Genomic DNA, 57414 nt, shown 5'->3' on the forward strand with positions numbered 1-57414 from the left:
GCATCGAGCCGATCCAGAAGTTGCCGTGCGCATCGGCGCGGCCGTCGTTCAGGCGCACGGCCGGAAAACCGTCAAGCACGAAACCATGATCGCGCCGCACGTCGCCCTTGGGCCACCACCAGATCAGGCGCGAGGCCAGCGCCACCAGCCAGCGGCCCGGCTGCGAGGTCAATGACAGCGCCACCACCGGTTCATCGAACAGCCAGGTAATGGTGCTGGCCGTGCTTTCGTCGTGGCGGTGGATCAGGAAACGGTTGATGTCGGTCCAGTACAGCGCCTGTTCCTGCGCGCACCAGACGGCGCCTTCGCCGACGGCGTCGCCGGTGGCGGCCATGCAGCGTGGCTGGTAAAGTTCCATGGCCGGGCGGCTCAAATCGTCACGCCGCCGTCGACGCACAACGCCTGGCCGGTGACGCAACGCGATTCGTCGCTGGCCAGGTAGACCAGCATCGGCGTGATGTCGTCAACGGTGGCCAGGCGGCCCAGCGGCTGGCGCGCGATAAAGTCGCGCTCGGCCAGCAAAGGGTCGGGCGCCGCAGCGATGCGCGCGCGCAGCGAAGGCGTGTCGACAGTGCCGGGGCAGACGGCGTTGCAGCGGATCTGCTGGCGCACGAAGTCGGCCGCCACCGCCTTGGACAGGCCGATCACCGCGCCCTTGCTGGCGCCATAGGCATAGCGGTTGGCAAAACCCTTGATGCTCGACGCCACCGAGGCGATATTGATGATGCTGCCGCCGCCAGCTGCCACCATGCCCGGCAGCACGGCGCGGATCAGCCTGTGCATGCTCGACACATTCACGTCCATGGTGCGTTCCCAGGCCGCGTCGTCGCAGTCGAGCACCGTGCCATGGTGGACGATGCCGGCGCCATTGAGCAGCACGTCGACATGGCCGTGGCGCGCCGCCACTTCGGCCACCAGCGCGGCAATGCCGGCGCCGTCGCACACGTCGAGCACGCGGCAATGGATATTCGGGTGCCGCAAACGGCCAAGGCCGGCCGCGTCGATATCGCAGGCCCAGACCTGGGCGCCCTGTTCGGCAAAGGCCAGCGCGGCCGCCTTGCCCATGCCGTTGCCGGCGGCCGTCACCAGCGCCGTCTTGTTCTGCAAGCGTGCAGTCATGTTTGTCTCCTTGAAGTATTTTTTAAGTTGTTGCCGGTAGCGTGCCGCGCTCAGGACAAGCAGTTCACCTTCATTTGATAGGCCAGCTCCAGCGGCTGCCCGGGCTCAAACCGCAGGCAGGTGGCCACGCCGCGCGCGGAGACGGGATTGGGCGCCGTGCTGGCCGCCACGCCCCAGTCGAAGTAGCTGCACACGGGCTCCATGCCCAGCGCATAATGGCGCCCGCTCCAGGGCCAGGCCTGGCGCCCGCCGTTGCTGATCCACAGCAGGCACGAGGGCAGCACGGCCGCATCCCAATCGAGGACGAAGGCATAGCCCTCGTCGAGGTTGCTGACCGTCATGCGGCCCTCAACGCCACACAGCTGCAGCAGCGACTCGGTGTGCTGCGCCAGCGGCAAGCGCGACAGGTCGAGCGGCACGCCGGCGGCGCCCGGCACCCCGGACAAGGCGGCAAACCGCGCGCCGGGCTGCAGCACATCGGCGCCCGCCTCGTGTTCACGCGGCAAGGTCAAGCCAAAGTCGAACGCCCCCGCCGTCACGCGCAGCGCGCCCGGCCGCTCGGGCAGGCGCAAGGTCGGATGCAGACCCAGCGGCAGCTCGCAGGCGCGCCGGGCCGTGACCTTCAGGCGGCAGCGGATCGCCGCTTCGCCGTCCACGCCGTCGATAAAACGCTCGACGCTGGCCAGCGGGCTGTCGGGTGGAAAGTCGTAGCGCAAATGCAGATGGGCAGGATCGCTGGCATCGTCGAAGCGCTGCCACCGTTTGTGCGCGGGCCAGCCGTGGATGGGATGCTCGAACGGCGCCGGGCCGCCGCCGAACGGCACGCAAGGCCATTCGCCACGGCCGTTGGCCATCAGGCCCGTCAAGGCTTGCTGGCCCGGTGGCAGGGCTTCTTTCGCCCAGGGAAATACGGCAAAAGGCTGCACCTGGCGGCCATCGGCCACGATAAACGTCACGGGGCCGAGCATGGCGCCCGATGGCTCGACCATTCCCTGCCCATGCGACCATTGCAATATCCAGCTTGTCACGGCTTACTCCACAAAAAATTGCTGATGGCTGATATGGGAAAATGCCAGGACCGATTCCTTGACCCGCGCAAAATGCTCGGCCAGCGCCGCCGCCAGCAGCACCTTGTCCTGCGCGAACAGGGCGTCGACGATGCGCAGGTGATCGCCAAAGGCGCGCTGGCTCGACTCTTTCCATTCGCGCGAGATCAGCATGCGTGCCCGGTCCACGTGCTGCTTGCCCTGGTTGACGATATGCCACACCGGCACCCGGTCGGTCAGTTCGAAAAACAGCTTGTGCATGGCCTCGTCCTGCGCATAGAAGCCTTCGTAGTCCTTGGCGGCCAGCACCTGCCGTTGCAGCCCGATAATGTGCTCGATGCGGGCGCGGCCGTTGCTATCGAGCCGCGTCACCAGGTCCATCAGGTTGGCCGTCTCCAGCGCGCCGCGCACAAAGGCGCCCTGCTCGATCAGGCGCACGCTGATGCGCGAGACCACGCTGCCCGCCTGCGGGAAGATATCGAGCAGGCCTTCGGTCGACAGTTCGCGCAGCGCCTCGCGCACGGGCGTGCGGCTCAGGCCAAACACCTCGGCAATCGCCGCCTCCGACAGCGGCGTGCCGGGAATCAGGCGGATCGCCAGGATGGCCTGCTTGAGCATATTGAACACCTGCGGCATATACGGCAGGGCCGGATCGATGCGCTCGGCGCCGATGGCCTCGGTCAACATGCGTACCTGGTCAGCCTGGTCGGCGCGCTTGGGCAATTTGGTTCTGGTCTTGGTCTGCACTTGTCTGTTTCACTCTCATGGACGCGACGGCACCGGCGCCTATGCGATCGCCAGTCCCATCGAATAACGGATGCCCACCTCCAGGCCGCGCAATTCGGCCAGGCCTATCATGCGTCCGGTGCGGGAGTAGCCCGGATAATAACCGCCATTCTTGTCGCCATCCATCAGTTTGCCGTGATCGGGACGCACGGGAATGCCCCAGTGGGCCATGCCGGCCGCCTTGCGGCGCTCTTCTTCCTGCACCAGCACGCGCATGGCCTTCGGCATGTCGACCGAGCCGAACAGGTGATTCGACTCGTAAAACGAACCTTCCTTGCCCGGTACATGGCTGACGTTGCGGAAATGAATGAAGTACACGCGGTCGGCAAAACGTTCCAGCATGGCGGCCGGATCGTTGTCGATGCAGCTGCCGAACGATCCCGTGCACATGGTCAGTCCCGAGTTGGGCGACGGCACGGCGGCGAACAGGCGCTCCACGTCCGCCTCGCGGCTGAGGATGCGGGCAATGCCGAACACCGGATAGGCCGGGTCGTCCGGGTGGATGCACATCTTCACGCCGGCCGCCTCGCAGGCCGGCATGATTTCATTGAGGAAGCTGTACAGATTGTGGCGCAAAGCTTCGGCATCGATGCCGCGATAGCGTTCGAGCCGGCGCAGGAATTCGGCCGGGTTCAGGTCTTCCACCGTGCCGGGCAGACCGAGCAGGATATTGCCGGTCAATTCCTCGCGCGCGGCCGGGCTCAGGTCGTCGTAGAACTGGCGCGCCGAGTCGAGCGCCCACTGCGCATAGTCATTTTCGGCGCCGGGGCGTTTCAGGACGAACAGGTCGAAGGCGACAAAGGCATCGATATTGCAGCCGGAAATGGTGCTGCCGTCCGGCTGCTCGATGTGCAGGTCGGTACGGGCCCAGTCGAGCACGGGGATGAAGTTGTAGCAGATGGTTTTCACGCCCTGCGCGCCCAGGCGCGTGACGTTTTCCTTGTACAGCTCGATGTAATGCCGGAAATCGCCCGAGCGCGTCTTGATATCCTCGTGGATCGGCAGGCTTTCGACCACGCTCCAGCGCAGGCCGCTGGCGCGCTGGCCTTCGGCATCCCATTCGATTTCGCGGATGCGTTTGGCGATTTCTTCCTCGGGCCAGGCGGCGCCGCATTCGAGGTGATACAGCGAGGTGACCAGGTCGGTAACGCCCGCCTGGCGGATATCGCGCAACGAGACCGGGTCTTGCGGTCCGAACCAACGCCAACTTTGTAACATGATGCCTCCTGATGATTCAATAACGAGTGATGAGTGATAAGTAAGCCTGGCGCCATCAATGGCGTTCGCGGTCGACCAGTTGATTGAGCAGCACGGCCAGCAAAATCAGCGCGCCGCGCACCACGTCCTGCCAGAACGGATTGAAGCCCCACAGGGTCATGCCGTTGAGCAGCACGCCCATGAACATGACGCCGATAAACGTGCCCCAGATTGCGCCCCGGCCGCCCAGCAGGCTGACGCCGCCGATAATCACGGCGGAAATGACTTCCAGCTCCAGCCCCTTGGCCACGGTGGAATTGCCGCTGTTGATCAGCGAGGCGTAGATAATGCCGCCGATGGCCGCGAACAGCGAGGTCAGCATCAGGCACGCGGTCTTGGTGCGCCACACATCGATGCCGGACAAGCGCGCCGCTTCCAGGTTGCCGCCGGCCGCATACACTTCGCGCCCGAAGGTGGTATAGCGCGACACCACGTGCATGGCGGCAAAGATGACGGCGAAGATATACACCGGCACCGGGATGCCCAGCCAGCGACCGCTGCCCAGCTGGCCGAACCAGTCGGGAAACGATTCGATCGGCGTGCCGTCCGTGATCAGGTTGGAAAAGCCCACCAGCATGGCCATCATGGCCAGGGTGGTGATAAAGGTCGGCACGCCGATATGCTGGCGCAGCTTGCCGGTGACAAAACCGACCAGCAGGCCAAAACCCAGGGTGGCCGCCACGCCGACGGCGACGATGGCGACCGACGGCTCGAGCACGTCTGGCGGCGTCAACTGCCTGATGATCCAGGCGCACAGGCAGCCGGCGGCGGCCACCAGCGAGGCCACCGACAGGTCGATCTCGCCGCTGATGATGACCAAGGTCATGCCAAAGGCGATGATGCCGGTGACGGCAACGTTGCGCAGCACATTGAGCTGGTTGTCCAGCGACAGGAAGCCGGTGGCGGTAAAGCCCAGCAGCACATACATCAGCAGCAAAATCAGTTCCATCGGGTGGCGCAGCACAAACCGCTGCAGCCTGCCGGGCGGCGTGCCTCGCACTGCGCTGGCGGCGGGCTTGATATCGGCAATGGTCTGGCTCATCGTGTTTCCTCAACTTGGGCAACCATGCAGGCTGCATACAGCGCCCTGGCGCCGATTTCGGGTCCATATTCTCCGGCCAGGCGGCCATTCTTCAGTACCAGGATGCGGTCGCAGACGGCCGGCAGCTCTTCGAGCTCGGTCGACACGACAATGGCGGCCAGGCCGTCATTCGACAATTGCCACAGCGTCTGGAAAATTTGCTGCTTGGCGTGCAGGTCCACCCCACGGCTGGGCTCGTCAAACATCAGCACGCGCGGCGCGATATTGAGCCAGTTGCCGATCACGATCTTTTGCTGGTTGCCGCCGGACAGCGACGACACCGGCAACAGCGGATGGCCGAGCTTGATGCGCAGCGCGCCGATCTGCCGCGCCACATGGGGCTGTTCGCGCAGCAGCGAGGTCCAGCCGCGCCGGCCCATGCGCTGCAAGCCGGCCAGGCACAGGTTGGCGTGGCAGGATAGCTGCTGCACCAGGCCCTTGGCCTTGCGGTCTTCCGAGGTATAGCCCACGCCCAGGTCGCGCATGCGGCGCGGCGTCGGCTCCTTGACCGGCACACCGCCGACGATGATCTGGCCAGACGTGATGCGGTCGGCGCCGAAGATACCGCGCAACAATTCCGTGCGTCCCGAGCCCAGCATGCCGGCAATCCCCAGCACTTCGCCCTGGTGCAGCTTGAACGAAATATTGTCGAGCAGCCCCCTGATGCAGAGGTCTTGCACTTCCAGCACCACTTCGCCGCTGGCCGGGCGCGCCGCGCGCGGCGCGAATTGCTCGACCGTGCCGAACATCATGTCGACCACCGTTTCCGGCGTCGCGTCGCAGGTGTCGATGGCGCCGATAAACTCGCCATCGCGCAGCACCAGGATATCGTCGGCGATCTCGTGCAGCTCGGCCAGGCGGTGCGACACGTAAATCATCAGCACGCCCTGGTCGCGCAGGCGCCGCAGCAAGGCGAACAGATGGGCGATTTCATCGTTGGCCAGCGCCGAAGTCGGCTCGTCCAGTTGCAGCACGCGCGGCGAAAACGACATGGCCTTGGCGATTTCCACCACTTGCTGGCGGCCCACCGACAGGCTGCCGGCCACCGCGTGTTCGTCGATATCGGTGGCGCCCATTTCGTCCAACAGGGTGCGCGCCTGCCCGAACAGCACGCTCCAGCGGATAAAGCCGCCCACCTTGGGCATGCGGCCAAGGAAGATATTTTCGGCCACCGTCAGTTCCGGTATCAGGCTCAGCTCCTGGTGCACGGTAACGATGCCGCGCCGCAAGGCGTCCTGCGGCGCATGGAAGTCGAGCACCTCGCCGTCGAGCACAATGGTGCCGGAGGTGGGCCGGGTGGCGCCGGCGATCATCTTGATCAGGGTGCTCTTGCCCGAGCCGTTCTTGCCGATCAGCGCGTGGATGCGCCCGCCGCCCAGGGTGTGGCTCAGGTCGCGTACCGCGCAGTTCTTGCCGTACTCCTTGCGCAGCGCGCAAAAAGCCAGCGTGACGCTGTCACTTCGGTTCATGCCGGGCTCTCCCCTCGTTGGGTATGGGCACCGCCGGCATGGCGGCGGCGCGTGGGTGTCATGCGCTCGCCGGCGTCAATTCAAGCGGCGCAGCTCCTTGATGAACGCTTCGACGGCCGGCTTGTCGCCGCGCGACAGCAGCTTGACGGGCACCAGCTGCTCGGCCGGCACGGTTTGGCCTTTCATGACCGCCAGCGCATCCTGCACGCCTTTTTCGCCGACCACGAAGGGCTGTTGCGCGGTGGTGGCTTGCAACACATTGTCGGCCGCCAGGAGGCCACGGCCCAGCTGCTCCGAGCTGTCGGTGCCGAACACAAACACCTTGCCGGCCTTGCCCGCATTGCGCACCGCCTGCATGGCGCCCACCGTGCCGCCTTCGTTGGCGGCGTAGATCACGTTGATGTTCGGATTGGCCGTCAGCATGTCGCCGGCCACCGCCACCGCTTTTTCAGGCAGCCAGGCATCCTGCTCGGCGACCACCGCGACCTGCGTGCCCTTTTTGACATTATCGAGGAAGCCGCCGGTGCGCTCGCCGCTCTGGCCCGGCAACAGCGACTTGAAGGCCAGCACGGCCACGTTCGCCTTGCCGCCGAGCTTGTCGTTGATAAAGGTAGCCGCCGCCGCGCCGGTCGACAGCCCGATATCGCGGTCGCTGGACTTCACATGGCCCTGCACCACACCGGCCTTGTCGATGCCGGTGCCGACCGTGATGACGGTAATGCCCTTGGCGCGCGCCCGTTCGATGGCCGGCAGCGAGTTGCTCGGATGCAGGGCCGTGAGAACGATGGCGTTCACGCCGCGCGCGATAAAGGTGTCGATGGTCTGCGCTTCCTTTTCAATCTTGTTGTCGGTATTGGCTTCGAGCAAGGTCGCATTGCCCGCCTTGGCGGCGGCGCGCATGCCGGCCAGCACGGTTTTCATATAAATATCCTGCTGGAACACGATGCCGGCGATGACCGGCTTGTCGGCCGCCTGCGCGCTCGAAAGGCCGGCGCCGATGACGGTACAAGCGGTCACGGCCGCCACCATTATTTTTTTAGCGAAATGCATGTCTTTGTCTCCTGTTTTTATAGTGGAAAAACACTGCCTTGCTGCTTTGCTACTTTTTGCGACTTCAGCCCAGCTGCACCAACAGGCCGCCATCGACCACGAACTCGCTGCCGGTGCAATAGCTGGCGCGCGGGCTGGCGGCAAAGGCGATCATCTCGGCCACCTCGTTCGGTTCGCCGATGCGGCCGATCGGTATGCCCTCGCCCCATTGCGCGAAGACCTGCTCCTTGCTGGCGCCGGCGCCGAACTTCTCGAACGACAGGTCCAGCAGCGGCGTGCGGATCGAACCGGGACTGACGGTATTGGCGCGGATGCCGCTGGCCGCGTAGTCGTTGGCCAGGGTGCGCGTAAAGCCGAGGATGGCGGCCTTGCTGGTGGCATAGGCCGCCACGTCGTGCTGACAGGCCGTGCCCTGCACGGAAGACACATTGACGATGGCGCCGTCGCGCTGCGCCACCATATGCGGCACCGCATGGTGGGCCAGCAGGAACACGCTTTTCAGGTTGACCGCCATCACCCGGTCCCACGTCTCTTCCGAGGTTTCCGTGGCCGAGCCGTAGGGGTGGATGGCCACCGTATGCACGGTGATATGCAGGCCGCCCAGGGTAGCGATGGTCTGGGCTAGAGCCGCCTTGACGACGCTGCCGGTGGCCGCGTCGCCCGAGATCCCCAGCAACTGGACATCGTGCGCAGCGGCAAACGCCACGGCCTCGTCCACGCCGCGGTCGGCCAGGATGGCGACGCGGGCGCCCCGCTGCGCCAGCAGCACGGCCGCATGCAGGCCGATGCCACTCGAGCCGCCCACCACCAGCGCCACCTTGCCGGCCAGCTCCTGGGCAAATTGTTGCGATGAATTCATCAATCCTCCTTGTTTGCCAGCCATGTTGATGGCGGTGCATCCACATAAAGGTACTAGTACCTCAGTTAGCAAACAATAGCATGGCTTTTATCGTCATGGCAATCGTTTTTGGGTTGATTTAAAACAAGACTGGCCCGCTTGTCAGGCGGGCCAGAAAGGACCATCGGGATGCATAAAAGGTAAGGCTACAGCTTTTCCATCTTCTGCCGCACGGCCGGCGCGGCGCTGGCCGTCGGTGCCAGTTCCAGATAGGTTTTATAGGCCACCTTCGCCCTGGCGCCATCGCCGGCCTTGAAATAGGCGTCACCCAGGTTCAGGTAGGCGATTGCACGCGACGGGTCCATCTTGACGGTATTTTCAAACCAGCGCGCCGCTTCGCGGTACTTTTCCTGCTTGTAGAACACAAAGCCCAGGTTGTTGGCGGCCAGGGCGAAGTCGGGCCGCAGTTTGAGCGCTTCCGTAAATTGCGCTTCGGCCAGGTCGTACTGCTTTTCCTTGTAATGCTGCAAGCCACGGTCGTTGGCGCGCTGGGCCAGCTGGCGCGTGGTGCTCGGCACGGCGCCCGGCGTGACGAGCTTCTGTTCGCCGCCCTGCAAGTCCCTGACCGTCACGCTGGCCGCCGCCGGCTTGGCGTCGAGCTTGCTGTTCATGGCGATCGCTTCGGTCGACAGCTGCGTCGTGTTGGGGCTGAGGAATTCCGTCTCGCCCGGCAGTTCGAACACGAAGTCGCCGCCTTCGGACCCGGGCAGGCTGCCAAAAGCCGGCGTCTGGTTCGATACGCTCGACACGGCCGGTGCCACGTAGGCCGCCAGTTCGGTGGCCGTGATCAGGCCGTCGCCGTTCAGGTCGGCCTTGCCGGCCAGGCCCTGCAACAACGTCCAGGTAAATACCGAGTGGCCGTTCGGGCCGCCATCGGCGACCAGCTGGTCGCCGCCGCCGGCCGTCAGCATTTGCCGGCCGATGCGCTTGGCGTTATCGCGCAGGAAGGAACTGCTGCCGGCGCCGCGCGTCAGGCCCAGGCCGCTGTAACAGGCGTCCATCACGAACAGCGCGTGCTTGGCCGTCAGGCTTTCGGCGATATTCTGGATTTCCGTCATCGGGATCGCGTCCGTGGCAAACTGCGCCGGATCGGAGTCGGCCGGCACAATATAGCCGAGGTCGCGCCCCGAACTGAGCTTGCGCGTGGCGCCATGGCCGGCAAAGAACACAAAGATGCGGTCGTTCTTCTGCACGCCGCCATGGGCCAGCCTGTCGTGGAAGGCTGCCAGGATATTGTTGCGCGTCGCTTCCCCATTTTTCAACGTCACCACGCGCGCGGGCGCAAAGCCGAATTTGTCGATCAGGGTTTCGCGGATGCTTTGCGCGTCGCGCACCGCATATTGCAGCTTGGGCCACTTGGCGTAGTCGTCGATGCCGATCACCACCGCCCAGGAATTGGCGTAGCCGGTCGAGATGGCCACTTTCTCGGGCGCCGGCGCCTCGCCCTTGGCCGACTTGAACGTGGTGCCGTCCCAGCCGGCGAACTGATAGCCTTCGGCCACCAGGCGCTCGAGAATGGCCGGCAAGGCTTTGACGGTGCGCTCGTGGATATCATGGAACAGGATAATGCCGCGTTCCGCCTTGTCGACCGAGGCCAGCACGCGATTGGTAATCGAGCTCGGCACCGGGTCGGCCCAGTCCAGCGAATCGATATTCCACATCACCGATTTGAGGTGAGCGTCGGCCAGCGCGGCCATGCCTTCGCTGTTGCGCGCGCCGTAAGGGAAGCGGAACAGCGCGGCGCGCTCCGGGCTGATGGCTTTCAACAAGGTGTCGGTACCGAGGATTTCGCCCTTGAGCTTGTCGCCGGTTTCCTTGGACAACTGTGCATGGGTAAAACTATGGTTGCCCACTGCATAGCCCTCTTTCATCAGCTTGCGGCTCACTTCCGCGCCCGCCCCCAGCCTGGCGTGGCCCTCGGCGTCCAGGCTGCCCAGGTTGCGGCCCACATTGAAGAACACGGCCGGCACGCCATACTGTTTCAAAATTGCGCTGATCTCTTCCGTGTAGCGGCGATGAGGGCCGTCGTCAAAGGTCAGGACGATGGTTTTTTTCGGCAAATTCAAACCGAAGATTTCCGCATCCTCCTTGTTGACGGCCGGTTTGGGTTCCGGGATGGAACCGGCCGGCGGCTTGGCGTATGGCATGACGACGCCGTTTTCCTTGAGAATCTGCTCCCGGTTGTACAGTTTTTTCAGCTGCGCCACATAGTCGTCCCAGCGCTCGCGCTTGAGTTCAATGGCGCGCTGGCCCATGTTGCCGAAGATCTGGCGTATCTCTTTTTCGTAATTGCGTTCGATTTCGGCCAGCGCATCAAGGTCTTCCGAAATGCGCTTGTGCAGCTTGATCGCCGGCAGCGAGCCGTCTTTCGCCACATCGGCCAGCAAGCCTTGCAGCAATTCGCGGAAGGCCAGGCGGTCGGCGTCAAACAGGCCGGGGTCCGATTCGATATAGGTCAGCAAGCCATCGATGGCGTCGAAGCGGCCGGGATTGCCGGGCGCCATCAACTGGTCCAGCATCGTATCGAGCCTGGCGCTACGCTCCTGGTTGTCGTGGAACAGCGCCTGGCCCACTTTACGCGCTGCGTCGCGCGCGCCGTCGGGCAGGCTGTCTTCGTCGGCCAGCAGCACGATGATCTTGCGGAAATTGGCCAGCAGCTCGCGCAGCTGCGTGGCAACCGCCTTGGCATCGGCGCTGGCTTTGCTGGCGGCGGCGTCCTTTGCTACTGCCTCGGCGGACGGCTGGGCGGGCGTGGCGGGACGGGTAAATGCATAGACGCCGGCGCCAAAGGCCAGCGCCACTGCAACGGTGGCGGCAATCTTGATCGGCTTGGAAGTCACAACTGGGGTATTCCCTTCAACTACGGAGGTCTGCAAGAACTTGCTTGATCCGTAATTGTAGAGCACGCCAGCGACTTGCGCCGTTCGATTTATTGCCGACAGTCACCATCGTCGGCTGCGGCGGCCTCGCGCAGCAGGCGCTGCACCACCGCCGCGTCGCCGATGGCGCCCATGGCCAGCAGGGCAAAGCGGGCCAGGAACAGCGGCGCGCGCTGCTCGCCGATGCCGCCCATGGTATGGCACAGCTCGGTGTAGAGATTGTCGAGTTCGATGTCGCTCATGCTGCCTCCGTGGTCAATATTGTTGTGAGCGCCTGACGCACTTGCGCCGGCGTTACGTCGTGCCAGCGCCCCAGCACATGGCCGTCGGGCCGCACCAGGTAAAAGCTGCCCTGGCGGGCGCCGAACAGGGAAAACAGCTGGCCCGCATAGTCCCAGGCGCACAGGCCACCCGCCTGCGAGGGCTGCCGCGCCAAGGCCAGCGTGGTCACGCCTTCCAGCGCCAGCAGCTCTGCCGGCACGGCGCCATCGTCGCTGAAATACAGGCCCACGCAAGCGCCCTGCCCCAGCTTCACCAGGTCCGTCACATGGGCGGCGCGCCGCGCTCCACGCTCGACCAGCGCCAGCGGACACTCGGGCAGCACCGCGCCTGGCGCCGGGCCGGCCGCAAAGACCGCGCTATCGGCCACGTTCAGGGGCGACTGCGCGTAGGCAATCGCACTGGTCTGGCGCGGATTGATCAGAGACCGTACGTGCGGATGCTTGCAGGCCAAGCCCAGCACGGCCGTGCGCATCAGCTCGAAGGCGAACGTGGGCGGCGCCATGAATTCCGTGCTTTTGCTGCCGTGACGCAGGTTTTCATGGGCGGCAAACACGCGCTCATCGGAATAGCTGTCCAGCAACATCTCACCGGCTCGTCCCTGCACCACATAAGCGAGCTTCCAGGCCAGGTTGTCGGCGTCGTCGATGCCGGAGTTCGCGCCGCGCACGCCGAAAATCGGCACCAGGTGGGCGGCGTCGCCGGCAAACAGCACGCGGCCGTGGCGGTATTTTTCCAGGGTCAGGGCATTGGCCTTGTAGAGGGTGATCCAGACCGGGTGCCAGGGCGCGGTTTCCCCCATCATGGCCAGCAGGCTGTCGACACGCGGCGCGACGTTGTCCAGCAGCACGGCCGCCTGGGCGTCCTCGTCGTCGCGCAGCTGGTAGTCGATGCGCCAGATATCGTCGGGCTGCTTGTGCACCAGCACGGTCGAGCCCGGGTTGGACGGCGGATCGAAGTAGGCCAGGCGCTCGGTCGGACGATCGCTTTTCAGGTGGATATCGACGATCACATAGCGGCCCTCGTAGCTGGTGCCCCGCAGTTTCAGGCCAAGGGCCTCGCGCACCGCGCTGCGCCCGCCATCGGCGGCCACCAGCCAGTCGGTGTCGATATTGTACGTCTCGTGTGGCGTGGCCACGGTGACGCTGGCGCCGCTCTCGCGCTGCTCGACGGCGATGACGCGCGTCTGCCAGCGAATAACGATCAGATCGCCGTGCAGTTCGGCCGCATCGAGCAAAAACTGTTCGATATGGTATTGCGCCAGGTTGATCATGGGCGGCAACTTCTGGTTGGCGTCCTGCGGCATGCTGAAATGCAGCACCTCCTCGTCACGGTAAAAACTGCGGCCACCGGCCCACGGCAAGCCTTTCGCCAGGAAACCGTCGAGCGCACCCAGGCGGTCGATGATTTCCAGGCTGCGCCGCGAGATGCAGATGGCGCGGCTGCCCGTGCACACGCCATCGTCGGCCTCGACCAGCACCGAGCGCACGCCGTGGCGCGCCAGACCCAGCGCCGTGGCCAGGCCCACCGGGCCGCCGCCAACGATCAGGACTGGCGTGTGTTCGCGGCCCTCGCCCGCAGATTTGCCTGGAGGATAAACCCTGGGCACGTGGGGATATGGTTGAAATGCAGGTGTCATGATGATTCCTTTAAAATAGCTGGCTTTGCCTGGCCACGGGAGATCGGCAAGGTCAGCACGATGACGGCGCCGACCACCAGCAGCGCGCTGGCGTACAGCAGGCCGGTGGCAAAGCTGTTGGTCTGGTCTTTCAGCCACCCCACCACGACCGGGTTCAGGGCCGAGCCGATATTGCCGGTAGCGTTGATGACGGCAATGCCGATGGCGCGCGCGGCAAAGCTCAGGGCGCCATCGGGCGTGGTCCAGAACACCGACATGGCCGTATAGGCGCCGGTCGAGGCCATGCAGATGCCCAGCAGTTGCACCACCGGATTGCCCGAATACGCCGTCAACAGCCAGCCAAAGGCCGACAGCAGCATCGGCCAGACGATATGCCAGCGCCTTTCCTGCAAACGGTCCGAGCGGCGGCCCCAGGCGATCATGCCGGCCACCGTGCAGACCTGCGGTATGGCGGCCAGCAAGCCGATGGTGGTATTGCTGGCGCCGTTATTGAAGCTTTTCACGATCAGCGGCGTCCAGACCGCCACCATGGCCAGGGTATTGACCAGGCAAAAGTAGGCGAGGCCAAATTTCAGCACGGTGGGCGAGCACATTTCGGCCAGCACTGATGGCTTGTCTGATCCCGAAGTGGGCGGTGCTACCGGCTTTTCCGCCTCCAGCATGCGCGCCAGCGCCTGCTGTTCCAGCTTGCTGAGCCAGCCCGCCTTGCCCGGCGCATCGTCGAGATAGCCATACACGGCCAGTCCCAGCAGCACGGAAGGCAGGCCTTCGAGCAGGAACAACCATTGCCAGCCAGACAGGCCCCAGTGGCCGTCGAGCCCCAGGATCAAGCCGGACAAAGCGGACCCGACGGCGGCCGTGACCGGCATGGCGATCATGAACAGGGCATTGGCGCGCGCCCTGTGGCTGCTCGGAAACCAGAACGTCAGGTACAGCAACATGCCGGGCAGGAAGCCCGCTTCCGTCACGCCGACGAGAAAGCGCAGCAGATACAGGCTGGCGGGGCTGCTGGCGAACATGGTGGCGGTCGACGCCAGGCCCCAGGCGATCATGATGGAGCCGATCCAGCGCCGCGCGCCCAGGCGGGCCAGGATGATATTGCTCGGTATGCTGCAGGCGATATAGCCGATATAGAACAACGTGGTGGCAAAACCGAACTGGGTGCCCGACAGGCCCAGCTCCTGCATCATGGTCAGGCCGGCAAATCCGATATTGATGCGGTCGAGAAAGGAAAACACGAACAGCAGGAACAGAAACCACAGCAGGTGGCGCGATACCTTGCGTATCACTTGCTGTTCCAGCTGCGTGGTGGCGGCGTCCCGGATCTGTGGCCCGGGGGAAGGGGTGGCGGTGGCCAGAGTCATGCTTGTCTCCATAAGGTCCTTGCCACGCCGTGCTTGTTGTTATTGGCGTGGGCTGCCGGGTGATCCCGGCTTGAGACACAGTATGCAGACGCCTACGTCCTTGCTTGTCCCCATTTTGGGGACATTGCTGGTTCGAAAGGCGTATGGCGCATCACGCCGTCCGCGAGTCGACGCACAGCGCAAACAGCTGGCGCTGGCTGGAAATGCCCATGCGCTTGTAGGCACGCTTCTGGTATGTGATCACGCTCGACGGTTGCAAGCCCATGGCGTCGGCGATTTCAACGGCGCTCAAACCTTCGAGCACGCCACGCAGCACATCGAGTTCGCGCTTGCTGAGCTGGGGGCAATGCCGGCGCAGGCTGGCCAGCATCATCGGCGCCACGCCCTGCACGGGCTGGCCGTTGAGGCGGTAATGGTGTTGCACGCCGTGGGCGAACAGCGGCGCCAGGGTCTCGATGGCGGCGATTTCGGCGGGCGCGAACGGGCCTTGGGCGCTGTCTCGGTAGAAATTGACGGAAAGCCAGATATCGCCGGCCGGCCGCACCAGCAGCGACAGGCGGTCCGACACGTTCGGGCGTTGATAGCAGGCGGCGCGGTAGCCGGGGTGGGCGATCTCATCGCTGGCCTGCTGGTGCAGCACGATGGCGGCGTCCAGCCTGGGCGACGCCGGGGCGATCACGCTCTGGTTGCCGTCGAGCGCATAGTAGTGGCGCGCGTAGCTGTCGGCGATGTCCTGCAAAAAGCGTCCACCGCGCCGGTCAGCCACGGCCACCGTGCGCGGCCGGTTGCCGAATTCATAGGCAAAGATCGTGCACTGGACGATGGGCGCGGCGCCGGCCACGGTGTTCAGGATGGCGCCGGCCATGGCGTTGACGTCGTCATGGCCGATCGCGCTCATCAGCTCGAAGGCGCGGCCCAGGTCCAGCTGGCCTTGCGCTTCCTTGCGTTCGACCTTCCAGTAGCGCATGGCCGCTCCCCGTCGCTATGAGTGCTGGGTTGACCGCTGGTGTTACTGCTGGCGCTGCGGCAGCACCCAGTCCGGACGGATGTAATGGCAGGTGTAGCCGTTCGGCAGCCGCTGCAGATAATCCTGGTGCTCGGGTTCGGCTTGCCAGAATGGGCCGGCGGGCGCCACTTCCGTCACCACCTTGCCCGGCCACAGGCCGGAAGCGTCGACGTCGCGGATGGTTTCTTCGGCCACCAGCTTCTGTTCGTCGGTGGTGGTGTAGATGGCCGAGCGGTAGCTGGTACCGCGGTCATTGCCCTGGCGGTTTTCCGTGCTCGGGTCGTGGATCTGGAAAAACAGTTCGAGCAGGCGGCGGTAACTGATGACGGCCGGGTCGAAAATGATCTCGATCGCCTCGGCATGGGTGCCGTGGTTGCGGTAGGTGGCGTCGGCCACGTCGCCGCCCGTATAGCCCACGCGGGTCGCTGCCACGCCCGGATAGCGGCGCAGAAGATCCTGCACGCCCCAGAAGCAGCCGCCGGCCAATATTGCAGTTTCAAGCGCGGTGTCAGTCGTATTTGCCATGGTGATGTCCTTGTTCAGAGATGGGCCATCTTACCGCGTCCGGGGATTTTCTTCAGGGCGCTATCGAAGCGTAGCCCAGGCGTTTCAGTTGCGCCGCCTGATAGGCGCCGATCGCGTCATTGAACAGGCAGCGTATCAGCGGGTCGTCAGTGATATCGGCCTGTTTCAGCTCGGCGAGGATGGCGGCATCGAAATCGGCGTCGTTGATGCGCAGGTACATCGACGTGAGCGACTCGCCGAGCACCAGCGCCGCATGGCATTTCGCCAACGGCACATCCGTGGTCCAGGACGGCGCCTCGTCCGTCTCCGGCACCAGATCGATCAGGTCGCCATCAAGGCGGTAATGCAGCACCGTGGCCGCGCCATCGTGGCCGTACAGCGACAATCGCCACAAACGCGGCTGCTGGAAATAGCTGTCCTCGAACAGTTCCATGTCGCGGTAGCGCGCCAGCAGGCCATGGCGGCAGAAATCGAGCACCAATGCCGCCTCAGCGTCGCTCAAGGCGGGAAAGCGGCGCGCGATGTCCGCCGTAGCCGGCGGCATCAAGCCAGGCCGGTAATCGAAGTCGAGATCCTGCGGCCCCACCGGGATCACCCACGGCAGCGGCTCGGCAGGGCTCACACCGTGCGCGCCGAGCAGCACCGACACCGAAGGATCGAGCCGCAGCACGGTTGCCTTTGGTACCGCCGCCGCCACCTCGCGCGCGAACTGGCGGTAAGTGACGGGAAACATCGCGTGGTTATACCAGGACCAGTGTTCCTGCACGAACTGGCAGGAGCTGGGCACGATATAGCGGGGACGCAGCGTTTGCAGCTGTTCGATCCAGTCGTCGGGCAAGCTCAAGCGTGCAGGACCGGCCAGCCTCGGCGCGATCACCGCCACCTCGCGCATGGTCTGGAACGGCCACAGCACCATGTCCCACGGCCCCAGCGCGGCCAGCTGCGCCAGCGTGTCGGGGCCGATCCAGGAGTCGACCACGTTGAGCACGTTCATGCCTGCGGCGCGCACCTGGAACAGCGTATCGACATCGTCGTCGAGCGCGCGGCGCGGTGTCACTTCGATCGTGCCCACCGTCACCGGCACATCGACCTGCAGGCGCTCGACCTTGCCGAAGCCCAGCGCGCGTATCATCGCGAACAGCTCGTCGAAGATGCAGTACAGGTAGACCGGCGTGGCGCGGTCGAGAAAATGCAGGCTTTCCAAAGATAGGTGGTCGTCGTGGAAATGCGAGATAAAGACGGCGTCGAGGCGCAGCTGGCGCACCTGTGCATGGTCGAAGCGCACGTCGGGAAACGCGTGGCAGTTGCGGCTGAACGGGTTTTCGACGATGGGATCAAAAGCGATGATGGTATCGTCGCAGTCGAAGACATAGCCGGCATGCAGGATGCGGGAGATTTTCAGGGGCATAAAAGTATCTGAAAAGGCAGCGCGCCATGATAGCCGAGAATGGCGCGCGCCAGGTGCGGCTCAATACGGATTGTTCAGCACATCCATCGCAAAATACGTGAAGATCATGTCTGCCCCCGCGCGCTTGATGGCGCCCAGGGTTTCCTGCACCACGCGGCGCTCGTCGATGGCGCCGGCTTGGGCGGCGAACTTGATCATCGCGTATTCGCCGCTGACCTGGTAGGCGCCGATCGGCAGGCGCGTCGCCTCGCGCAGCTCGCGGATAATGTCCAGGTAGGCCCCGGCCGGTTTGACCATCAGCGCGTCGGCGCCTTCGGCTTCATCGATCAGGGACTCGCGGATCGCTTCGCGGCGGTTCATCGGGTCCATCTGGTAGGTCTTGCGGTCGCCCTTGAGGGTGCTGCCGGCCGCATCGCGGAACGGGCCGTACAGGCCGGAGGCGAACTTGGTCGAGTAGGCCATCACCGGCGTGTCGTGAAAGCCTGCCGCATCGAGCGCGCTGCGGATCGCGGCCACCTGGCCGTCCATCGCGGCCGACGGGGCGATGATGTCGGCGCCAGCCTGCGCGGCGATCACTGCCTGCTTGCCCAGGTTCAGCACGGTGCTGTCATTATCGACCGTGTCGCCGTGCAGGATGCCGCAGTGGCCGTGGTCCGTATATTCGCAAAAGCAGGTGTCGGACATGACCACCATCTCGGGCACGGCGTCCTTGATGATGCGCGACATGCGCGCCACCAGGCCGTCCGGATTCAGGGTGTCGCTGCCGTGGCTGTCCTTGTGGTGAGAAATGCCGAAGGTCATCACCGAACGCAGGCCGGCGCGCGCATAGCGCTCCACTTCCTGCGCCAGCTTCGCCTCGGGGATGCGGCGCACGCCGGGCATGGACTTGATATCGACAAAATCGCTGGCGCCTTCGTCGACGAAGATCGGCAACACTAGGTCGCGCGGATGGATCTCGGTTTCGCGGAACAGTTCGCGCAATTGCGGGTTGGCGCGCAAGCGGCGCATGCGCGAGAGAGGGAAAGTTGCTGGCATGGGGTGACTGGCTTCCAGGTTAAAGACCCGGCAAGTATACGCCGATCACGCCGGCTTCGCCGGACGCGGCCTCAAAAAACCGCACTTGCCTCAAGAAACGGCGGCAGGGCGCGGCGCAGGCACGCCGGCCGCACCCTCGGCGTGCACGCTGCGCAGGGTCGACAACTGCCAGCGCATGGCGCTCGCCAACTGCACCAGCATGGCGCCGCGGCGGCGCGCATCGGCGCGTTTTTTCGACGGCACCTCGGCCAGATCGGGTTCCTGGCACGGCGCGCACGGCAGCCGGTAATTGCCGTCGCTGCCAGGCAGCGCATGCAGCTCTTCCCAGGCCAGGTCGTAGTCGGACGAGATCTGCCGGCGCCGGCGCCCGTTCAGGGCGATGCGGTTGGCGTTGCTGACCAGTTCGAGCTGGCGGCAGCCGTAATAGTCGCCCAGGTCGCGCAGCAGCGCCACCAGCAGGTTCTTCGGACGGCAGCCGTGCAAGGCCCGCGTGGCCTCGCGTACGGCCTGCGCGCCGGCGCTCGATCGCAGGCCTTGCAGCGCGCCCAGTTGCACGCTGGCGCCGGCACGGTGCGGGCGGAACAGGAAGCTGGCCAGGTACAGCGGTTCGCCGTCGCGCGTCAGGCGCAAGCACAGCTCCCCTTCGCGATAGCTTTCGTGGATGGCGGTCAGCTGCACCCGGTACAAGGCGCCGTCGCGCCCTTCCACGCTGGCCAGCACCAGCGCGCGGCGCGCGGCGTATTCCACCAGCGGACGCGCGCCGACCTGCCACATGAAGCGGTAATGGCCCTTCAGCAGCGTGACCCGCGCCGCGCAGCCGGTGCCACGCTGGGCGTAAGGCCGGTAGATCTTGTACAGCAGGCAGGGATGTTCCTGCGACAGCGCGGCCATGCCGGGCGTGTCGGCAATAAAGGCTTGCCAGCGCGCCCGCTGACGCGGAAACACCAGTGCGCCCAGCAAGGCTTTGAGTTGATGGCCTTCCCGGTCAACAGCGGGAGGCGCCTGCGGCGTCAGGCCAGCGATAAAAGAGGTCATGGAAACAGTTCTTCGGCGCTCGTGTGTCGATGCGCGGCCAAGGCCGCGAGCAGCCCGGGACAGGCGGCCGCACGGACGTGCGGCCGCTCCGCGACGGGTAGCACGGATGATAGGCGAAGCGAAAAGCGAGGGGGGTTACAAATTGGTAATGTCAGCGATTCAGTGATTGAGCCGCAACCGCACGCACAGGCCGGGCGCCGCATCCTCGACCTCCAGGCTGCCGCCGTGCAGCGCCGCGATCGCCGCGACAATCGACAGGCCGAGCCCGTTGCCGGGCAGATGCCGGCTTTTGTCGAGGCGATAAAAGCGCTGCGTCAGCTTCGGCAATTCGCTGGCCGGCACGCCGGGGCCGTTGTCGGACACGGCCAGCCAGGCGCCGGCCATGTCCTGCCCGCACGACACTTCCACCGTGCTGCCCTGCCCCGCATACTTGATGGCGTTGTCGACCAGGCTGGCCAGCGCGCTGCCCAGCAGGTTGCGGTCACCGCGCGCCGGCAGGTCCGGGCCATGCATCTGCACCAGCAGCACGCCCTGTTCGTCGGCCGTCGCCTCGTACATTTCCACGATATCGGCGCCGATCTGCTGCAGGTCGATATCGCTGAAATATTCGGGCCGCATGCCCGATTCGGCCGCCGCAATCTGCAGCAGCTTGTCGAACACGCGCGTCAGGTCGTCGATATCGGCAATCGCCGATTGCGCCGCGCTCTCGTAGGCCGCCACCGTCTGCTGCTGGCGCAGCGCGCCATCGAGCTTGTTGCGCACACGCCCCAGAGGCGTGCGCAAATCGTGGGCAATCGCGTTCGAGACGTGGCGCACGCCGTCCATCAGGTGCTCGATGCGATCGAGCATGCGGTTGATGTCCCGACTGAGCTTGCCGAATTCGTCGTCGCTGGCCACCGGGATGCGCTGCGACAGGTCGCCCGCCTCGATCTCGGCTGCGGTGCGGCGGATCTGGCCGATGCGCGCCTCGAGCTGGCGCCGGAACAGCCACGCGCCGGCCACCATCAACACGATGGCCACCCCGCCGCCATAGGCGATCGAGCGCAGTACCAGGGTGCGGATGGAATCGCTTTCCAGCATGGCGCGCCCCACGTACAGGCGCGAGCCGTCGCTCAGGTCACGAATCATCAGCCGCGCCGGCACCACGCGGCCTTCGCGCGTGACATTCACGTGCAGCAGCTTGCCGGCCGGGCTGTCGGCCACCGGCCAGCTTGACAGATTGCCCGAAATGCGGCGGCCGTCGGCACCGAGCAGCAAAAAGATCTCGCTGTCGCTGTCGGTGCGGTCGGTCAGCAAATGGGCGATTTCGGCCGACGTCCTGCTGCTGTCTTCGGGAAGATACATCGCCGCCAGGCGGGCGGACAGCACCACCAATTTGCGGTCCACGCTGCGATCGAGCACGCCGATGGTGCCGAAATAGAACACGCCGCAGACGATGGCGATGGAAATGGCCAGCAGCAGGCCGTAACCCAGCGCCAGGCGCGCCGCGATCGACTTAGGCATGCGTGCCGCTTTCCAGCACGCCCAGGGTGTAGCCGACGCCGCGCACGGTGTGGATCAGCGCCGGCGAGAATTCCTTGTCGATCTTGGTGCGCAGACGGCTGACCTGCACGTCGATCACATTGGTTTGCGGGTCGAAATGATAATCCCACACCGCTTCGAGCAGCATGGCACGCGTGACAGACTGGCCCTGGTGCCGCATCAGGTATTCGAGCAGGCGGAACTCGCGCGGCTGCAGCGCGATCTGGCGGCTGGCGCGCGTCACGCGCATGGTGCGCATGTCGAGCACCAGGTCGGCTACCTGCAATTGGGTGGCATCGGGCAGCGGCGCGGCGCGGCGCAGCAGCGCTTCGATGCGGGCCAGCAGCTCGTCGATGGCGAACGGCTTGGACAAATAGTCGTCGCCGCCGCTGCGCAGCCCGCGCACGCGCTCGTCGACGCTGGACAAGGCCGACAGCACCAGCACCGGCGTATTGCGGCCCATGCCGCGCAGGCGCGCGACAATCGCCAGGCCGTCGATCTCGCCCGGCAGCAAGCGGTCGAGCACCAGCGCATCCCACTGCTCGCCGCAGGCCAGGCGCATGCCGTCAACGCCATTGTCGCAGGCCGTCACGTCATGGCCGGCGTCGCGCAGGCCGGCGCAGATATAGCGGGAAGTATCGGCTTCGTCTTCGATGACCAGGCAGCGCACGGTGGTTCCTTATGAATCGGTGGAAATATGCGCAGCATACGCCAGGCGCGCCGCGCTTGCCAGCCCCAGGCTGGCAAATGGGACAATCATCCTGCCCCGCGTGCGCAGCGCGGGCGATTGCAGGCTCAGGTACAATATGCGCTCGACCTCGATGGGCCGCGCCCGCGCAGGTGCGCCCGCTACAAACCAAGCACACAGCCATGAAATCCATTACTACTCTCGCACTGGCGCTGGCTTTGGCCATTGCGCATGCCGGCGCCATCGCCAAAGACACCAAGCAAAGCCTGCTGTTCGACGAAATTCCCATTGGCAGCTGGAGCACCTCGGCCGAACTGGGCGCCATCACCACCTCGGGCAATACGGCCGGCACCTCGGTCACCGGCAAGATCGACGCGCGCCAGGAACTCGACGACTGGAGCAACCAGTACATCTTCAGCGGCTATTTCAAGGAAGACAAGAATGTCGACAGCGAGGGCCACCGCTACCGCGAGCGCTCGGCCGAACGCTTTTCCGCTTCGGGCAAGGCCGCCTACAAGCTGATGTCCGACAATGAAAAACTGTTCGTGCTGGCCTCACACGTCAACGACCGCTTCGGCGCCTATACCAAATATTCGACCCTGGCCGTCGGTCATGGCTCGCGCTGGTACCAGTCCGACGACAAGAGCGTCGATGTGGAAATCGGTCCGGGCTACTTCAACGGCACCAACGACGAGGGCGTGTCCGAACACGGCCTGACCATCCGTGGCGCGGCCGCCATGAAATGGAAAGTGAGCCAGTCGTCGATATTCACGCAAACGGTCAGCGTGGAGCGCGGCACCTCGAACACCCACTCGATCGCCGAATCGGCGCTCAGCGCCAAGATCAACGGCACCATGCAGATGAAAGCCGCCTTCAGCGCCCGCAACGACACGCATGTGCCGGATGACAAGAAAAATACCGATACGCAGACGTCGCTGACGCTGGTGTATTCGTTCTGACGCGCCCCCGCCCATGCTTGCGCGCCGCCTTCCGGCCGGCCTGCTGCTGTGCGCCACCGTGCTGTTCGGTGGTTGCGCCGCCGTCACCGTCTCCGACATTTCGCCGGCCGAGTACCTGCGGCAGCGGCGCGGCGACATCCTGACCACGGGCAAGCTGAGCGCGGCGTCGAATGAAGTGCTGCGCGTTATCGGCGGCGACATCGCCGCCTGCACCAGCAACGTCGGCAACTGCCGCGCCGACCTGGCTCGCTCCACTCTGCTGAGCGACGAACAGCGCCTGGCGACCCTGTCCGAGCTGTGGCTCGATAGCGCCTTGCAGGAAGAAAAACAGGCCGGCGACAACAGCGCCAGCGTGCTGGCGGCCTGGCTGGAATCGGCCCGCCACGCCTATGCCTACCTGTTCTACACCGCGCGCACGCCGGGCCAGCGCGCCTTCGAAGAGCGCCAGACGCAAATCCGCGACTATTACAACTACGCCGTGCAAAAAGCCGTCGTCAACCTGTTCCGACACCACCGCGATTACCGGCCCGACGGCAACACGGTGCTGGTGGCCGGCTGGCGCATCGACAGCGAACTTTCCGCGCTGCACCTGTCGCAGGACGGCGCCCTGCCCGAAGAACTGCTGCCGGCCACCTCGCTGGCGTTTTCTGGCGTGCGCAATGTGTACCGGCGCGACGGCTTTGGCGCCGATCTGGTGGCCGTCATGCCCAAGCCGGCGGCGTCAAAAGACGATGCGGCACCGTACCGGGAAACGCGCTTCCCGGTCGTGACGGCGCTGATCCGATTCAAAGGCAACAGCCTCGATGAAGTGCTGTCGACGCACGATCTGATGCTGCTGCTGGCCGACCCGACCCGCAGCGCCAGCATTGGCATGGCCGGCCAGGAACTGCCGGTGGCGGCCAACTTCACGGCCGGCTATGGCCTGTGGCTGGCACGCTCGGGTTTCGGCCTGCAGGCGCTGCGCACCCTGTTCGGCAGGCCCGAAGGCATCGCGCGCCCGCAGGTGCACCTGATGCAGCCCTACGACCCCTCCAAGCGCACCATCGTCATGCTGCACGGCCTGGCGAGCAGCCCGGAAGCGTGGATCAACGTGGCCAACGAGCTGATGGGCGACGAGCTGCTGCGCCGGCGCTACCAGATCTGGCAGGTGTACTATCCGAGCAATGCCCCGCTGGCGGTGAATAACGCCGCCATCCGCCAGGCGGTGGACGCCACCTTGGCCCATTTCGATCCGCAGGGCCGCGCGCCGGCCTCGAACCAGATGGTACTGATCGGCCACAGCATGGGCGGCGTGCTGGCGCGTCTGATGGTCTCCGACGCCAGGGACACCCTGCTCGACGCCATCGCCGAGCAATATCAGCTCAAGGGCAAGAAGGCGGAAACAGTGCGCGCGGGCCTGGCGCCCTACCTGAATTTTTCGGCCATGCCGCAGGTGAACCGTGCCATCTTCATCGCCGCGCCGCACCGAGGCACCTCGTTTGCCAACTACAAGGTGGCGCGCTGGCTCGCCAACCTGGTGACCTTGCCGATCACCATGCTCGATCAGCTATCCGACGCCGCCGGCAGCCTGGCGCAGCTCAACACGATTGACGCTGCGGGCGACAGCACGCCCGTGCGCATCCCCAACAGCATCGATAACCTCAGCGACAAGGACCCGTTCGTGCAGATGGTGGCCGAGCTGCCCATCAGCCCGAAAGTGCGCTACTACTCGATCATGGGCAACGACACGCCGGCGCTGCCGCTGGCGCAATCGAACGACGGCGTGGTGCCTTACGCCAGCGCCCACCTTGACGGCGCGCAGTCGGAAAAGGTGTTTCCATCCTGGCATAGCGTGCAGGAGAACCCGCAGGCGATACTGGAGATACGGCGGATTTTGCGGTTGGCCGATTAGACTCCGTACTCGACAATCTCGCAACGGAAAACCCAATTATTGATACCCTCGCTGCGGGCGGCTCGGTCGGATAAAGGACCGTATGCTGGCCTGCCAGGATCCACGCTGCTGCGCCAAGGAGTGCGCCAGAGGTGCACGATAGGTGGTGGCCTGCCATCGCAACGCACCGCGATATGGGCAGACTGCTGGTCAAATCCGGCAAGGTTTGGCGGCGATTATGCGACAGCGTTCAAGCCAGCGGCCAGCGCGGCAGGACCTGGCGCAAGGAGCGGCGCCGCAGCACGCTACATCTTGTAGCTCAGCGACAGCAGCACGCTGCGCGGCGCGCCATAGCGCGCCAGCCCACCCGACCAGCTGTAGCCCAGCGCCTGGTAATAATGGCGGTCGAAGATGTTGTCGACATTGAGGCGCAGCTGCAGCTTGTCGTTGATGCGATAGCCGGCCGTCAGGCCCGCCACCACATAGCTGCCTTGCACGGTATAAAATCCCGTTTCGCGGCGGAACATCTTGTCCTGCGCCTGCAAGGTCGCGCCGACGCTCCATGGCGCCAGAGTGCCCGCCGGCTGATAGCTGGCCGACAGCTTGAACAGCTGCTTCGGTTCGTCGGTGGCGACGCGCTGGCCGACGTTGGCGGCGATATCGTCCTTGGTATACTTCGCCATCACGTACGTGTAGCCGCCCGCCACTTGCCAGCCCGGCAGCGGTGAACCGGACAGCTGCAGGTCGACGCCTTCGCTTTCCACTTCGCCGGCCGCCCGCGCGCAATAGATGGCGCCGCCGGTCGGGCAATTGCGCTCGTCGGCCATTTCACGGTTGCGCTGCTTGATGCGAAACAGCGCGGCGCTGGTATTGAGCGCGCCACCAAAATATTCACCCTTGACGCCCACTTCATAATTGGTGCCGCTTAACGGCGGCAAGGTATTGCCATTGACGTCCATGCTGCTTTGCGGCTCGAAGATCTGCGTGCCGCTGACATACACGGAATGGTGCTTGTCCACATCGTAGACAAGGCCCACGTAGGGCGTCAGTTTGGCGCTTTCGTCCAGGCTGCGGCGCCAGGTGGCCCGGGTTTCATACCAGCCGGTGACGTCTTGCGCATACCAGCCCAGGCGCGCGCCCAGCACCAGGTGCAGCGGATCGGCCAGGCTGAAGTTACCGGCTGCATACAAGCCCTTCTCGTGCGTCTTGCGGCCCCAGTTATAGGGTTCCAGCCTGCCGGCCTGCATGCGGTAGGCATGCGGATTCCAGTTACGGATATCGATCACGCGCGTGCCGGCGCCTTCCCAGCTCTGCGCCGCATCGGAATCGTCATCGCGGTAGCTGGCGCCGATGATCACCTCATGGCGGCGGCCAAACCAGCTAACGGGTCCGCTCGCGCGCAAATCAACCACCGCCTGGCCGGTGCTGTACTTCCAGCCCGTTTCGGACTGCTGCAGCAGATAGGCTTGGGCGTCGATGCGGCTGTTGGTGGTGTTGCGGGTCGACGATTTGGCGTCGACATGGGTGGCGGCCAGGCGCACGCGCCAGCCACCCCCCAGCTGGTGTTCGAGGTCGGCGAACAGCACATTGTTGTCGCGATCCTGGAAGGAGTCGGCGTTGTTCAGGAAGGTAGAACGAGGCAGATTCATGTGGCCGCCGCCGGGCAAGGTCGGCAGGCCGACAAAGACGCCGTCGGTGCGCGTGCTCTGGCGTGAAAACCCAGGCCCAGGGTGGTGGCAGGCCCCAGGTCGGCCTCGACGATGCCGTACACGGTGCCGTTCCTGTGCTTGACCACATCGACAAAGCTGTCGCTGTCGCGCCAGCTGCCGGCCACGCGCCCGCGCAGGCTGCCCGAGTCATTGAGGGCGGCACCGGCATCAAACGTCACTTGCTTGTCGCGCCAGGAGCCAAGGGCGACGGACCCATTGAGCAGCGGCGTGCTTGTGGGGCGCTTGCGCACCAGGTTGATGCTGCCCGACGGTGCGCCCGCCCCTTCCATCAGTCCCGTAGCGCCGCGCACCACTTCCACGCGGTCGTACATGATCATGTCGGCCGACACATTGCGCTGGTTGAAGCCCGTGACGTCCAGCGGCAAGCCATCGACATTGACGTGGGTGAGCGCAAAGCCGCGTGCAAAATACGAGGTTTCCTGGTCCGTCACGCCGGGCTGCTTGGTGTAGATGCCGGGCGTGGCCAGCGCCACCTCCTGCAAGGTGGTGAGATTAAAATCATCCATCTGCTGGCGCGAGATCACGCTGACCGATTGCGGCGTCTGGCGCTGCGACAGTGTCAGGCCGGTGGCCGTGCTCATGTTTTTTGTCGTATATGAACCCGTGCCCTCGGTATTGCGGTCCGCCTCGGCGCTGATGGTCACGGCCGGCATGGTGGCGACATTCACCTCCATCGCCTTGCGCACCAGATAATTGCCATTGCCGCTGTCGGTGGCTTCCATCCCGCTGCCTTCCAGTATTTTCTGCAAACCCTGGAGAGGCGCATGACGGCCCTGCACGCCCTTGCTGCGCAAACCCGCCAGCGGCGTCGACTGGGTCGAGACATTGATGCCGGCGGCAACCGCGTAGCTGGCGAGCGCCGTCTGCAGATCGCCGGCGGCAATCTGATAGTTGCGCACGGCCGCCGCCGGTGCCGTCTCGGCAGCGCGGGCCGACGCTGGCGCGATGGCCAGCGCGGCGGCCGAAGCGCCCAGCAACAGGAGCAGCGCGGCGCGCACGGCGCGGGCGGTGGGGTGCAATGGAATGCGTGAAGCAAAAGCGTGGTGCGGCAAAAGCATGGAGTCCCTTTCGATAGTCATAAGTGCTGCTCTATCTGATATGACGAACGGGATTGAAAAAAGGGACATGCAAGGCCAACTATTTTCAAGCCGGGCCGACGCTGACCCAGTACGGCGTGCGCAGGCTGACCCGGATCGGCAGCGACAACTGCAGCAGCGCCAGTATCCTGTCGGTATCGTTCAACTGGAAAATGCCGTCGACCGGCAGCCGCGCCACGGCCGGGTCGCAGCGCACCACGCCGCTGCGGTAGCGGGCCACCTGCGCCAGCACCTCGCCCAGCGGCATGCGCTCGGCGATCAGCACGCCCTGCAGCCAGGCCTCGCTGCCGGCCGCCGCTGCCGCAAGTTCCGCTACCGAGGTGTCGTCAAAACTGGTTTGCCAGCCGCTTGCGACGATGCGTGCCGCTTGCCGGTCTTGCGACGGCACGATTTCCACTGCTCCCTGCGTCACGCACACCCGCGTGCGCGGCGAGCACAGGCTACCCTCCTCGCGCACGGCAAAGCGCGTGCCGATGGCGTGTACGCTACCGCAGCCAGCGCGCACCAGCAGGGGCCGCGGCACCGTCGCCGGGTCGGGAGCACTGCGCAGATGGATTTCGCCCGCATGCAGCACGATCAAACGGGTGCTGTCGTCAAACGCCACATCGATGGCGGTGGCGGTATTGAGGGCCAACCGGGTGCCGTCGGGCAGCGTCAAGTGGCGGATCTCGCCGGTCGCGGTAGCGATGCCGGCACGCCGGCACTGCCACCATGGCGAGCGGCTGGCCAGCCATAACGGCGGCGCGGTACAGGCAATCAGCATGGCCAGTTGCTTGAGGGCGCGGCGGCGTTCCTCCTGCGGCTGGTGCTGCGGCTGTCTTAGCGCGGGCGGCACGATGGCCAGCGTCTGGCACAGCCGTTCGGCGCGCCGCCACGCTTCATGATGATCGGGATGGCTGTCGCGCCAGGCCTCGAAGGCCCGCCGTTCGGCATCGCCAAGGCTTGCCTCCTGCATGCGCAGCAGCCACTGCGCCGCCTCCAGCGCGGCGCGCGCATCGAATGGCGCGTTCACGATATCAGCATGATGCACTGGGCATAGGCCTGCACCAGATGGCGCTTGATGGTGCGCTCGCTGACGCGCAAGCGCGCGGCGATCTCGCCGTAGCTCAGTTCATCGATATGCGCCATCAGAAAGGCGCTGCGCACCGCGTCAGGCAGGCTGCCCAGCATGGTGTCGATGCGCTGCAGCGCCTGCACGATGATCAAACGCTCTTCCGGCGACTGCATCAGCAATTGCGGCTGCTGCGCCAGCGCTTCCAGCCAGGCCTGCTCCAGCGACAGGCGCCGGTAATGGTCGATCAGCAGGCGCTGCGCAACAGTGGTGAGGTAGGCGCGCGGCTCGCGCAAGGCCGGCAGCGCCGTTTGCGGCGCAGACAGCAGGCGCACGAAGGTGTCGTGGGCCAGGTCGGCCGCCTGGTCGGCGCAGGGCAGCTTGCCGCGCAACCAGCGCAGCAGCCAGCCATGGTGGCTGCTGTAGATACCGGCGATGGCCTGGCTGGACTGCGCAATCTGCATGACGGACTCCTGCGCTGCAAGCGGCATGGAAAATGGATGGCATAAGCTGCGCGGGAACGACCATGCAACTGAGAATAATTCTCATTATCGCAATTCTTCTGCCATTGCGTCAAGTCAGGCCGCCTGCCAGCGTTGCGCCGGCCGCACTGTCTACACCCGCTCGCTCATCACCTGGTCAATCATCACCTGGTCACTCATCACCTTCTCCGGCGTGATCGGCGTGCTGCGCACGCGCTTGCCCGTTGCATGAAAGATGGCGTTGGAAATGGCGGCCGCCACGCCGACGATGCCGATCTCGCCCACGCCCTTGGCGCCCAGGCGGCTGACGATGCGGTCGTCCTCCTGCACGAAGATCACGTCGATAGCGTGGATATCGGCGTTCACCGCCACATGGTATTCGCCCAGGTTGTGGTTCATGAAGCGCCCCAGCGCGTGATCCATGTGGGTTTCCTCGTGCAGCGCCTGGCTGATGCCCCACACCACGGCGCCGCTGACCTGGCTGGCGGCGGTTTTGGTATTGATGATACGCCCGGCCGCCACGGCGCTGACCACGCGCATCACCTTGACCGTGCCCAGTTCCTCGTCCACCCGCACTTCGCAGAACACGGCCGAATGCACGGCGCGCGTGTAGTTGCGCTGCTTGAGCATGTTCGGCAGCAGCAAATATTTTTCCTCGATCCGCGTCACCTCGGCGGCCTTGAGCAAGTCCGCCAGCGCGATGCCGGTGGCGTGCTCGCGGCGCAGGCGGATGCGCCCTTCGGCAAACTCCACGTCGGCCAGGCGCACCTTGTCAAACGGCGTGTCGGGCAGTTGGCGGGCCAGCTTGAACAGGGTTTTCTTCAGTTTTTCGCAGGCGCCCTGCACCGCCGAGCCGACGGTGGCCACATGCGAGGAGCCGCCTTCGACGGGCGCTACCGGCAAGGTCGAGTCGCCGAGCTGGAAGGCCACGTGTTCGAGCGGCAGGCCCAGTTCCTCGGCGGCGATGGTGGCCATCACGGTGTAAGTGCCGGTGCCGATATCGCTGGCCGCGCTGCTGACCATCAGGCGCCCGTCGGCCTGCAGCACGGCGCTGGCGCGGGCAAACATCTGCATCGCGTCCCATATGCCGGTGGCCATGCCCCATCCTATCCACTCGGTTCCCTCCCGGCGGCTGCGCGGCGCCAGCGGACGACGGCTCCAGCCGAACCGCTCGGCGCCCTGCGCATAGCAGGCGCGCAGCTCCTTGGTCGAATACGGCAGGCCGTCGAGCGGGTTCGTTTCCGCGTAGTTCTTCAGCCGGAAGGCCAGCGGGTCCATGCCCACCTCGTACGACAATTCGTCCATCGCCACTTCCAGCGCATGCACGCCGTGCGCCGCGCCGGGCGCGCGCATGTCCATCGGCGTGAACTGGTCCAGGTCCACCAGCTGGTAGGCCAGGCGGATATGCTCGCAGGCGTACAACTGGCCCGACCAGTTGACCACCACCTCGACGTAATCTTCGAAGCGCGACGTTTCGGCCACCGCCTCGTGCGCGATGGCCTGCAGCACGCCGTCGCGGCTGGCCGCCAGTTTCACGCGCTGCCAGGTTTCGGGCCGGTGGCCGAAGGTGAACATCTGCTGGCGCGTCATGACCACGCGCACCGAACGCTGCAGTTTGATGGCCGCCATCACGGCCAGCGGCAACTGGTACTGCGGCCGCAAGCCGGCGCCGAACGCGCCGCCCACATAGGGGTTGCGCACGGTGACTTCGGACTTCGACAGGCCGAACACGCGCGAGACATACCAGCGGCTGTTCTGCGAACTTTGCGTCTTGTCGTAGATGGTCAGATGGCCGTCGGCGCCACGGATCACGGTCGAGGCAAACAGCTCCAGCGGATTGTGGTGCTCGACGCCGCTGTAATATTGGGCGTCGATCCTGCAGTCGGCCTCCTGCCAGGCCCTGGCCGCATTGCCCTTCTCGTCCGGCGGCGGCGCAAAGCCCGCCTTGAGACCTTTCGGCTTGTGTGGCCGCGACAGGTAATTGAGCAGCCCCGTTTCATGCGGCTCCTGCGCATAATGGACCCTGACCAGCGCCGCCGCATGGCGCGCCGCCTCGAACGTTTCGGCCACCACCAGCGCCACCGGCTGGCCATTGCTGACGATCTGCTCGTCGTACAAAGGCCGGAACGGCGCGCCGGCCGGTGCCGTCATGTCCTTGTAGAACAGGTCGAAACTGCGCATCTTCGGCCGGTTCAGATAGGTGATCACCTCGACCACGCCGCTCTGCGCCAGCGCTGCACTGGTGTCGAACGACACGATGCGACCGCGCGTGATGGTGCTGTTGACCACCACGCCATGCAGCAACTCATCTGCCAACTCATCTGCCAACTCATCTGCCAACTTGTCGGCCGCAAACTCGGCCGCATAGCGCGCCGCGCCCGTGACCTTGTCGCGCCCGTCCACGCGCGACACCGCCATGCCGGTTTTTACATAACCGGTGCCCGCGTCCGCCACCGGCGTGCGCAGCTCGGGTATCAATGCCGTCGTCGCCGTGCTCATGCCGCGCCCCTTGCCATCACCGTGCTGCCATGGCCTGTGTTGACATGCGTGCCCGCCACCGCCATCGACAGGGCGCGCACGATGGCGCGCCGCGCCATGACGATCTTGAAGTCATTGCCGCCCTGCCCCTGGGCGCCTTGCAGCAGCCGGTCGGCAAAGGCGCCGAAGCGGGCCGCATCGGGCGCGCCGCGCAGCAGCGCTTCGGCCTCCTCCACGCGCCAGGGCTTGTGCGCCACGCCGCCCAGCGCCACCCGTCCTTCGCGGATCTGGCCGTCCGCGCCGATATCGAGCATGGCCGCCACCGACACCAGCGCAAACGCATAGGAGGCGCGCTCGCGCAGTTTCAGGTACACCGAGTGGGCCGCAAACTGTGGCGCGGCCGGCAAGGCGATATGCGTGATCAGTTCGTCCGGCGCCAGGTTGGTGTCGATTTGCGGGCGGTCTGCAGGCAGGCGGTGGAAGTCGGCAAAAGCAATCGCCCGTTCGCCATTGTTCGAGGCCACATGGACCACGGCGTCGAGCGCGCGCAGCGCCACGCACATGTCGGACGGATGGGTGGCGATGCAGGCGTCGCTGGCGCCCAGGATGGCGTGCTGGCGCGAGATGCCGCCGATGGCCGGGCAGCCGCTGCCCGGCTCGCGCTTGTTGCACGGCACGCCGACATCATAAAAATAATGGCAGCGCGTGCGCTGCAGCAGGTTGCCGCCATTGCTGGCCATATTGCGGATCTGCGGCGAGGCGCCGGCCAGGATGGCGGCGCTCAACAGCGGAGCGCGTTCCTGCACCAGCCGATGATAGGCGGTGGCCGCATTGCGCGCCAGCGCGCCCAGCAAGAGGCCGCCATCGCCGGCTTCCTCGATGGCGTCCAGCGCCAGGTGGTTGATATCGACCAGACGCTGCGGCAACATCACGCGCTCCTTCATCAGGTCGACCAGGTTGGTGCCGCCGGCGATAAAGCGCGCACCATCAAACTGGATCTGCGCCAGCGCGGCCGACTGGTCGAATGGCACCACGAACGAGAGCGGATTCATGCGGGCACCATGCCGACCGGCGCGCTGGCCTGGCCGTCCTGTGGTTCATCCGGCAGCTGCATCACCTCAGCGAGCGCGGCGACGATCTGCGGATAGGCGCCGCAGCGGCAGATATTGCCGCTCATCAGTTCACGCACCTGGGCCCGCGTGGCCGCCTGGCCTTCGGTGATCAGGCCCATGCTGGAGCACAGCTGGCCCGGCGTGCAGTAGCCGCACTGAAACGCGTCATGCGCGATAAAAGCCAGTTGCAGCAGATGCAGCGCGTCGCCGTCGGCCATGCCTTCGATGGTGGTGATGCTGCGCCCTTGCTGCATCAGCGCCAGGGTCAGGCAGGAATTGATGCGCTGGCCGTCGACCAGCACCGTGCAGGCGCCGCACTGGCCATGGTCGCAGCCCTTCTTGGTGCCGGTCAGCGCCAGCCGGTCACGCAGCAGGTCGAGCAGGCTGACCCAGGCTTCCACATGCAGCTGGTGTTGCCGGCCATTGATGTTCAGCTTGAGAGGATACAGGGGCACAGACGGCGCAGCCTGGGCGGGAGAAATCGATGTTGCGGGCAAACGGGTATCCATGGCAAACCCTTCCGGATAGATCGTGGGAATGCCTGAATATTAAGATTGTAGCGACGGATGTTATATGCGGTTTCGCACATATGGAAGAATGAAGAAAACTGCAGGACATGCTGGCGAACTCAAACTTTCTCCGCCGCCCTTCTTTTCCAGTCAAACACCGGCAGATTGATCCTTGTCTGCGTCGAACCATCCCAGTCCACCTGGAAACCGGCCTGGCGCAAGGCATCTGCAATCGCCTGGCCCACTTGCACGCTGCGCGCCTCGTCATCGGCAAGGTCGCCAAACGCCAGCATCACACCATGGCCTTCGATGGCGCGCTCGACATCCTGCCCATGATAAAAACAGTAGCCCGCGTAATGGCCGTCGGGTGCGTCGGCCACTGCTTCGGCGACGTCGGCATAGCCATCGGACTGGGTGTAACCGGCATTGGCCAGCGCGCAGATGCCGCGCTCGTGCAGGTCTAAAAACACCATGCCGAGCCGGTCGCAGTCGGTCACGGCCGGCCAGCTGCGTTCTGCCTTCTGTTTCTCGCGCAGCATCGGGCCGATCAGGGACCGCAGCGCGTCGACGTCGCAATCATCGTCGACGATATCGTCCATCATCTGCTCGATATCGTCGTGCGTGTAAAACCCCGACCACACCCACTGCCTGACGCTGTCGGACACATGTTGTTCACTGTCGGTCATGCATCGCTCGGTTTGACGGGTTTCAAGGCCAGTACATATGGAATTGCAAGCGGTCCCAGCAAGGTCACCATGGCGGCCGTGGCAGCGTTAGATTTCAAGTTGCGGCGCTTGGCAATAAACAGGCAGGCAAAGGCCGACATCGACCAGATCAGGGCAGGAATATAGGCAGTCATGGCGCACTCCGCGAGCGTTGAGGGAACAGCCATGCTGACATGGAACCGTTGGCGGCGCAATGGCCGATTGCCGACCGGCGCCGCAGGGCGCCACCAGCAGCGACATTTTCAGCTATTCTTAAGCTGATCGACTATAAATGACGGGGCCACTTCCGATGCTGGTCGACCAGGGTGTCCGCCGTCAGCAGCCTGGCGTCCAGGGCGACCCGGCCCTGTTCGACCGGCTGCCAGTGCTGGTTTTGCTGGCGAAACGCGTAGGTATTGATGCCATGGCCGCGGCCACCGTGTTCGATCGCCACGATGGCCTCGTTGTCGCTGACGGCGGCCAGCACGAAGCGCGTCGATGGCACGCCCGCCTGGACAATGCAGCTCTCGTTATACAATTGACCACGGTCCGCAGGGGCATTGCTGTCATGCAGATACTTGCCGACCTCGGCGGGCAAGCCCGCCAGCGAGGAAACGGAAGACCAGCCTGTCGCCTCCTGCTGCGCGGCAAGCGCCATGTTTGTAAGAATCAAGCTGCCCAAGCCCAATGCCGCTACGCGATGCCATTTCACCATGCCCTGCTCCCGGATAAACGTTGCACATTATCATGCTGCAGTACCGTTGCCAATAGTAGCAGAAGCGCTTGCGCGTTCAAGCGGGCAACGCATCTTGTAACATATTTGCTGGCTCAGGCGTAGCCGGCCACGGCCCTCAGTGCTGGCCGATCTTGGTGATCTTCAGCGAATTGGTGCCGCCCACCTTGCCCATCGGCTCGCCCCAGGTCACCACCACGGTGTCGCCCTTCGACACCACCTTGTGCTCGACCAGCAGGTCTTCCGCCTGTTTCAGGACCTTGTCGCGGTCGGTGCCGGACTCCAGGCTGATGGTGCTGACGTTGCGGTACAAAGCCAGCTTGCGGCGCGTGGTCACGCTCGGCGTCAGCGCCACGATGGGGATATCGATATTGCAGCGGCTCATCCACAGTGCGGTCGAGCCCGATTCCGTCAGGGTGGCGATGGCTTTCACGCGCAGATGATATGCGGTGAACAGGGCGCCATACGCGATCGACTGGTCGATGCGGGTAAAGGTGGCGTTCAGGAAATCGGCGTCGAGCTTGACGGCGTCCCATTTTTCCGCGTCCAGGCAGATGGCGGCCATCGCTTCCACGGTTTCGATCGGGTAGCGGCCCGAAGCCGTTTCGGCCGAGGTCATGACGGCGTCGGTGCCGTCGAGCACGGCATTGGCCACGTCGGAGACCTCCGCGCGTGTCGGCACGGCGTTGAAGATCATCGACTCCATCATCTGCGTGGCGGTGATCGCCAGTTTATTGGACACGCGCGCCATCTTGATCATGCGCTTTTGCAGCGCAGGCACGGCCGCATTGCCAACTTCCACGGCCAGGTCGCCACGCGCGACCATGATGCCGTCGGAGGCGTCCAGAATCTCTTGCAGCGCCGGAATCGCTTCGGCGCGCTCGATCTTGGCGATCATCATCGGCTTGTGGTCCCACGCTTCGCCGGCGATATTGGCCAGCTGGCGCGCCATCACCATGTCGGTGGCGTTTTTCGGAAACGACACGGCCACATAGTCGGCCTGGAAGCTCATGGCGGTCTTGACGTCTTCCATGTCCTTTGCCGTCAGCGCCGGCGCGGACAGTCCGCCGCCCTGGCGGTTGATGCCCTTGTTGTTCGACAATTCGCCGCCGATTTTCACGGTGGTGTGGATTTCGCTGCCGACGACCTTGTCGACCGTCAGCACGATCAGGCCGTCATTCAACAGCAGCACGTCGTCGGCGCGCAGGTCGCGCGGCAGTTCCTTGTAGTCGAGGCCGCAGCGTTGCTGGTTGCCCAGCTCGCCGTTTTCGCCCCATTTGGCGTCCAGGATGAATTTGTCGCCCTTTTCCAGGAAGATCTTGCCTTCTTCAAACTTGCCGACGCGGATTTTCGGACCTTGCAAGTCGGCCATGATGGCCACTTCGCGGCCGCACAGGGCCGCCGCTTCGCGCACCATGCGCGCGCGGTCGATATGGTCTTGCGCCTTGCCGTGCGAAAAATTCAGGCGCACCACGTCGACGCCGGCCTTGAACATGCGCACCAGGGTGTCGATGTCGTTGGAGGCGGGGCCGATGGTGGCGACAATCTTGGTCGCGCGTTGCCGGGGTTGCATGATCATTGTGTGTTCTTTCTATAAAAGGTCATACGGCGACCAGCCTTGTGGGCCGGTCGCTTCAACTGTAGTGGAGACAAGCGTTAGCCGCTGTTGCGCAGGCCGGCTGCAATACCATTGATCGACAGATGGATGCCGGTGCGGGCCGCCGCATCCTGCTGGCCTTCGCGGAAACGTTTCAGCAATTCCACCTGCACGTGGTTGAGCGGGTCGATATACGGGAAGCGGTGGCGGATCGAGCGCTGCAGCAGCGGGTTAGCTTGCTGCAATTCTTCCTGGCCCGTGATCAGCTTCAGCGCGTCCAGGGTGGCTGCATATTCGGCGCGGATGCGCGTGAAAATCGCCGTGCGCAGGGCTTCGTCCTTGACCAGCTCGGCATATTTGCCGGCAATCGCGATATCGCTCTTGGCCAGCACCATGTCCATGTTCGACAGCAGGGACGTAAAGAACGGCCAGTCCTGATACATGCCGCGCAGCAGCTCGGCGCCCGTGTCCGGATGCGCTTGCACATACGCTTGCACGGCCGAACCGAAGCCGAACCAGCCCGGCAGCATCAAGCGGCATTGGGCCCAGCTCAAGACCCAGGGAATCGCGCGCAGGTCGTCGATCGAGGTCGATTTCTTGCGCGAGGCCGGGCGGCTGCCGATATTCAGGGCGGCAATCTCGGCAATCACGGTCGATTCCCAAAAATACTGCTCGAAGCCTTCGGTGCCGTAGACCAGGTCACGGTAGGCGTTCAGTGCGGTGCCCGAGAGTTCTTCCATCGCGGCCAGGTGCCCGGCGCCGGCCGAGGCGCTCGGTTGCAACTGCGCCTGCGGCAGCAGGGTAGACTGGATGGTCGCGGCCACCAGCACTTCCAGGTTGCGGCGCCCCACTTCCGCATTGGCATACTTGGCGGTAATGACCTCGCCCTGCTCCGTCAGCCGGATCTGGCCTTGCACGGCGCCGGCCGGCTGGGCCAGGATGGCCTCATAGCTGGGGCCGCCGCCACGGCCAACCGAGCCACCACGGCCGTGGAACAGGCGCAGCTTGACCTGGTGCTCCCGGAATACGTTCACCAGTTCGATTTCGGCCTTGTACAGCTCCCAGCCCGAGGTCAGGAAGCCGCCGTCCTTGTTGCTGTCCGAGTAGCCGAGCATGACTTCCTGCTGCTGGCCGCGCGAAGCGAGCAGGCCGCTGTAGAAAGGCAGGCCGAACGCGCGCGCCATGATGGCCGGACCGGCGCGCAAGTCTTCGATGGTTTCGAACAGGGGAATGATATTGACGTCCACTGCCAGGCTGTCCTGGCGCAGCAGTCCCACTTCCTTGAGCAGCAGCGCCACTTCCAGCAGGTCCGACACGCTGGCCGCCTTCGAGATAATGCAATTGGGTACCGATTCGCGGCCGTATTTCAGATGCGCCTCGCGCACGCCGCGGAAGATATCGAGCTCGCCCGTGGTTTCTTCCGAGTACTGTGCATACGGCGACATCAGCAGGCGCGGCGACGACAATTCCTTGAGCAGCAAGGCGATGCGCGCCTCTTCGTCGAGTTCCAGGTAGACCAGGCCAGGCTGCACACCGGCAAACAGTTCGCCCACCACGCGCTCGTGCACGTCGGAATTCTGGCGCAGGTCCAGGGGCGCCAGCGAAAAGCCGAACACTTTCACGGCGCGGCGCAGCTGGCGCAAGCGGCCACGGGCCAGCGCGCGCAAGCCATTGCTGGCCAGCGAGTGATGCACCACGTCCAGGTCGGCCAGCAGTTCACCGGCCGCGACGTACGGCTGCACGCCGTCAAGCTGCTTGCCCTTGCCGCAAAGAACAAAACGCGTCGCTTCCACTCGCGCCACCACGCCATGCAAGGCGCGGCGGTACGGTTCGTCGGCATGGTGCGGCGAGGCGTCGGCCGAGCGTTCGGCCAGGTCCGACAGTGCTGCGCTGCAGCCATTGAGCTTTTGCGCCAGCGACAGTTGCGAAGCGAGTTTACGCAGTTCTTCCAGGTAAAAACCGAAGACTTTATTGGCCTGCTGGCGCAAGGTGCTGCGCAGGATATCGGCCGTGACGAACGGGTTGCCGTCGCGGTCGCCGCCGATCCAGCTGCCGACCTTCATAAAGTTGGGCAATTCCGCGTCTTCCCAGCGTGCATCGCGCTGCGCCAGCATGGTTTCCAGCGAAGAATACAATTGCGGCAATTCGCGCAGAATCGTATGGTCGTAAAAGGACAGGCCGTTTTCCACCTCGTCCATCACCGACAGCTTGGTGGTGCGCAGCAAGCGCGTCTGCCACAGGGTGACGATACCGCGCCCCAGCGCTTCCTCGTTCTGTTCGGCTTCCTCGGGCGTCATCTGCACGCGGTCGCGGTCGTTCAGCAGGCGCGCGATGGCCAGCTGGCAATTCTGGATGCTCTTGCGCTGCACTTCGGTCGGGTGCGCCGTAAACACCGGGCTGACAAAAGCGTCTTCGAAAAACGTTTCCAGCGCATCGGCCTTGCCGGCGTCGAACACATTGCCGACGGCATGGCGCAAGCTGCCCTGGCGCGGCGGCGAGCCGGCGATCAGGTGGGCGCGCGTGCGGCGGATATGGTGCTGGTCTTCGGCAATATTGGCCAGCAGCGAGAAATAGCTGAAGGCGCGGATAAGTTGGGTGGTTTCTTCCTGCGACATGATTGCCAGCGCATCGGACAATTGCGCGCGCGCCACTTCGTCATTATCGCGGCGGAAACGGATCGCCAGCTGACGCACGTTTTCGATGCCGTCAAAGGCTGCATCGCCCAGTTGGCTGCGGATGGCGTCGCCCAGCAGGCGGCCCAGCTGGCGGATATCGCTGCTGAGCAGTTCGTCTTTTACTTCATTCATTTGCATGGTATGTCTTCCCGGGGCAGCCACAAGCGGACCGCACTGATTGCGTGATGGACGCTTTCCGTCAAGGAAAACGCCTTCCTCAATTTGTAGTAAATTTACTTCAATGCCCTGGCATCTCCTTCATTTCGCGCCTTTTTCCATGCAAAAAGGGGTTTGCAGGGCTTGCTGCCTGCTTGTTTCTTGGTGCGCATTCCTACAATATGAAAATTTACTACGCATTTAAGCGAAATGCAATCGGCTTTTTGCCTGCGGGGCATGAAAACGACGTTCTTTTGCTGTATGCTGTTGCCTGAAACAAGGATGTATTCCACATCTTTACGAACGGAAGCAGCCATGCGACTGACCGCCTACACCGACTACACCCTGCGCACCCTGATGTATCTGGGCACCCACCGCGACCGGCTGGTGACGATCCAGGATATCGCCGACCTGCATCTGATCTCGAAAAACCACCTGATGAAAGTGGTGCACCAGCTGGGGCTGTCGGGCATCGTGGAAACCGTGCGCGGGCGCAATGGCGGTCTGCGCCTGGCGCGCGAGCCGTCCGAGATCAATATCGGCACCGTGGTGCGCGAGACGGAAAGCGATTTCTTCATGGCCGAGTGTTTTAACAAGGACAACAATACCTGTCCGCTGACGCCCGACTGCAAGCTGAAATCTGCGCTGGGCCAGGCCACCGGCGCCTTCCTGGCCGTGCTCGATCAGGTGACGCTGGCCGCTATCCTGGCGCCGGCCGCGCTGGCAGGCACGGACCTGGCGGCCGTGATCCCTTTAAAACTGGAAAGCTGACGCTGCAAGCGTCAATCTGATGCGGACCCGACCAGCAATGCAAACAGCGCGGGCAGATCGACCGGCTTGACCAGATGGTGGTCAAAACCGGCGTCCAGGGCGCGTTGCCGGTCTTCCGCCTTGCCGTAGCCGGTCAGCGCCAGCAACCGGGCATTGGCCGTGCCTGCGCTGGCGCGCAGGCGCCGCGCCACTTCGTAGCCATCCATGCCGGGCAGGCCGATATCGAGGATATAGACGTCGAAACGCCGCACTGGCGCCATGCGCAGCACGGCCGCGCCCTCATGGGCGATGGTCACGTCAAAACCGCGTGCGCGCAGCAAGGCGCCCAGCATCTGCGCGCCGTCGACATGGTCGTCCAGCAGCAACAGCGCTGGCAAGCTTGAGGCGGCCGGCGCCACGGTTTCTGCCGTGTCCGCCGCCCGGGGCGTACTGTCATGCGCCGCTGAGCTTGACACAGGCAGGCAGACGGTCAGGGTGCTGCCCTGCCCCAGCCCGCCGCTACGGGCCTGGGCGCTGCCGCCATGCAATTGCGCAATGCGCTGCACCAGCGCCAGGCCCAGTCCCAGGCCGCCCTGGGCGCGGTCCGGCGTGCGCTCGGCCTGCACGAACAGTTCGAACACATGCGGCAGCAGCTCCGGCGCCATGCCGATGCCGTCGTCGCCGACAGTAATGCAGGCCTGCCCCTGCGCCAGCTGCAGCGACAAACTCAGATGCCCGCCGAGGCCCGTATATTTGGCCGCATTGCCGAGCAGGTTGGCCACCACCTGCACCAGCCGCGTGCGGTCGCCATGCACCGGCACCGGCGTCAAGGGCAGGGTCAGCGCCAGTTGCTGGCGGCGCGCCTCGATCGCCGGGCGCACCTGTTCGATGGCGCCATGCAGCACCTCGCGCAGGTCGATCACGCGCCGGTCCAGTTGCACCAGGCCGCGCGTGATGCGCGACACGTCGAGCAGATCGTCGACCAGGTTAGTCAGGTGGCGCACCTGGCGCTGGATCACCCCGGCCCACTTTTGCACGCGCTGCGGGTCGGCGGCGCCAAACATCAGCAATTGCGCCGCGCTGCTGATGGGCGCGAGCGGATTGCGCAGCTCATGGGCCAGCATGGCCAGGAATTCATCCTTGCGCACGCCCAGCCGGCGCAATTCTTCCTCGGCCCGCTTCTGGTCGTCGATATCGGTGCAGGTGCCCATCCAGCGCGTGATGTCGCCGCCACGGTCGCGGACCGGCAGGGCACGCCCCAGCACCCAGCGGTAAATGCCGCTGTGGTGGCGCAGGCGGTACTCGATTTCATAGACCTTGCCGCTGGCCAGGCAGGCATGCCAGGCGTCCCAGGCGCGCGCGCGGTCGTCGGGGTGGAAAATATCGTTCCAGCCGGCGCCATTGGTGGCACCTTTCGGCACGCCCGTGTAGCGATACCATTGCTCGTTGTAGTAGTCGTGGTAGCCATCAGGCAAGGTCGACCAGACCATCTGCGGCATGGCGTCGGTAATGACGCGCAACTTCGCTTCGCTCTGGCGCAGTGCGGCCGCACTGCGCGCCCGCTCGGCGGCGATACCGATGCGCGCCGCCACTTCCTTGATCAGCACCAGCTCTTCCGCCGTCCAGTGCCGTTCGCGCGCGTCGTTGACGAACAGGACGGCCACCAGCACGCCATCGTCCAGCACCGGCACGCTGACAATGGCGGCCGCGCAGCGCGCGCGCAGCATGGCCGCCGCCGGCGCCGTGCGCGCATCGTCCTCGACATTGGCAATGGCGATGAGTTTGTCGCGCTTGAGGTCATCAATAAAGGAACCGTAGCTGCGCAAGTCGGTGCTGCCGGCCAGCGTGCCGACACCCGGCGCGCACCAGTCGCGCTCCACAAGCAGGGTATCATCGGCCTGGGCCATGGCGCCATAGCCGACCCGGCTGGCGCCCAGCGCCTCGCCCAGGACGGCCGACGCCGCATGGCCGATGTCGCTCTCGCTCTTGATATCGCGCAGCGCTTCGGCAAGATTGCCCAGCACATCGCGCAAGGTATTTTTGCGGGGCAGATAAAAATCGCTCAGTTCCTCGACCGTGTGCAAGATCCAGGCGACGGCGCCAGCGGCATCGAGCACGGGCGAGTTCCGGATCTTCCAGTAGCGCGTCTGCAAGTCGGCGCCATTGGCTTCGGTGGCGAGTTCATGGCGCTGCAACGCCATCTGGTCCGGGCGCGCGGTGGCGCACACGCGCAGCAGCGACGCGCGCAGATCGGCATGCGGGGCGTGGCGGTTGCCGGGAATAGCGTCGAAAACGTTGCGTCCCAGGAGATCGGCCTCCTTGCGCCCTGACAAGCTCATATAGGCGGCATTGGCGGCAACGATGGTCATTTGTGGCGTCATGACCACACAGGGCACAGGCATGGCCTGCAGAAACGGCTCGAAAGCCTGGGGACCTTCCGTGGGCAGGCGCTGAGGCCAGTCAGCGGCACAGGGGAAGGTCGGCGGCGTATCCATACTACATCGAGCTCCAATCAGGCGTAACCGGCGACTATGCCATGATTACTGCCGAGTTGGGTGTTTATTTGGCAAAGACGAAAAAAAGGCCGGTGCGCTGCAATGCGTACCGGCCCTGCTCACCTCAACGCTGTCGCGCCAGGATCAATGCGCGCTCGCGCCAGAGGCGCCGATGCCCGTTTCCGAACGCATTTGCTGCGCTTCGTAGCCGGCCCGGTCGATGCGCGCGCGCGGGCTCTTGTCGAGCACCGAGAACAGCCAGATGCCGACAAAACCGGCCGTCATCGAGAACAGTGCCGGCGAGGCATACGGGAACAGCGCTGCCGGATGGCCCAGCACGTCGACCCACACCGATTTCGACACCACCGTCAGGCCGACCGCCGTGATCAAGCCGAGGAAGCCGCCGATGGTGGCGCCGCGCGTGGTGCAGTCTTTCCACAACACCGACATGAACAGCACCGGGAAGTTGGCCGAAGCGGCAATCGCAAAGGCCAGCGAGACCATGAAGGCGATGTTCTGCTTTTCAAACGCGATACCCAGCACGACGGCGATGATGCCCAGCACGATGGTAGTCACACGCGACACTTTCAGCTCATTGGCGCCGGTGGCCTTGCCCTTCTTGATGACGGTGGCGTACAGGTCGTGCGAGACGGCCGACGCGCCCGACAGGGTCAAACCGGCGACCACGGCCAGGATGGTGGCGAAAGCGACTGCCGACATGAAGCCCAGGAAGACGTTGCCGCCGACCGCCTTGGCCAGGTGCACCGCCGCCATATTGTTACCGCCCAACAGCTTGCCGGCCGCATCCTTGAACTCGGGATTGGTGCTGACCAGAACAATCGCGCCAAAGCCGATGATGAAAGTCAAAATGTAGAAATACGCGATCCAGGTGGTGGCCCAGAACACGGACTTGCGCGCTTCCTTGGCGCTCGGCACGGTGAAGAAACGCATCAGGATATGCGGCAGGCCGGCCGTGCCGAACATCAGTGCCATGCCGAACGAGATGGCCGAAACCGGGTCCTTGATAAAACTGCCAGGCCCCATGATGGCTTCCTTGGTGGCGTGCACTTCGACCGACTTGGCAAACAGCGCTTCCGGGCTGAAATTGAACTGCGCCAGCACGGCCAGGGCCATGAAGGTGGCGCCGCCCAGCAACATCACGGCCTTGATGATCTGCACCCAGGTGGTGGCCGTCATGCCGCCAAACAGCACATAGATCATCATCAGGGTACCGACCAGCACCACGGCGATCCAGTATTCCAGGCCGAACAGCAACTTGATCAGCTGACCTGCGCCGACCATCTGCGCGATCAGGTAAAAGGCTACCACCACCAGCGTGCCGGAAGCGGAAAAAATGCGGATCGGCGCCTGCTTGAAGCGGTAGGCGGCGACATCGGCAAAGGTATAGCGGCCCAGGTTGCGCAGGCGCTCGGCCATCAGGAAGGTAATGATGGGCCAGCCGACCAGGAAGCCGATGGCGTAGATCAGGCCATCGTAGCCATTGAGGAACACGGCGGCGGAAATGCCGAGAAACGACGCGGCCGACATATAGTCGCCGGCGATCGCCAGGCCATTCTGGAAACCGGTGATGCCGCCGCCGGCCGTATAGAAGTCGGAGGCCGACTTGGTTTTCGCGGCCGCCCACTTGGTGACGAACAGGGTAAAGATGACGAATACGGCGAACATGGTGATCGCCGTCCAGTTGGTCGGCTGCTTGACAGCCTGGCCCAGGTCAGCGCCGGCAGCCAGGACTGCACCGCAACAAGCCGACAGGCTCAGCGCCGCCAGGGCGCGCCGCAAGTTGTGCACGGCGCTCATGCCTGCACCCGCTTGGCGATGGCGGCCGTCAGCTCGTCGAACTGCTTGTTTGCGCGGCTGACATAAATGCCGGTGACGACCACCGTGAAGACGATCACGAACAGGCCGATCGGCATGCCCCAGGTCATCACGCCGGCGCCGGTTTTCGAGGCCAGCAATTCCTTGTTGAACGCGATCAGCAGGATATAGCCGTAATAGACCACCATCATGGCGGCAGTGAGCCACCAGCCAAAACTGGAACGTATCTTGACCAGCTTGTGATAATTGGGGTCGCCCTTGATTTTTTGAACCAGATCGTCTTGCATTTTGTTGCCTCCATTTATATGAACCCATGCTCTTTTGGTGCGAGCTTGGGTTCACAATAAAGGGCCAGGCTTACCCGCCCCTTACGGCGGGCAGTATTTCTTCTTTTCTTCTGTCTCAGTCCAGGGCCGAGGCGGGGCCGAAAAATTCATGGTGGGTCTGGCTTTCCGGCACGCCGAGTTCGCGCAGATAGCCTTTCACGGCGCGCATGAACGGCTGTGGCCCCAGGAAGTAGGCGTCGACATCGCGCGATGCGGGCAGCCACTGCGCCAGATGCGCCTGGTCCAGCAGGCCGATGGCGTCCGGCGCGTCGTGAACTCCGCAGTGCTCGGCGTAGCAATAATGGCGCGTCAATTGCGGATGCTGTGCGGCCAGTGCGTCGATCTGCTGGCGAAACGCATGCACGCCATGGTTGCGCGCCGCATGAATGAAATGCACCGGGCGCTGGCCGCGCAAGGCATGGGCCAGCATGGCCAGGGTCGGCGTGATGCCGACCCCGCCGGAAATGAGTACCAGCGGCTTGTCACTGTCGGCCAGCACGAACTGGCCCGACGGCGGCGTCAGTTGCACGGTAGCGCCGGCCAGCACCCGGTCGTGGAAAAAGTTCGACACCTTGCCGCCCGGCTCGCGCTTGACGCTGATGCGGTACGTGGCGCCGTTGCTGGCGGCCGACAGCGAATACTGGCGCCGCATCGGTACGCCATCGACGCTGACCACCACGCCGATATACTGGCCCGGCGCAAACGCCAGCACCGGCTTGCCGTCCACCGGCGCCATCAGGAACGAAGTGATCTCGCTGCTCTCGGCCACCTTGCTGACCACGCAAAAATCGCGCGCGCCGCTCCAGCCGCCCGGCGCATTCGCCTGTTCTTTATAAATGCGCCCTTCCTCGCCGGCCAGGATAGCGGCCAGCTGGCCGTAGGCCGCGCCCCAGGCGTCGATCACGGCGTCGGTGGCCACTTCTTCGCCCAGCACTTCGCGGATCGCCTTGAGCAGGCTGGCGCCCACCAGCGGATAATGTTCGGCGCGGATCTGCAGCGCCACGTGCTTGTTGACGATGCTGGCCACCAGGGCGCCCAGGGCGTCGAGCCGGTCGATATGGCGCGCATAGGCCAGCACGCCGTTGGCCAGCGCGCGCTGCTGCTCGCCGCTGTGCTGGTGCGCCTGGTTAAAGTACGGCAGCACTTCCGGATGGTCGCGGAACAGGCCCTGGTAGAAATGGCGCGTGAGCGCTTCGCCGCCCTGCTCGAGAATGGGAACGGTGGCGGTGACGATGTCGCGTTGTGGCTGGGTCAGCATGAAAAACTCCTGTGTATGAATGTTGGGTGAATCAGATGGCTTCGACGGCCGGATACAGTTCCGTGTCTTCACGCTGCATGCGCTGGACCAGGGCGCGCAGCACCAGGTTCGCTTCGCTGCGAAAAGCCTGTGCTTCCTGCGCCAGGCGCGCGGCCGTGTTCCAGCGTCCGGCAAAGGCCAGGTAGTCGCCGGCGATGCCCTGCATTTCCGTTTCGTACTGGCGGCCCAGGCGCGCCACGGTCGCCACGCCGCACGCTTGCACGGCCGGATACAGGAAGCGCTGCTCGACGGCCAGGTGCAGCTTGACCAGGCCGCTCATGGCGACGATCTGTTCGGCGATCGCCTGCGCTTGCGCCTCCACGCCGCTGCGCGCCAGGGTGCGCAACTGATCGATGGCCGACAGGATGGCCAGGTGTTCGCGTTTGAATTTATCGATATTCATCGTTGTGTTCTTCAAGTGATGGTGGCGCCAGTGTAGCGCTTTACGCATAAACATGCAAATTACATACATGTTTAATGGAAAGCGATCACGGCGGCCCTTGAGCGTGCGCGTGTTGCCGTTCGCCGAAACACCGCAAGCGCCAGCGGTGATCACCATGAAAACCCGAGTTTTCAGGGCGTCGATCAAAAAGTCTCGTCCTTTTTGCTGGAATGTACCCGGGCGAACGCCTTAAAATGTCCCGCCGAGCCTATAATTGCCGCTCGACAGACTGTGTCCCGGCGCCGCCCTATCTGGTGGCGCAGACGGGACGCACGGCACCCCAAACATTATCAGCCAAGGACAAGCATGAACACAGAGACGGGCGCTGGCCAGGCCAGGCAACTGGCCAGCATTATCAGCCAACACCACACGCCATTGCTGGAAGGCTGGATGACCGACCTGATCGGCAGGCTGATGCGTCGTGACAAGATTGCGGAAAACGAATTGCGCCAGCAGGCGTCGCAATTCCTGCCTTCGCTGGCCGGCGCGCTGGAAACGAGCGACTCGTTCGATATCGAGGCGCGCGCCTGGGACGACACGCGCCAGCTGCTGAGCGAAATCTCGCAGTCGCGCGTGCGCCAGGGTTATTCGCCGATCGATACGGCCAGCTTCATCTTCTCGCTCAAGGAACCGCTGTTCGGCTACCTGCGCGCCAGCCTCGTCGGCACCCCGGAACAGCTGGGCGACGCCATCGTCAACACCAGCATCCTGTTCGACAAGCTGGGCCTGCTGACCATCGAGATCTATCAAAAGGCGCGCGAGCAAGTCATCATGCGTCAGCAGCAGGAATTGCTGGAACTGTCCACGCCGGTGGTGCAACTGTGGAAAAACGTGCTGGCCCTGCCGCTGATCGGCACGTTAGATAGCGCCCGTACCCAGGTGGTGATGGAGAACCTGCTGCAGAAAATCGTCGACACCGGCGCCCTGATCGCCATCATCGACATCACCGGCGTGCCGACCGTCGATACCCTGGTCGCGCAGCATCTGCTGAAAACCATCGCCGCCGCGCGCCTGATGGGCGCCGACTGCATCATCAGCGGCATCCGTCCGCAGATCGCGCAAACCATCGTGCACCTGGGCGTGAACCTGGAAGACGTGATCACCAAGGCCACCCTGGCCGACGCCTTCGTGGTGGCGCTGAAACGCACGGGTTCCACCATTACCTACGCCAGGCAAGAGCACTGAGACGCCCATGGAAAGAATTCCCATTTTACGCATGGGCCGGCTGCTGCTGGTCACGATCCAGGTGGACATGCATGACCGCCTGGCCATGACCTTGCAGGACGACCTGACGGAGCGCATCGTCAAGGATCGCGCCACGGGCGTGCTGATCGATATTTCCGCGCTCGACATCGTCGACTCCTTTATCGGCCGCATGATCAGCAATACGGCGGCGATGGCCAGGATCCTCGACGCGCGCACGGTGGTGGTGGGCATGCAGCCCGCCGTCGCCATCACGCTGGTCGAACTGGGCCTGACGCTCGAGGGCGTCAGCACGGCCCTGAACGTGGAACTGGGGATCAGGCTGCTCGAACGGGGCAGCCTGTGGGATTGAAGGCGCATGCGCGCGCAACCATTGCGGGTGCCCCATGAGTGCCCCAGACCAGGCGCAGGTGCTGCCGCTGCATACGGATGAAGACGTGGTGCGCCTGCGCAAGCAGGTCCGTGAAAGCATGATCGCCATGCGTTTCGGCCTGGTCGAGCAGACCAAGTACATCACGGCGGCCAGCGAACTGGCGCGCAATGTGCTGCGCTATGGCGGCGGCGGCGAAGGCCACATCACTTTTCTGCGCGACGGCGCCCGCCAGGGCCTGCAGCTCAGTTTCCGCGACCAGGGGCCGGGCATCGCCGATATCGCGCTGGCGCTGTCGGACGGCTATACCAGCGGTGGCGGCCTGGGCCTGGGCCTGGGCGGCGCCAGGCGCCTGTCCGATGAATTCCAGATCGACACCAGGCCCGGTGTCGGCACCACCGTGACGATTGTGAAATGGAAGCTGTTTTGAACCGCGCCGTATTTTCGCCTGACCTGACGCCTGAGGCCTTCAGGCAACAACGCTTTCCTGTGGGCGAACCGAGCGAAATCGCCAGCGCGCGCCGCGCCGGCAATACCTTGGCGCGCCAGATCGGTTTCGATGACGTACGCACCGGCCAGCTGGCCATCGTCATCACCGAGGCGGCCACCAATATCGTCAAGCACGCCGGCCACGGCGAAATCCTGCTGCGCAAGGTCAGGCGCGGCGCTGTCGACGGCATCGAAGTGCTGGCCATCGACAAGGGGCCGGGCATGCGCAACGTGGCCCGGCACATGGAAGACGGGCAGTCGACGGCCGGCAGCTATGGCGTAGGCCTGGGCGCAATCCGCCGCCTGAGCCAGGAATTCGACATCTATTCACTGCCGGGCCTGGGCACGGTGCTGATGATGGTGGTATGGGGCGCGACCGTCAACGCCGTGGTGCCGGCCGATCCGGGCTGGCAGGTCGGCGCCGTCTGCCTGCCTTTGGTGTCCGAGGAAGTGAGCGGCGACGCCTGGAACGTGGTCTTCGAAGGCCATGAAATGACGCTGATGATGGCCGATGGCCTCGGCCACGGTCCGCATGCGGCCGAGGCGTCGGAGACGGCCAGCGCCCTGCTTGCAAGCTGCGCGCCGGGGCTGGCGCCCTTGCCCGGCGCTTTTCTGAAACTGGCACACGCGGCGCTGGCCGGCACGCGCGGCGCCGCCATGGCGGTGGCGCATGTCGACCGTGAACGGGGCGAACTGCGCTATGCGGGCGTGGGCAATATCGCCGCCTGTGCTTTCGAGGGCGGGCAATGCCGCCACCTGCTGTCGCATAACGGCATCGTCGGCAGCAACCTGCGCAAGGTGCAGCAATTCGAGCATCCGTGGCGCAGCGGCGCCTTGCTGGTGATGCATTCGGACGGCCTGCATACGCGCTGGGATCTCGATCAGTACCCAGGCCTGTCGCAATGCCACCCGGCCCTGATCGCCGCCGTGCTGTACCGCGATTTCGCGCGCGGGCGTGACGATGTCGGCGTGGTGGCGCTGCGCGAGCACCACGCCGACGAGACACTGTCGGAGCCGGCATGACCCAGCGCATCCTGACGGCGGTGATCGGCAATGAACTCGACGTGGTCGGCGCGCGCCAGCGTGCGCGCCAGATCGCAGCCCTGTGCGGCTTTGGCGTGCAGGAGCAGGTGCGCATCGCCACGGCGGTGTCGGAACTGGCGCGCAATGTCTACAACTACGCCGGCACCGGCAAGATCCATTTCGCCATCGACGGCAGCACGGCGCCGCAGGTGCTGTCGATCCGTATCGAAGACTGCGGTCCCGGCATCGCCCAGCTCGATCGCATCCTGGCCGGCCAGTACGAATCGCAAACCGGCATGGGCCTGGGCATCCTCGGCGCGCGCCGCCTGATGGACCGCTTCCATATCGAAAGCAGGCCGGGCAAGGGCACCGACATCACGCTGCAAAAGCTGTTCCCGCGCGATGCGCCGCTGCTGACCGGACCGAAGATCGGCGCCCTGTCGGGCAGCCTGCAGGCGCTGCCCTCCGATATCACCCTGTCCGAAGTGCAGCAGCAGAACCACGAACTGCTGGCCACCCTGGCTGAACTGAAAACGCGCCAGGACGAATTGCTGCAACTGACGCGCGAGCTCGAAGACACCAACCGCGGCGTGGTAGCGCTGTATGCGGAGCTCGACGAACAGGCAGACCACCTGCGCCGCGCCGACCAGATGAAGTCGCGCTTCCTGTCGAACATGAGCCATGAATTCCGCACGCCATTGAGCTCGATCCGCGCGCTGGCCAAGCTGCTGATCGACCGGGTCGATGGCGAACTGTCGGGCGAGCAGGAAAAACAGGTGATGTTCATTTTGCAAAGCGCGGTCGGCCTGAACGACCTGGTCAACGACCTGCTGGACCTGGCCAAGATCGAGGCGGGCAAGGTCGACGTGCACGCCAGCGCCTTCAACGTGGCCGACCTGTTCAGCGCCCTGCGCGGCATGCTGCGTCCGCTGCTGGTGTCTGAGTCCTTGAACCTGACCTTCATCGACCCCGATCCGTCCCTGGAAATGCACACGGACGAAGGCAAGCTGTCGCAAATCCTGCGCAACTTCATCTCCAACGCCTTGAAATTTACCGAGACGGGCGCCATCATCGTCAGCGCCACGGCGCAGCCAGCGGCGGGAGCGATCCGCTTTGACGTGTCCGACACGGGCCTGGGCATCAGCACCGAAGACCAGCAGCTGATCTTCGAGGAATTCAGCCAGGTCGAAAACCACCTGCAGCGCAGGGTCAAGGGCACGGGCCTGGGCTTGCCGCTGTGCCGCAACCTGGCCACCCTGCTCGATGGCAAGGTGGCGGTGCAAAGCACGCCCGGCGTCGGTTCGGTGTTTTCCGTCACCCTGCCGGTGCGCCATGATGCGCGCGCAGACGGCTCGCCGCCGCACGCGGGCGGGGCCGGCGACGACCAGCGCATCCCGGTGCTGCTGGTGGAAGACAATGCGTCGATACGCCTGCTGTATGAAAAGTTCCTGGTCGATACCGAGTTTCGCGCCGTGTTCGCGCGCAGCATACGCGAGGCCATCGAGCAATGGGAGTTGGAACGTCCGGCCGCCGTGGTGCTCGACATCGTGCTGCATGGCGAAAACGCCTGGCACTGGCTGGCCGAACTGAAAAACGACACGCAGCGCTGCCAGGTGCCCGTGATTATCGCCACCGAGATCGAGGACCAGCGCAAGGGCCTGGCGCTGGGCGCCGACGCCTATTACCTCAAGCCGCTGCTGCGCCCGCAACTGCTGTCGACCCTGCGCACACTGGTTCGCATGGCAACTCAACCAGGGAACTAGCGCATGCCTTCGTACAACAATAGCGACGCACTGATACTCAATGTCGACGACAGCGACGGCGCGCGCTACGCCAAGTCGCGCATCCTCACGCGCGCCGGCTTCAATGTGATCGAAGCATCCAATGGCGGCGACGCCCTGATCCGCGCGCGCAAGGACAAGCCGGTGCTGATCCTGCTCGACGTCAAGCTGCCCGACATCAATGGCCTGGAAGTGTGCCGCCGGCTCAAGGACAACCCGGAAACCAACACCATCCTGGTGCTGCAGACCTCGGCCTCGTTCATCGGCACGGCCGACAAGATCCGCGCCCTCGACGGCGGCGCCGACAACTACCTGGTCGAGCCGATCGAACCCGATGAACTGATCGCCAATGTCAACGCCCTGCTGCGCCTGGGCCGGGTCGAACGCGAACTGCGCGAAGTGGACCGGCGCAAGGATGAATTCCTGGCTACCCTGGCGCACGAACTGCGCAATCCGCTGGGCCCGATCCGCACGGCGCTGGCGCTGCTGCGCAAGCTCGATCCGGTGGTGCCGGCGATGCAGGAAAACGCACGCGGCACCATCGCCCGCCACACCGATCACCTGGTGCGCCTGGTCGACGACCTGCTCGACGTGTCGCGCATCTCGCAGGGCAAGATCTCGCTGCAGTGGGAAAGAGTCAGCCTGGCCAGTTTCGTGAAGAGCGCGCTGGAAACCAGTGCGCATATCGTCGTCGAGCGCGGCCATGCGCTGACGGTGGCGCTGCCAGAGGAAGAACTGTGGGTGCATGGCGACCCGGTGCGCCTGTCGCAGATCGTCGCCAACCTGCTGCTCAACGCGGCCAAGTTCACCGCGCCGGGCGGCACGCTCAGCATCAGCGCGCAGCGCCACGGCGAGCAGGTCCGCATCCGCCTGGCCGACAACGGCATCGGCATTGCCGCCGGCAGCATCGACGCCATCTTCGGCCTGTTCGAACAAAGCGGCCATGCGCCGGACCGGGTGCAGGATGGCCTGGGCATCGGCCTGTCGCTGGTGCGCGACCTGGTCAAGCTGCACGGCGGACAGGTCGGCGTGCAAAGCCCCGGCGTGGGCCTGGGCAGCACCTTTGAAGTCCATCTGCCGCTCGACCTGACGGCCGCGCCGCAGGCATTGATAGCGGCCGAGGTGCCCGCCAGCAGCAGCAAGCGCCTGCTGGTGGTCGACGACAATGTCGACGCGGCCGACACCCTGGCCGAACTGCTCGAACTCGACGGCCACGAGGTGCGCACCGCCTACACGGGCGCGCAGGCGGTCGAACGCACCGAGGCGTTCAGACCTGCCATCGTCTTCCTCGATATCGGCCTGCCCGACATGAACGGCTACGACGTGGCCGGCAAGCTGCGCCAGTTGCCGATCCCGCAAGACTTCCTGCTGATCGCGCTGACCGGCTACGGCCAGGAACACGACCGGCGCGCGGCGCTGGCGGCCGGCTTCGACGACCACTTCGCCAAGCCGGTCGACTTCGGCAAGCTGGCCACCCTGGGGCTGCATGTTGGCAAATAAAATGCGCCCGCCCCTGCTACGCATCACCATGATCCTCGGCGCCCTGCACGCCGTGCTCGGTTACCTGCTGCTGCCGGCCCTGCACCTCGCCCTGCCCGGCTTCCTGCTGGGCGGCGCCGTGCTGCTGGCCTCGACCATGCTGATGCCGATGACGATCTTTGCGCGCGCCATCACCCAGGACACGCGCCTGGCCGACCGCCTGAGCTGGGCCGGCTCGCTGTGCATGGGCTTTTTTTCTTCGCTGTTCGTGCTGGCCGTGCTGCGCGAACTGCTGCTGCTGTACCCGCCTGTGCGCCTGCATCAGCAGGCCAGCGCCATCGCCGTGATCGGCCTGGCCCTGCTGGCGACCAGCGTCGGCTTTGTCAACGCGCGCCGGATCGCGCGCGTGAAAGACGTCAAGGTCGCCATCGCCGGCCTGCCGCCGGCGCTGCAAGGCTTTACCATCGTGCAGCTCAGCGACATCCATGTGGGCGCCACCATCAAGCGCGCCTGGGTCGAGGCGATGGTGGCGCGCGCCAACAGCCTGAACGCCGACGCCATCGCCATTACCGGCGACGTGGTCGACGGCAGCGTGGCGCAACTGGGCGCGCATGTGGCGCCTTTGGGTGCGCTGCGCGCCCGCCACGGCGTGTTCCTTGTTACGGGCAACCACGAATACTATTGCGGCGCCGCGCCGTGGGTGGCCGAATTCCGGCGCCTGGGTTTGACCGTGCTGATGAACGAACACCGGGTACTCGGGCACGACGGCGCGCAGCTGCTGATGGCCGGCGTGACCGACTATAACGCCGCGCATTTCGACCCGGCCCACGGCAGCGACCCGCAAGCGGCGATCGCCGGCGCACCTGCCGGCCTGCCCCGCATCGTGCTGGCCCACCAGCCGCGCAGCGCGCCTGCGCTGGAGGCCGCCGGCTTCGACCTGCAATTGTCCGGCCACACCCACGGCGGCCAGTTCTGGCCGTGGAATCTGTTCGTGCCGCTGCAGCAGCCGTATGTGGCGGGCCTGCACCGGCGCGGCCGGCTGCAGATCTATGTCAGTTGCGGCACCGGGTACTGGGGGCCGCCGAAACGGCTGGGCGCGCCGGCGGAAATTACGCGGATTACGCTGGTGGCGGCTCAGGACGCTTAATCCGGGGCCAGCTGCGCCGCAAAATCCTGCTGGCGGAATTGTTCCAGCAGGTAGTCGACAAACACGCGCGTCTTGGCGGGCAGCAGTTTCTTGCCGGGGTAGTAGAGCGACAAGGGGCCGGAGTCGGCGCACCAGCCGGGCAGCAGGCGGACCAGGGCGCCGCTGCGCAAGGGCGCCAAGGCATGGGGCATCGGCAGCAGGGCCACGCCGACGCCGTCGATGGCCGCTTGCGCCATCGCTTCGGGGTCGTCGAAGATGGCGCGCGGCCGGCATTCGGCCACACCTTCGCCACCCTGGCCGTCACGCAGCACCCAGCTGCGCAGGCGGCCGCTGCCGGCCGAGCGGCGCGCAATGCCGTCCAGTTGCGCCAGATCCGAGGGATGGGCAGGCATGGGTTTACCGCGCATATAGGCGGGCGACGCGGTGGCGACGATATGGACGTGCCCCAGCTCGCGCGCCACCACGCCTGGCGTGAGTTCGATGCCGCCGCCAATGGCCACATCAAAACCTTCGCCGATCAGGTCCACCTGGCGGTTATCGAAATGGCAGTCGGGAATCACGCCCGGATAGCGGCGGATAAATTCGGCCAGCAGCGGCACCACATGGCTGCGACCGAACGATGGCGCCAGGCTGATCTTGAGCACGCCGGCCGGCTGGCCGCCCACCTCTGCCACATCGGCGATCGCCTCGCGCAGGGTGGCCAGCGCGCCGCCTATCTGCTGCAGGAAGCGTTCGCCGCCTTCGGTCAGGGTCAGCTTGCGCGTGCTGCGCTGGAACAGGCGCAGGCCCAGGCTGGCCTCGAGGCGCGCCACGTTCTTGCTGACGGCGGCTGGCGTCAGTCCCAGGCGGCGCGCGGCCGCCGAAAAGCTGCCGGCTTCGGCCGACAGTACGAATGATTGCAAATGATTGAGCGCTTCCATGCCGCCATTCTACGCCCTCACTTGATACTGATGGTTGAAAGTGATTGTATCGATTACCGGCTAGCGCACCGCAAGCAACAGGCAGATACTGGCTGCTCCCAACCACTCATTGAAAGCCGATCATGACTGCCAATCACACCCACACTACTTCGCCATTCTCGGGCAAAACCGCATTTGTCACCGGCGGCTCGCGCGGCATCGGCGCGGCCATCGTGCGCCGCCTGGCGCGCCAGGGCGCCCATGTTGTATTTACCTATCAAAGTTCGGCCAGCGACGCCGAAGCGCTGGCCGCCAGCGTGCGCGAGGCCGGCGGCCAGGCGCAGGCGGTGCAAGCCGATGCGGCCGATGCGCAGGCGCTGACGGCGGCCATCATCGAGGCGGCAAAACTGACGGGCAAGCTCGATATCCTGGTCAATAACGCGGGCATCTTCCTGCCCGGCGCCATCGACGATTTTTCCCTTGAAGACTTCGACCAGACGCTGGCCGTCAATGTGCGCGCCGTGTTTGTCGCCATCAAGGCGGCCGTGCCGCTGATGCCGTCGGGTGGACGCATCATCAATATCGGCAGCACCAATGCGCACCGCATGCCGTTTGCCGGCGCGGCCGCCTACGCCATGAGCAAGTCGGCCTTGTCGGGCCTGACCCAGGGCCTGTCGCGCGACCTCGGTCCGCGCGGCATCACCATCAACAACGTCGAGCCAGGCCCGGTCGCCACCGACATGAATCCGGCCACCGGCGATTTTGCCGACCTGATGCACGGCCTGATGGCCCTGCCGCGCCACGGCACCGGCGAGGAAATCGCCGGCATGGTGGCCTATCTGGCCAGCGAGGAAGCGGCGTTTGTCACCGGCGCGGGGTTGAAGATCGATGGTGGCTTTGCGGCCTAAGCGGAACGTTTTTTCGACAGATGGTCGCCGGAACCGGCCTGCAGCCGCCATGTATCGATCATCCCCAGCAGGCTGACCAGGGCCACCAGCACAAAGGCAAGGCGGAACTCGGCGGCCGGCATCTGCTCGATGCCCATTGCGTGCGTCAGCCAGTGCCCGAGACGCACGCCCAGCGCCCCCAGCGCCACGCCCAGTCCCATGGCGACCTGGAAGGCGGTGCTGAACAGGGTGTTGGCGGCGGCCATGCGCGCTTGCGCCATATCGGCAAAGGCGATGGTGTTGTAGGCCGTGAACTGCATCGAGCGCGTCAGGCCGCCGACAAACAGCACGCCAGCGATCAGCCAGACCGGCGTGGCGGGAGTGAGAAAAGCGCAGGCCAGCAGAGACAGCGCATTGATGGCGCCATTGACCAGCAGTACCGGCCTGAAGCCGAAGCGGCGCAGGATGCCGGTGGTGGCCGGTTTCATCATCAGGTTGCCCGCAAAGACGGCAATCACCAGCATGCCCGAATGAAAAGCGTTCAGGCCAAAGCCCACCTGGAACAGCAGCGGCAGCAAAAATGGCACGGCGCCGATCGCCATGCGAAACAGCGAGCCGCCGTAGATGGCGACGGCAAAGGTCGGCGTGCCCAGGGTGCGCAAGTCGATCAGCGGATGCGCAGCCTGTCGCAGATGGCGCACCGCCAAGGCCCCCAGCAGCGCGCCGAGCGCAAGGAACAGGCCCGCTTCGATCCATGGCGCATGGGGCCGGCTCAGTTGTTCTGCGGCCCAGGTCAGGCAGAGCAGCGCGCCACCGGCGTACAGAAAGCCGATGGCGTCGAACGGTTTGCGCTCCAGCGGCCGGTGGTCGGGGATCAGCCGCCAGGCGAAGAACAGCGCCAGCAGGCCCAGAGGCAGGTTCAGGTAAAAGATCCAGCGCCAGGAACTGTAGCTGGTGATAAAGCCACCGAGCGGCGGCCCCAGCACGGGCGCCACCAGCGCCGGCCACGTCAATGTGGCGATTACGGAAATCAGTTTGTGCTTGGGCGTGCTTTTCAACACCACCAGGCGACCGACCGGCACCATCATGGCGCCGCCCACGCCTTGCAGCGCGCGCAGCAGCACGAATTGCGCCAAGCCGTCGGCCATGCCGCACAGGACGGAAGCGATGGTAAACAGCGCCAGCGCGGCCGCGAACACTTTACGGGCGCCAAAACGGTCGGCCACCCAGCCGCTGATGGGAATAAACACGCCCAGGGTCAGCAGATAGGCGCTTACGCCAATATTCAAGTCCAGCGGCGCCACGCCGAACGATCTGGCGATGTCGGGCACGGCGGTGGTGATCACGGTGCCGTCGAGGTTTTCCATGAAAAAGGCGCCCGCCACCAGCAGCGCGATCGAACGCGCCTTGCGCGCGTCATCAAGGTGTATGGCCGGTGTAGCCGCTTGAGCAGTCATGGTGATTCCCGAAAGGTCCAGGCGCCATTATCGCCGAAGCCAGTCTAACCACAAGCTCAAGCGTCAGCGTCAGGCCGCCTGCGCCACCCCGAACATCAGCGAACGGTGCGCCGCCACGCCGGCCATGGCGCCATCGGCCACGGCAAACGCCACATTGCCGGCCGCCCGGGCCGCGTCGCCGCCGCAGAACACGCCGGCCACGCTGGTCGCCTTTGTTTCATCGGTGCGCACCACTGGCCCCATCGGTCCGTCATCGATCGCGCAGCCCAGCTGTTCGGCCAGCGCGCTGGCCTGG

At 64.8% G+C, this 57414-nt stretch carries 52 protein-coding genes (2 of these 52 only partly in view); 11 read left to right on the forward strand and 41 right to left on the reverse strand.

The annotated features are described in order from the left end of the window. The 20 genes from CD932_RS17505 to CD932_RS17600 form a co-directional block, all read right to left on the reverse strand. Positions 1-358, reverse strand: the 5' end (the start) of a protein-coding gene (locus CD932_RS17505) for an SMP-30/gluconolactonase/LRE family protein (protein ID WP_094444063.1). It extends 581 nt beyond the left edge of the window; 358 of the gene's 939 nt are visible here — the first part of the coding sequence; its start codon is at positions 356-358; its stop codon lies off the left edge, out of view. 11 nt (positions 359-369) lie between these two features. Then, positions 370-1119, reverse strand: coding sequence for an SDR family oxidoreductase (locus tag CD932_RS17510; RefSeq protein WP_094444064.1), 750 nt, complete (start codon positions 1117-1119; stop codon positions 370-372). Positions 1120-1169: 50 nt separating this feature from the next. After that, complete coding sequence (locus CD932_RS17515) at positions 1170-2147, reverse strand: hypothetical protein (RefSeq protein ID WP_141213282.1); 978 nt, start codon at positions 2145-2147, stop codon at positions 1170-1172. 3 nt (positions 2148-2150) lie between these two features. Then, complete coding sequence (locus CD932_RS17520; protein WP_094444066.1) at positions 2151-2912, reverse strand: GntR family transcriptional regulator; 762 nt, start codon at positions 2910-2912, stop codon at positions 2151-2153. Between the two features lie 39 nt (positions 2913-2951). Beyond that, the gene (gene uxuA / locus CD932_RS17525) at positions 2952-4169 is read right to left on the reverse strand and encodes a mannonate dehydratase (RefSeq protein ID WP_094444067.1); all 1218 of its coding nucleotides are present in this window, start codon (positions 4167-4169) and stop codon (positions 2952-2954) included. A 55-nt stretch (positions 4170-4224) separates the two neighbouring features. Then, positions 4225-5250: an ABC transporter permease gene (locus CD932_RS17530; protein ID WP_094444068.1), complete on the reverse strand. Its 1026-nt coding sequence runs from the start codon at positions 5248-5250 to the stop codon at positions 4225-4227. Next, on the reverse strand, positions 5247-6758 hold the full coding sequence (locus CD932_RS17535) for a sugar ABC transporter ATP-binding protein (protein ID WP_094444069.1): 1512 nt from the start codon (positions 6756-6758) through the stop codon (positions 5247-5249). Before CD932_RS17535 ends, CD932_RS17530 begins: the two co-directional genes overlap by 4 nt. 75 nt (positions 6759-6833) lie before the next feature. After that, positions 6834-7808 (reverse strand): substrate-binding domain-containing protein, encoded by a 975-nt coding sequence (locus CD932_RS17540; RefSeq protein ID WP_176461026.1) that lies wholly within the window; start codon positions 7806-7808, stop codon positions 6834-6836. A 64-nt stretch (positions 7809-7872) separates the two neighbouring features. Then, positions 7873-8667: an SDR family NAD(P)-dependent oxidoreductase gene (locus tag CD932_RS17545; RefSeq protein WP_094444071.1), complete on the reverse strand. Its 795-nt coding sequence runs from the start codon at positions 8665-8667 to the stop codon at positions 7873-7875. A gap of 185 nt (positions 8668-8852) precedes the next feature. Beyond that, positions 8853-11546 (reverse strand): polysaccharide deacetylase family protein, encoded by a 2694-nt coding sequence (locus CD932_RS17550; protein WP_094444072.1) that lies wholly within the window; start codon positions 11544-11546, stop codon positions 8853-8855. 89 nt (positions 11547-11635) lie between these two features. After that, positions 11636-11827 (reverse strand): hypothetical protein, encoded by a 192-nt coding sequence (locus CD932_RS17555; RefSeq protein WP_094444073.1) that lies wholly within the window; start codon positions 11825-11827, stop codon positions 11636-11638. Then, positions 11824-13503 carry an FAD-dependent oxidoreductase gene (locus CD932_RS17560; protein ID WP_094444074.1) on the reverse strand — a complete coding sequence of 560 codons (1680 nt, stop codon included), beginning with the start codon at positions 13501-13503 and terminating at the stop codon, positions 11824-11826. The genes CD932_RS17555 and CD932_RS17560 overlap by 4 nt, the downstream gene beginning before the upstream one ends. Beyond that, positions 13500-14867, reverse strand: coding sequence for an MFS transporter (locus CD932_RS17565; protein ID WP_094444075.1), 1368 nt, complete (start codon positions 14865-14867; stop codon positions 13500-13502). Before CD932_RS17565 ends, CD932_RS17560 begins: the two co-directional genes overlap by 4 nt. Before the next feature lie 151 nt (positions 14868-15018). Next, a complete protein-coding gene (locus CD932_RS17570) occupies positions 15019-15834 on the reverse strand; it encodes a helix-turn-helix transcriptional regulator (RefSeq protein ID WP_094444076.1) in 816 nt (271 codons plus the stop codon). A gap of 42 nt (positions 15835-15876) precedes the next feature. Beyond that, the gene (gene msrA, locus CD932_RS17575; protein WP_094444077.1) at positions 15877-16398 is read right to left on the reverse strand and encodes a peptide-methionine (S)-S-oxide reductase MsrA; all 522 of its coding nucleotides are present in this window, start codon (positions 16396-16398) and stop codon (positions 15877-15879) included. 52 nt (positions 16399-16450) lie between these two features. Further along, complete coding sequence (locus CD932_RS17580) at positions 16451-17806, reverse strand: MBL fold metallo-hydrolase (RefSeq protein ID WP_094444078.1); 1356 nt, start codon at positions 17804-17806, stop codon at positions 16451-16453. A gap of 60 nt (positions 17807-17866) precedes the next feature. Beyond that, the gene (gene hemB, locus CD932_RS17585; RefSeq protein WP_094444079.1) at positions 17867-18841 is read right to left on the reverse strand and encodes a porphobilinogen synthase; all 975 of its coding nucleotides are present in this window, start codon (positions 18839-18841) and stop codon (positions 17867-17869) included. 90 nt (positions 18842-18931) lie between these two features. Then, positions 18932-19876, reverse strand: coding sequence for a DUF535 family protein (locus tag CD932_RS17590; RefSeq protein WP_094444080.1), 945 nt, complete (start codon positions 19874-19876; stop codon positions 18932-18934). Positions 19877-20035: 159 nt separating this feature from the next. Further along, a complete protein-coding gene (locus CD932_RS17595) occupies positions 20036-21379 on the reverse strand; it encodes a HAMP domain-containing sensor histidine kinase (RefSeq protein ID WP_094444081.1) in 1344 nt (447 codons plus the stop codon). After that, positions 21372-22067, reverse strand: coding sequence for a response regulator transcription factor (locus CD932_RS17600; RefSeq protein WP_094444082.1), 696 nt, complete (start codon positions 22065-22067; stop codon positions 21372-21374). Before CD932_RS17600 ends, CD932_RS17595 begins: the two co-directional genes overlap by 8 nt. A 200-nt stretch (positions 22068-22267) precedes the next feature. Between CD932_RS17600 and CD932_RS17605 the strand changes: the two genes are divergently transcribed. Continuing rightward, positions 22268-23044 carry a YdiY family protein gene (locus tag CD932_RS17605; protein ID WP_094444083.1) on the forward strand — a complete coding sequence of 259 codons (777 nt, stop codon included), beginning with the start codon at positions 22268-22270 and terminating at the stop codon, positions 23042-23044. 13 nt (positions 23045-23057) lie between these two features. Continuing rightward, positions 23058-24935 carry a triacylglycerol lipase gene (locus tag CD932_RS17610; protein ID WP_094444084.1) on the forward strand — a complete coding sequence of 626 codons (1878 nt, stop codon included), beginning with the start codon at positions 23058-23060 and terminating at the stop codon, positions 24933-24935. Positions 24936-25219: 284 nt separating this feature from the next. On the opposite strand, the gene CD932_RS29410 is transcribed toward CD932_RS17610, so the two are convergent. The 13 genes from CD932_RS29410 to CD932_RS28310 form a co-directional block, all read right to left on the reverse strand. Then, complete coding sequence (locus CD932_RS29410) at positions 25220-26563, reverse strand: TonB-dependent siderophore receptor (protein ID WP_369679843.1); 1344 nt, start codon at positions 26561-26563, stop codon at positions 25220-25222. Continuing rightward, positions 26560-27723, reverse strand: coding sequence for a TonB-dependent receptor plug domain-containing protein (locus CD932_RS29415; protein ID WP_254926653.1), 1164 nt, complete (start codon positions 27721-27723; stop codon positions 26560-26562). Before CD932_RS29415 ends, CD932_RS29410 begins: the two co-directional genes overlap by 4 nt. Before the next feature lie 64 nt (positions 27724-27787). After that, positions 27788-28753 carry a FecR domain-containing protein gene (locus CD932_RS17620; protein WP_094444085.1) on the reverse strand — a complete coding sequence of 322 codons (966 nt, stop codon included), beginning with the start codon at positions 28751-28753 and terminating at the stop codon, positions 27788-27790. After that, positions 28750-29256, reverse strand: coding sequence for a sigma-70 family RNA polymerase sigma factor (locus CD932_RS17625; protein WP_094444086.1), 507 nt, complete (start codon positions 29254-29256; stop codon positions 28750-28752). Before CD932_RS17625 ends, CD932_RS17620 begins: the two co-directional genes overlap by 4 nt. 150 nt (positions 29257-29406) lie before the next feature. Further along, positions 29407-31773, reverse strand: a complete 2367-nt coding sequence (locus CD932_RS17630; protein ID WP_094444087.1) for a xanthine dehydrogenase family protein molybdopterin-binding subunit — start codon at positions 31771-31773, stop codon at positions 29407-29409. Continuing rightward, on the reverse strand, positions 31770-32804 hold the full coding sequence (locus tag CD932_RS17635) for a xanthine dehydrogenase family protein subunit M (protein WP_094444088.1): 1035 nt from the start codon (positions 32802-32804) through the stop codon (positions 31770-31772). Before CD932_RS17635 ends, CD932_RS17630 begins: the two co-directional genes overlap by 4 nt. After that, on the reverse strand, positions 32801-33373 hold the full coding sequence (locus CD932_RS17640; RefSeq protein ID WP_094444089.1) for a (2Fe-2S)-binding protein: 573 nt from the start codon (positions 33371-33373) through the stop codon (positions 32801-32803). Before CD932_RS17640 ends, CD932_RS17635 begins: the two co-directional genes overlap by 4 nt. Positions 33374-33492: 119 nt before the next feature. Then, positions 33493-34059 (reverse strand): hypothetical protein, encoded by a 567-nt coding sequence (locus CD932_RS17645; RefSeq protein ID WP_094444090.1) that lies wholly within the window; start codon positions 34057-34059, stop codon positions 33493-33495. Then, positions 34056-34232 carry a hypothetical protein gene (locus CD932_RS28910; protein WP_176461028.1) on the reverse strand — a complete coding sequence of 59 codons (177 nt, stop codon included), beginning with the start codon at positions 34230-34232 and terminating at the stop codon, positions 34056-34058. Before CD932_RS28910 ends, CD932_RS17645 begins: the two co-directional genes overlap by 4 nt. Positions 34233-34363: 131 nt before the next feature. Next, a complete protein-coding gene (locus tag CD932_RS17650) occupies positions 34364-34792 on the reverse strand; it encodes a hypothetical protein (RefSeq protein WP_094444091.1) in 429 nt (142 codons plus the stop codon). 136 nt (positions 34793-34928) lie between these two features. After that, entirely contained in the window at positions 34929-36389 is a 1461-nt protein-coding gene (gene pyk, locus CD932_RS17655) for a pyruvate kinase (protein WP_094444092.1), read from the reverse strand. A 77-nt stretch (positions 36390-36466) separates the two neighbouring features. Beyond that, a complete protein-coding gene (gene ppc, locus CD932_RS17660) occupies positions 36467-39220 on the reverse strand; it encodes a phosphoenolpyruvate carboxylase (protein WP_217907308.1) in 2754 nt (917 codons plus the stop codon). Positions 39221-39315: 95 nt separating this feature from the next. Next, positions 39316-39555 carry a hypothetical protein gene (locus CD932_RS28310; RefSeq protein ID WP_141213283.1) on the reverse strand — a complete coding sequence of 80 codons (240 nt, stop codon included), beginning with the start codon at positions 39553-39555 and terminating at the stop codon, positions 39316-39318. On the opposite strand from CD932_RS28310, the gene CD932_RS17665 reads away from it, so the two are divergent. Further along, entirely contained in the window at positions 39554-40009 is a 456-nt protein-coding gene (locus CD932_RS17665; protein WP_094444094.1) for an Rrf2 family transcriptional regulator, read from the forward strand. The genes CD932_RS28310 and CD932_RS17665 overlap by 2 nt on opposite strands. An 11-nt stretch (positions 40010-40020) precedes the next feature. Here CD932_RS17665 and CD932_RS17670 read toward each other — a convergent pair whose 3' ends face one another. From CD932_RS17670 to CD932_RS17690, 5 genes are all read right to left on the reverse strand, one after another. Then, positions 40021-42483 (reverse strand): ATP-binding protein, encoded by a 2463-nt coding sequence (locus CD932_RS17670; RefSeq protein ID WP_094444095.1) that lies wholly within the window; start codon positions 42481-42483, stop codon positions 40021-40023. 144 nt (positions 42484-42627) lie between these two features. Then, on the reverse strand, positions 42628-44301 hold the full coding sequence (locus CD932_RS17675; protein WP_176461030.1) for a cation acetate symporter: 1674 nt from the start codon (positions 44299-44301) through the stop codon (positions 42628-42630). Then, the gene (locus CD932_RS17680; protein WP_094444096.1) at positions 44298-44606 is read right to left on the reverse strand and encodes a DUF485 domain-containing protein; all 309 of its coding nucleotides are present in this window, start codon (positions 44604-44606) and stop codon (positions 44298-44300) included. The genes CD932_RS17675 and CD932_RS17680 overlap by 4 nt, the downstream gene beginning before the upstream one ends. A gap of 115 nt (positions 44607-44721) precedes the next feature. Next, the gene (gene hmpA / locus CD932_RS17685; RefSeq protein ID WP_094444097.1) at positions 44722-45903 is read right to left on the reverse strand and encodes an NO-inducible flavohemoprotein; all 1182 of its coding nucleotides are present in this window, start codon (positions 45901-45903) and stop codon (positions 44722-44724) included. Between the two features lie 31 nt (positions 45904-45934). Continuing rightward, entirely contained in the window at positions 45935-46345 is a 411-nt protein-coding gene (locus tag CD932_RS17690) for a hemerythrin domain-containing protein (protein ID WP_094444098.1), read from the reverse strand. Between the two features lie 345 nt (positions 46346-46690). On the opposite strand from CD932_RS17690, the gene CD932_RS17695 reads away from it, so the two are divergent. The 7 genes from CD932_RS17695 to CD932_RS17725 are packed head-to-tail and all read left to right on the forward strand — an operon-like array spanning position 46691 to position 53876. Next, complete coding sequence (locus tag CD932_RS17695) at positions 46691-47569, forward strand: STAS domain-containing protein (RefSeq protein WP_094444099.1); 879 nt, start codon at positions 46691-46693, stop codon at positions 47567-47569. A gap of 7 nt (positions 47570-47576) precedes the next feature. Next, a complete protein-coding gene (locus CD932_RS17700) occupies positions 47577-47939 on the forward strand; it encodes an STAS domain-containing protein (protein WP_094444100.1) in 363 nt (120 codons plus the stop codon). Between the two features lie 34 nt (positions 47940-47973). Beyond that, a complete protein-coding gene (locus tag CD932_RS17705; RefSeq protein WP_094444101.1) occupies positions 47974-48387 on the forward strand; it encodes an ATP-binding protein in 414 nt (137 codons plus the stop codon). Further along, complete coding sequence (locus CD932_RS17710; RefSeq protein ID WP_094444102.1) at positions 48372-49469, forward strand: ATP-binding SpoIIE family protein phosphatase; 1098 nt, start codon at positions 48372-48374, stop codon at positions 49467-49469. The genes CD932_RS17705 and CD932_RS17710 overlap by 16 nt, the downstream gene beginning before the upstream one ends. After that, on the forward strand, positions 49466-51232 hold the full coding sequence (locus tag CD932_RS17715; RefSeq protein WP_094444103.1) for an ATP-binding protein: 1767 nt from the start codon (positions 49466-49468) through the stop codon (positions 51230-51232). The genes CD932_RS17710 and CD932_RS17715 overlap by 4 nt, the downstream gene beginning before the upstream one ends. Positions 51233-51235: 3 nt before the next feature. Then, positions 51236-52750, forward strand: a complete 1515-nt coding sequence (locus CD932_RS17720; RefSeq protein WP_094444104.1) for a response regulator — start codon at positions 51236-51238, stop codon at positions 52748-52750. A 1-nt stretch (position 52751) separates the two neighbouring features. Then, positions 52752-53876 (forward strand): metallophosphoesterase, encoded by a 1125-nt coding sequence (locus CD932_RS17725; protein ID WP_094444105.1) that lies wholly within the window; start codon positions 52752-52754, stop codon positions 53874-53876. Here CD932_RS17725 and CD932_RS17730 read toward each other — a convergent pair. Then, positions 53873-54796 (reverse strand): LysR family transcriptional regulator, encoded by a 924-nt coding sequence (locus tag CD932_RS17730; protein ID WP_094444106.1) that lies wholly within the window; start codon positions 54794-54796, stop codon positions 53873-53875. The genes CD932_RS17725 and CD932_RS17730 overlap by 4 nt on opposite strands. 122 nt (positions 54797-54918) lie before the next feature. On the opposite strand from CD932_RS17730, the gene CD932_RS17735 reads away from it, so the two are divergent. Beyond that, on the forward strand, positions 54919-55683 hold the full coding sequence (locus CD932_RS17735) for an SDR family oxidoreductase (RefSeq protein ID WP_094444107.1): 765 nt from the start codon (positions 54919-54921) through the stop codon (positions 55681-55683). Here the strand turns inward: CD932_RS17735 and CD932_RS17740 are convergent. Together CD932_RS17740 and CD932_RS17745 are read right to left on the reverse strand one after the other, a co-directional pair. After that, positions 55680-57119 carry an MFS transporter gene (locus CD932_RS17740; RefSeq protein ID WP_094444108.1) on the reverse strand — a complete coding sequence of 480 codons (1440 nt, stop codon included), beginning with the start codon at positions 57117-57119 and terminating at the stop codon, positions 55680-55682. The two genes, CD932_RS17735 and CD932_RS17740, sit on opposite strands and share 4 nt — an antisense overlap. Before the next feature lie 69 nt (positions 57120-57188). Next, positions 57189-57414: the final stretch of an NAD(P)/FAD-dependent oxidoreductase gene (locus tag CD932_RS17745; RefSeq protein WP_094444109.1), read on the reverse strand. 695 nt of this gene lie beyond the right edge of the window; 226 of the gene's 921 nt are visible here — the last part of the coding sequence; its start codon lies off the right edge, out of view; it ends in the stop codon at positions 57189-57191.

The sequence above is a fragment of the Janthinobacterium sp. PC23-8 genome, assembly GCF_002250505.1.
Classification (GTDB): domain Bacteria; phylum Pseudomonadota; class Gammaproteobacteria; order Burkholderiales; family Burkholderiaceae_D; genus Janthinobacterium.

Bases quoted from the DNA above. Each gene is read 5' to 3' on its own strand.
- CD932_RS17510 (WP_094444064.1), bottom strand. From the start codon at position 1,119: ATGACTGCACGCTTGCAGAACAAGACGGCGCTGGTGACGGCCGCCGGC.
- uxuA (WP_094444067.1), bottom strand. From the start codon at position 4,169: ATGTTACAAAGTTGGCGTTGGTTCGGACCGCAAGACCCGGTCTCGTTG.
- CD932_RS17530 (WP_094444068.1), bottom strand. From the start codon at position 5,250: ATGAGCCAGACCATTGCCGATATCAAGCCCGCCGCCAGCGCAGTGCGA.
- CD932_RS17535 (WP_094444069.1), bottom strand. From the start codon at position 6,758: ATGAACCGAAGTGACAGCGTCACGCTGGCTTTTTGCGCGCTGCGCAAG.
- CD932_RS17540 (WP_176461026.1), bottom strand. From the start codon at position 7,808: ATGCATTTCGCTAAAAAAATAATGGTGGCGGCCGTGACCGCTTGTACC.
- CD932_RS17545 (WP_094444071.1), bottom strand. From the start codon at position 8,667: ATGAATTCATCGCAACAATTTGCCCAGGAGCTGGCCGGCAAGGTGGCG.
- CD932_RS17555 (WP_094444073.1), bottom strand. From the start codon at position 11,827: ATGAGCGACATCGAACTCGACAATCTCTACACCGAGCTGTGCCATACC.
- CD932_RS17560 (WP_094444074.1), bottom strand. From the start codon at position 13,503: ATGACACCTGCATTTCAACCATATCCCCACGTGCCCAGGGTTTATCCT.
- CD932_RS17565 (WP_094444075.1), bottom strand. From the start codon at position 14,867: ATGACTCTGGCCACCGCCACCCCTTCCCCCGGGCCACAGATCCGGGAC.
- CD932_RS17570 (WP_094444076.1), bottom strand. From the start codon at position 15,834: ATGCGCTACTGGAAGGTCGAACGCAAGGAAGCGCAAGGCCAGCTGGAC.
- msrA (WP_094444077.1), bottom strand. From the start codon at position 16,398: ATGGCAAATACGACTGACACCGCGCTTGAAACTGCAATATTGGCCGGC.
- CD932_RS17580 (WP_094444078.1), bottom strand. From the start codon at position 17,806: ATGCCCCTGAAAATCTCCCGCATCCTGCATGCCGGCTATGTCTTCGAC.
- hemB (WP_094444079.1), bottom strand. From the start codon at position 18,841: ATGCCAGCAACTTTCCCTCTCTCGCGCATGCGCCGCTTGCGCGCCAAC.
- CD932_RS17590 (WP_094444080.1), bottom strand. From the start codon at position 19,876: ATGACCTCTTTTATCGCTGGCCTGACGCCGCAGGCGCCTCCCGCTGTT.
- CD932_RS17595 (WP_094444081.1), bottom strand. From the start codon at position 21,379: ATGCCTAAGTCGATCGCGGCGCGCCTGGCGCTGGGTTACGGCCTGCTG.
- CD932_RS17605 (WP_094444083.1), top strand. From the start codon at position 22,268: ATGAAATCCATTACTACTCTCGCACTGGCGCTGGCTTTGGCCATTGCG.
- CD932_RS17610 (WP_094444084.1), top strand. From the start codon at position 23,058: ATGCTTGCGCGCCGCCTTCCGGCCGGCCTGCTGCTGTGCGCCACCGTG.
- CD932_RS29410 (WP_369679843.1), bottom strand. From the start codon at position 26,563: ATGAATCTGCCTCGTTCTACCTTCCTGAACAACGCCGACTCCTTCCAG.
- CD932_RS29415 (WP_254926653.1), bottom strand. From the start codon at position 27,723: ATGACTATCGAAAGGGACTCCATGCTTTTGCCGCACCACGCTTTTGCT.
- CD932_RS17625 (WP_094444086.1), bottom strand. From the start codon at position 29,256: ATGCAGATTGCGCAGTCCAGCCAGGCCATCGCCGGTATCTACAGCAGC.
- CD932_RS17630 (WP_094444087.1), bottom strand. From the start codon at position 31,773: ATGAGCACGGCGACGACGGCATTGATACCCGAGCTGCGCACGCCGGTG.
- CD932_RS17635 (WP_094444088.1), bottom strand. From the start codon at position 32,804: ATGAATCCGCTCTCGTTCGTGGTGCCATTCGACCAGTCGGCCGCGCTG.
- CD932_RS17640 (WP_094444089.1), bottom strand. From the start codon at position 33,373: ATGGATACCCGTTTGCCCGCAACATCGATTTCTCCCGCCCAGGCTGCG.
- CD932_RS17645 (WP_094444090.1), bottom strand. From the start codon at position 34,059: ATGACCGACAGTGAACAACATGTGTCCGACAGCGTCAGGCAGTGGGTG.
- CD932_RS28910 (WP_176461028.1), bottom strand. From the start codon at position 34,232: ATGACTGCCTATATTCCTGCCCTGATCTGGTCGATGTCGGCCTTTGCC.
- CD932_RS17650 (WP_094444091.1), bottom strand. From the start codon at position 34,792: ATGGTGAAATGGCATCGCGTAGCGGCATTGGGCTTGGGCAGCTTGATT.
- pyk (WP_094444092.1), bottom strand. From the start codon at position 36,389: ATGATCATGCAACCCCGGCAACGCGCGACCAAGATTGTCGCCACCATC.
- ppc (WP_217907308.1), bottom strand. From the start codon at position 39,220: ATGCAAATGAATGAAGTAAAAGACGAACTGCTCAGCAGCGATATCCGC.
- CD932_RS17665 (WP_094444094.1), top strand. From the start codon at position 39,554: ATGCGACTGACCGCCTACACCGACTACACCCTGCGCACCCTGATGTAT.
- CD932_RS28310 (WP_141213283.1), bottom strand. From the start codon at position 39,555: ATGGCTGCTTCCGTTCGTAAAGATGTGGAATACATCCTTGTTTCAGGC.
- CD932_RS17670 (WP_094444095.1), bottom strand. From the start codon at position 42,483: ATGGATACGCCGCCGACCTTCCCCTGTGCCGCTGACTGGCCTCAGCGC.
- CD932_RS17675 (WP_176461030.1), bottom strand. From the start codon at position 44,301: ATGAGCGCCGTGCACAACTTGCGGCGCGCCCTGGCGGCGCTGAGCCTG.
- CD932_RS17680 (WP_094444096.1), bottom strand. From the start codon at position 44,606: ATGCAAGACGATCTGGTTCAAAAAATCAAGGGCGACCCCAATTATCAC.
- hmpA (WP_094444097.1), bottom strand. From the start codon at position 45,903: ATGCTGACCCAGCCACAACGCGACATCGTCACCGCCACCGTTCCCATT.
- CD932_RS17690 (WP_094444098.1), bottom strand. From the start codon at position 46,345: ATGAATATCGATAAATTCAAACGCGAACACCTGGCCATCCTGTCGGCC.
- CD932_RS17695 (WP_094444099.1), top strand. From the start codon at position 46,691: ATGAACACAGAGACGGGCGCTGGCCAGGCCAGGCAACTGGCCAGCATT.
- CD932_RS17700 (WP_094444100.1), top strand. From the start codon at position 47,577: ATGGAAAGAATTCCCATTTTACGCATGGGCCGGCTGCTGCTGGTCACG.
- CD932_RS17705 (WP_094444101.1), top strand. From the start codon at position 47,974: ATGAGTGCCCCAGACCAGGCGCAGGTGCTGCCGCTGCATACGGATGAA.
- CD932_RS17710 (WP_094444102.1), top strand. From the start codon at position 48,372: ATGGAAGCTGTTTTGAACCGCGCCGTATTTTCGCCTGACCTGACGCCT.
- CD932_RS17715 (WP_094444103.1), top strand. From the start codon at position 49,466: ATGACCCAGCGCATCCTGACGGCGGTGATCGGCAATGAACTCGACGTG.
- CD932_RS17720 (WP_094444104.1), top strand. From the start codon at position 51,236: ATGCCTTCGTACAACAATAGCGACGCACTGATACTCAATGTCGACGAC.
- CD932_RS17725 (WP_094444105.1), top strand. From the start codon at position 52,752: ATGCGCCCGCCCCTGCTACGCATCACCATGATCCTCGGCGCCCTGCAC.
- CD932_RS17730 (WP_094444106.1), bottom strand. From the start codon at position 54,796: ATGGAAGCGCTCAATCATTTGCAATCATTCGTACTGTCGGCCGAAGCC.
- CD932_RS17735 (WP_094444107.1), top strand. From the start codon at position 54,919: ATGACTGCCAATCACACCCACACTACTTCGCCATTCTCGGGCAAAACC.
- CD932_RS17740 (WP_094444108.1), bottom strand. From the start codon at position 57,119: ATGACTGCTCAAGCGGCTACACCGGCCATACACCTTGATGACGCGCGC.